Source organism: Stenotrophomonas panacihumi, from assembly GCF_001431645.1.
In the GTDB taxonomy this organism is placed as follows: Bacteria; Pseudomonadota; Gammaproteobacteria; order Xanthomonadales; family Xanthomonadaceae; genus Stenotrophomonas_A; species Stenotrophomonas_A panacihumi.
In genome coordinates this window covers 54,394-111,576 of the sequence record NZ_LLXU01000058.1, presented here as the reverse complement: position 1 = coordinate 111,576, position 57,183 = coordinate 54,394, and the positions used below count along the sequence as shown (strand labels likewise).

The following is a 57,183-nucleotide window of genomic DNA, read 5'->3' as shown; positions in this document are numbered from 1 at the left end:
GCATCGCGGCGCATGATGATGCTGGCGAGCCAGCCCACGATGCCACCGACGATCAGCCAGATGATGATGCCCATGCCCGAATCTCCTTTTACTTCGAGTCACCGCCCGGGGAGTGGTGCGGCAGCGACATTCAACGCGCGGATTCGTGAAGTGCTTGTTAAAGATTTTGACCGTCGCCCGCTCGTTCAGCTGCGCGCCGGGAGCGCGGTTTGAGCGTCACCGCGCCGGCCTGGCAGGTCGGCCCCGTCAGCCTGTGGCTGTTGCCGCACGCGCACGGCACGCGCGGCGAGCCGCAAGCCCGCGAAGTGCTCGGTGGCCACTTCGCACTGCCGCCGCAGGACGTGCCGATGACCCGCGACGTGCGCGGCCGGCCGTGGCTGCTGCCGCCGCTGTCGGCGTTCGGCACCGGCTGGAGCCACAGCGGCGACCACCTGCTGCTCGGGCTGGGCGAGGACATGCTGCTCGGCGTGGACCTGGAGCGCCTGCGTCCGCGGCCGCGGATGCGCGAGGTGGTGGAGCGATATTTCCACCCCGAGGAAATCCGCTGGCTGCAGTCGTTGTCCGACATCGACTGCGCCGATCGCTTCTTCCGCCTGTGGTGCGCCAAGGAGGCGATGCTCAAGGCGCACGGGCACGGCATCTCCTTCGGCCTGCACCGGCTGCGCTTCGCCGAGGACGCGCAGGGCGCGCTGCACCTGGCCTGGTGCGATGCGGCGCTCGGCGAGGCCACCCGCTGGACCCTGCACGAATGGCTGGCCGCCCCCGGTTACCGCGCCGCCCTGGCCTGGTATCCGGCCGGGGACGCGCTGCCTGCGATAATGCCGGCATGAACGATGCCGTCCTGCCCGCCGAAGCGCGGAACGACCTGGCGCGCGGACTGCAGGCCATGGGCCTGGACGCCGCGTTCGCCGAACCCCTGGGGGCCTACCTCGCGCTGCTGGCGCGCTGGAACCGCACCTACAACCTGACCGCCATCCGCGACCCGCGCGAAATGGTCACCCGCCACCTGCTCGATTCGCTGGCGATGCGCCCGTACATCGAAGCCGGCCGGCTGGCCGACCTGGGCACCGGCCCCGGGCTGCCCGGCATCCCGTTGGCGATCACCCGCCCCGGGCTGCAGGTGACCCTGGTGGAGAGCAACGGCAAGAAGGCGCGCTTCATGCGCGAGGCCGTGCGCCAGCTGGGGTTGGGCAATGCCCGCGTGGCCGAGTCGCGCGCCGAGGCGCTGGACGAGCCAGCCGCCTACGACCACCTCACCGCCCGCGCGCTGGACACCCTGGCCGGGATCATCGAGGTCGGCGGCCACCTGCTGCGCCCAGGCGGCACCCTGCTGGCCATGAAGGGGGTCTACCCGCACGAGGAGATCGCCGCGCTGCCGGCCGGCTGGTCCGTCGGTACGGTGCATCCGCTGACGGTGCCGGGCCTGACCGGCGAACGCCATCTGGTCGAAGTGGTGCGGGCCTGACGGGCGGGCCGCGCCGGGCCTGGCCCGGTCGCGGCGGCATGCCCGGCCCAGGCGCGATTTCACCCCGGGCCCCGCTGCCCGCATAATGTCCGATCCCTGAACCCAGCCCACGAGGCTCTCCCGCATGGCCCGGATCATCGCGATCGCCAACCAGAAAGGCGGCGTCGGCAAGACCACGACCGCGGTCAATCTGGCGGCGGCGCTGGCGCGCGCGCCCAAGCGCGTGCTGCTCGTGGACCTGGATGCGCAGGGCAACGCGACCATGGGCAGCGGCATCGACAAGCGCGAGCTGGAAGCCTCGACCTGCGACGTGCTGCTGGGCGAAACCACCGCCGAACAGATCCGTGTCACCGCGCCGGAAGGCTTCGACCTCCTGCCGGGCAACATCGATTTGACCGCGGCCGAGATCCAGCTGATGGAGCAGTCCGAGCGCGAGCAGCGGCTCAAGCGCGCGCTGGAACCGCTGCGCGGCCAGTACGACTTCATCCTGATCGACTGCCCGCCGGCGCTGTCGCTGCTCACCCTCAACGCGCTGACCGCCGCCGATTCGGTGATCGTGCCGATGCAGTGCGAGTACTACGCGCTGGAAGGCCTGAGCGCGCTGATCGAAACCATCGACGCCCTGCGCGCGCAGCTCAATCCCGCGCTGGAGATCGAGGGCGTGCTGCGCACCATGTTCGACATCCGCAACAACCTGGCCAACGCCGTGTCCGCCGAGCTCACCGAGCACTTCGGCGACCGCGTGTTCCGCACCATCGTGCCGCGCAACGTGCGCCTGGCCGAGGCGCCGAGCCATGGCCAGAGCATCGTCGGCTACGACCGCACCTCGCGCGGCGGCGTGGCCTATCTGGGACTCGCTGGCGAAGTCATCCGTCGCCAGGAAGAACGCAAGAAGGCCGCCCGGGCCGTGGAGACCGCCTGATGACCACCAAGCCCAACCCTGCCAAGAAGCGCGGCCTCGGCCGTGGGCTGGAGGCATTGCTGGGCCCGAAGGGCGCCGCCACCGCACCGACCGCCAGCGCCGCCGCGCCGGCGGTGGACCCGGCCGGTGACGTGCAGCCGGGCGAAGTGCTGCGCCACCTGCCGGTGGGCCAGCTGCAGCCGGGCAAGTACCAGCCGCGCCAGGAAATGGACGAGGGCAAGCTGGCCGAGCTGTCCGAATCGATCAAGGCGCAGGGCGTCATCCAGCCCATCGTCGTGCGTGAGCTGACCCCGGGTCGCTTCGAGATCGTCGCCGGCGAACGCCGCTGGCGCGCCTCGCAGCTGGCCGGGCTGGGCGAAGTGCCGGTGGTGGTGCGCGACCTCGACGACCGCACCGTCATCGCGATGGCGCTGATCGAGAACATCCAGCGCGAAGACCTCAACCCGCTGGAAGAAGCGCAGGCGCTGGCAAGGCTGATCGAGGAGTTCTCGCTCACCCATGCCGAGGCCGCCGAGGCGGTGGGCCGTTCGCGTGCGTCGGTGTCCAACCTGCTGCGCCTGCTGGAGCTGCCTGTCGCGATCCGCGTGCTGCTGGAATCGCGCCGCCTGGAAATGGGCCATGCCCGCGCGCTGCTGACGCTGGTGCCGGAACTGGCGGTGAAGCTCGCCAATGAAGCCGCCGACCAGGGCTGGTCGGTGCGCGAGGTGGAGCATCGCGCGCAGCAGTTCGCCGCCGGCAAGGTGCCCGGTTCGCTGCGCAAGCCGGTGCCGGCGGCGCGCGTGCCGCAGCAGGCCGATATCGCTTCGCTGGAAACCGAGCTGTCCGAATCGCTGGGCACGAAGGTCGCCATCAACCACGGCCGCGGCGGCAAGGGCAAGCTGGTCATCCACTACACCGACCTGGACACGCTCGACGGCGTGCTGGAAAAGCTGCGCACCCGCCCGCAGGGCTGAGTCGCAGGGCAGGGCATCGACGTCATGAATCCGAGCAAGGTTGACCGCAAGCGCGTGTCCGTCCTCACCGACCTGCCCAACGTCGGGCCGGCCTGCGCGCAGGACCTGCGCCGCATCGGCATCGACGTGCCGGCCAAGCTGCGGGGCCGCGACGCGTACGACATGTACACGCTGCTGTGCGTGCAGACCGGGCAGATCCACGATCCCTGCGTGATCGACGTGTTCCTGTCCATCACCCGTTTCGTCGAGGGCGCGCCGGCACAGCCTTGGTGGGCCTTTACCGCCGAGCGCAAGCGCGCGCTGGAAGGGGTTGGCGCATGACCGTCCTGGTCACCGGCGCGGCCGGCTTCATTGGCGCCTACACCTGCCGGGCGCTCGCCGCGCGGGGCGAACAGGTGGTGGGGCTGGACAACTACAACGATTACTACGACCCGCGGATCAAGCGCGACCGGGTTGCCGCGCTGTGCCCGGACATCGACATCCGCGCCATCGACCTGACCGACCGCGCCGCGCTCGAAGCGCTGTTCGACGAAGTGCAGCCCGACCGCGTGGTGCACCTGGCCGCGCAGGCCGGCGTGCGCTATTCGCTGCAGAACCCGTATGCCTACGTCGACAGCAACCTCGTCGGCTTCGTCAACATCCTGGAGCTGTGCCGCCATCGTGGCGTCGCGCACCTGGTGTATGCCTCCAGCAGTTCGGTCTATGGCGATTCGGCGACCCCGCCGTTCTCCGAGGACCAGCGCGTGGACCAGCCGCGCTCGCTCTACGCGGCCACCAAGGCCGCCAACGAGTTGATGGCCTATACCTACGCCCAGCTCTACCAGCTGCCGGTGACCGGCCTGCGCTTCTTCACCGTGTACGGCCCCTGGGGCCGCCCGGACATGGCGCCGCTGCTGTTCTCGCGCGCGGTGCTGGCCGGCCGGCCGATCGACGTGTTCAACGAAGGGCGCATGCAGCGCGACTTCACCCACGTCAACGACATCGTCGCCGGCGTGCTGGGCGCGCTGGACCACCCTTCGGCCGAGGCCACGCCGCATCGCGTGTTCAACCTGGGCAACCACACCCCGGTGGAGCTGGAGCATTTCATCACGGTGATCGAGCAGGCCGCTGGCCGCCCGGCGCAGAAGGTCTACAAGCCGATGCAGCCGGGCGACATGGTGCGCACCATGGCCGATACGCGGCGCGCGCGCGACGCCTTCGGCTTCGACCCCGCTACCCCGATCGAAGCCGGCCTGCCGCCGGTGGTGCAGTGGTGCCGCGAATATTTCGGCGACCACGGCTGATTTTCATCCCCGGGTCAGACGCCCCGGTGAAAATGCGCGGTCCCTTTCCACGTGCAGCGCGAACGAACGGCCCGACCCATGAGCGAACCGCAACTATCCGTCGTCGTCCCGGTGTTCAACGAGCGCGACAACGTCGCCCCGCTGGTGGGCGAGATCGTCGCCGCGCTGCGCGGGCAGGTGGATTTCGAGATCGTCTATGTCGATGACAACTCGAAGGACGACACGCTGGCCGTGCTCGAATCGCTGAAGCTGACCCACCCGGAGCTGCGCGTCCTGCACCACGTCCAGCAGAGCGGGCAGAGCACGGCGGTGCGCAACGGCATCAAGGCCGCGCGCGCGCCGTGGATCGCCACGCTCGATGGCGACGGCCAGAACGACCCGGCCGACATCCCGAAGATGCTCGCTGCGCGCGCCACCGCGCCGACCCAGGTGAAGCTGTTCGCCGGCTGGCGGGTGAACCGCCAGGATTCGGGCTCCAAGCGCTGGGCCTCCAAGTGGGCCAACGCGATCCGCGCGCGCATGCTGCGCGACGACACCCCGGACACCGGCTGCGGCATCAAGCTGTTCGAGCGCGCCGCCTTCCTGGACCTGCCTTACTTCGACCACATGCATCGTTTCCTGCCCGCGCTGATGCAGCGCGCCGGCTGGAAGACGATCAGCGTGCCAGTGAACCATCGCCACCGCACGGCGGGCGTATCGAAGTACAACAACCTCAACCGCGCGCTGGTCGGTATTCGCGACCTGCGCGGCGTGGCATGGCTGATCGCCCGCAGCCGCCGTACCGACGTGCAGGAGCGCTGAGATGGAGCTGCACTGGCTCGATCAACCGCTGACCTGGCTGTATTGGACCGGCCTGCACGTCACCGGCTGGAAGCTGATCGGCTACGTGGGCGCGCTGATGTTCGGCGGCCGCTGGCTGGTGCAGTTCGTGGCGTCCAAGCGCGCGGGCAAGCCGGTGATCCCGCGGCTGTTCTGGTACATGAGCGTGGTGGGCAGCCTGATGACGCTGAGCTATTTCCTGTTCTCGGCCAAGCAGGACTCGGTGGGCGTGCTGCAGAACCTGTTCCCGGCGTTCACTGCGCTGTACAGCCTGTACCTGGATATCAAGCATCGCGGGTGGAAGCGGGACCGGGCGTCGCATTGAGTAGGGTGGTGGCAGCGACGAGGCCGCCTCGCGGCTGAAGCCGCGCCTACAGCAGGCAGCGGCGTGTTGAGCTGCCGGCATGTGGCAATGCCTGATAGGGGCGGCATGCATGCGGTTCCACACTGCATGCATGGACACTCGACATTCCCCTCAAGCTCACCGGGCGCGGTTCCGCGGACGCCCTCCCGAACCCGGCCGTCTCTATCTCATCACCACGTTCACCGTGCGCCGCCAGCCGTTGTTCGCGGACTGGCGATGCGCCTGGGCTGCCTGCGCCAGTCTCCGTGTCTCCGCCCGTCAGCACGACGCGGAGCTGCTGTGCTGGGTGCTGATGCCCGACCACTGGCATGGCCTGGTGCGCCTGGGTGGGAACGCGGACCTGCCCGCCCTGATGCATGTGATCAAAAGGGCCTCGGCACGTGCGGCCAATCTCGCCCGGGGACACGGTGGCGCCATATGGGAGCCGGGCTATTGGGCTCGGGCCCTGCGCCAGGATGAGGATGCCGCCATCGCGGCCCGCTACGTCGTCCAACAACCCGTGCGCGCGAGGCTGGCCCGTCGCGCCGCCGAGTATCCCTACTGGGACGCCCTGTGGCTGGATCGTGGCCGCGCGGCATGACGCAGGACTTTCGACCGATGAACCCCCGCCCGGACGCTGCCATCATCGGGGACTTCCTCCCTCGCAGGCCGCCGTCCCGTGAAAAAGACGCTCGTCTCCGCCCTGACCTTGTCCCTGCTGTTGGGCGCCGCCGCGCCGGTCATGGCCGCACCCGCCGCCGCGCCGGCGTCCCTGGCCGCCGAGAGCAAGGCCGACGCCCAGTTCCGCGCCATCTACGAGAAGGAGTGGAAGTGGCGCCAGGCCGAGACCGGCCAGGCCGACGAGGACAGCGACACCACCGGCGACAACCCGCGCCTGCCCGATGTCTCCCCGGCCGCGCAGCAGGCCCGGCTGAAGGTCTGGGACGACGTCCTGGCCCAGCTGGACAAGCTCGACGCCGCCAAGCTCTCGCCCGCCAACCAGGTGAACCTGCAAATCTACCGTCCGCAGGTCGAAAACCTCGCCGCGGAAGTTCGCTTCAAGCTCTACGAGATGCCGTTCAACTCGGACAGCTCGTTCTGGTCCAACCTCGGCTTCATGGCGCAGCGCCAGATGCGCACGCCGGCCGAGCTGCGTGCCTACATCGCCCGCTTGAACGACGTGCCGCGCTATTTCGACCAGCAGATCGACAACATGCGCGCCGGCCTGGCCCGCGGCTTCACCGTGCCGCAGGCCGTGCTTGCCGGTCGCGACGTTTCCATCGCGACGGTGGCGGACGTGAAGGATCCGACCGAGTCGGCGTTCTATGCCCCGTTCAAGCAGCTGCCGGCGCAGATTCCGGCCGCCGAACAGGAGAAGCTGCGTGCCGAGGCCAAGGCCGCGCTCAGCGGCAAGGTGCTGCCGGCCTACGGCAAGCTGCTGACCTTCTTCCGCAGCGAATACATGCCCAAGGCGCGCGCCACGCTCGCCGCCGAGGCATTGCCGGACGGCAAGGCGTTCTACCAGCAGCAGATCCGCGAATACACCACGCTGGATCTCAGCCCGGAGCAGATCCACCAGATCGGCCTGCAGGAAGTGGCGCGCATCCAGCAGCAGATGGACGCGATCATCAAGCAGGTCGGCTTCAAGGGCGATTTCGCCGCGTTCCTGCAGTTCCTGCGTACCGACCCGCAGTTCTACGCCAAGACCCCGCAGGAGCTGCTGGATCGCGCCGCGTGGATCTCCAAGCGCGTGGACGGGCAGGTCGGCAAGTTCATCGGCACGCTGCCGCGCGGCCGCTTCACCATCAAGCCGGTGCCGCCGGATATCGCCCCGTTCTGGACGGCCGGCCGCGGTGGCGTGGGCACCTACTGGGTGAACACCTACAACCTGCCTTCGCGCCCGCTGTACAACCTGCCGGCGCTGACGCTGCATGAATCCTCGCCGGGCCATTCGCTGCAGGGCGCGCTGGCCGAGGAACAGGGCGACCAGCCGGCCTTCCGTCGCGAGAACTACATCTCCGCCTATGGCGAAGGCTGGGCGCTGTACACCGAGAAGCTGGGCGAGGAGATGGGCATCTACGAGACGCCCTACGAGGAGTTCGGCAAGCTGACCTACGAAATGTGGCGCGCCTGCCGCCTGGTGATCGACACCGGCGTCCACCATGACGGCTGGACCCGCGATCAGGCGCTGTCCTACCTGCGCGACCACACCGCGCTGAGCGAGCATGAAGTCACCACCGAGGTGGATCGCTACATCTCCTGGCCGGCGCAGGCGCTGAGCTACAAGCTGGGCGAGATCACAATCGTGAAGCTGCGCGGCGAGGCCGAGCAGGCGCTGGGCGACAAGTTCGACATCCGCGCCTTCCACGACGCCGTGCTGCGCCAGGGTTCGGTGCCGCTCCCGGTGCTCGAGCAGCAGGTGCGCCAGTTCATCGCCGACAGCAAGAGCGCCCCGGCCAAGGGCAAGGCCGCCAGCCACTGAGCGGCGGATACGGAACCGCCGGGGCATTGGCCCCGGCGGAAGCCAGGGGATGTGGATAAGTCTTGCGGCCCGGCCCTCGCGCGGGCATAATGCGCGGCTCGCTGTGCCCGGTTCCACCGGCGTAGTGGCCGGAAGTACGTCCCCTGGCCTGCCTGAAACAGCGTAACTGTTTGATTCCCTTGACGTGTGGTGGCGAAAGCCGCCGGGGCCGCCGTCTCCCGGGCTATGGGTGACCCAATACTTTTCGAGGTGCGCAATGTCCCGCGTATGCCAAGTTTCCGGCAAGCGTGTCCAGACGGGTAACAACGTCTCCCACGCCAACAACAAGACCCGCCGTCGTTTCCTGCCCAACCTGCACGAGCGCCGCTTCTGGGTGGCCAGCGAGAACCGCTGGGTCAAGCTTCGTGTTTCCGCGCACGCGCTGCGCACCATCGACAAGAACGGCATCGATTCCGTTCTGGCTGAGCTGCGTGCGCGCGGCGAAAAGGTCTGAGGAGTAAAGCATCATGGCAGGCAAGCGTGACAAGGTCCGTATGATTTCCTCGGCCGGTACCGGCCACTTCTACACGACCGACAAGAACAAGAAGAACACTCCGAACAAGATGGAGTTCCTCAAGTACGATCCGGTCGTGCGCAAGCACGTGATGTACAAGGAAGGCAAGATCAAGTGATGTGAGCCGGGCTCGCGCCCGACTTCTCCGCGATCCGCGTCCTCGACAAGCCCGCCCTCCGGCGGGCTTCGTCGTTTCCGGCTCCCCGAAATCCGCGCACGCCGATGCCGCGCGCCGGGCCGGGCTTGCGGCAGAATCGGGCCACGCACCGGAGGATCGCGCATGATGCCCGACTGGCTGGAAGGTACCTGGTTGCTGGCCCTGGACTGGCTGATCCGCCTGGGCGCGCTGTGCTGGATTCCGGCCCGCACCACGCCGGGCGCGGCGCGCAGCTGGTTGCTGCTGGTCGGTTTCGTGCCGTTGCTGGGCCTGCCGCTGTACCTGCTGTTCGGCCACCCCTGGCTGTCGCGGCAGCGCATCGTCCGCCAGGCACAGGCCTCGCAGGTGATCCGCGAGCAGCAGGCGCCGCTCACCGCGCTGCGCTGGGCGCCGCAGGTGGACACCGCCAGCGACGAGATCGCCCCGCTGGTGGAACGCCAGGGCGACTTCATGCCCACCCGCGGCAACGGCGTGGAGCTGCTCGACGACTATCGCGCCTCGCTCGCCGCGCTGATCGCCGATATCGACGGCGCGCGCGAACGCGTCCACCTGCTCTATTACCTGATGTTCGACGACGCGGTGGGCGAAGCGGTGGTCGAAGCGCTGCTGCGCGCCGCCGCGCGGGGCGTGCGCTGCCGGCTGCTGCTCGATGCGGTCGGCGCCAAGCGCGCACTGCGCCGGTATCGCAAGCGCCTGATCAAGGGCGGCGTGGACGTGCAGGCGCTGCTGCCCGGCGGCCTGCGCTGGAAACGCAGCGGGCGCATGGACCTGCGCAACCACCGCAAGATCGCGGTGATCGACAACCGCCTGGGCTATATCGGTTCGCAGAACCTCGCCGAACCGGATTTCGTCGCCGGCCATCCGAACCGCGAGCTGGTGGCGCGGGTGCGTGGCCCGGTGGTGAACCACCTGGAGGCGGTGTTCGCCAGCGACTGGTTCGTGGAGACCGGCGAGCGGCTGGAGGTGATCGCCGACGCGCCGCACGATGCCGGCGACGTCGCCACCCAGGTGCTGCCCAGCGGCCCGGCCTATCCCTACGAGAACGCGCGCGACGCGGTGAACGCGCTGATCCACCTGGCGCGGCGCAAGGTGGTGCTGGTCACGCCGTACTTCGTGCCGGACGAGGCGACGTTGAGCGCGCTGCGCATCGCCGCGGTGTCGGGCGTGGAGGTGCAGCTGATCCTCTCGGAGAGCAACAACCAGCGGCTCACCGCCTGGGCGCAGGAGGCGTACTACGACGAGCTGCTGCGCGCCGGGGTGAAGATCGCGCTGTACCGCCCGCACTTCCTGCACGCCAAGCACCTGAGCGTGGACGAGGACATCGCCGTGCTCGGCTCGATCAACCTGGATATCCGCTCCTTCGCGCTGAACGCCGAGATCGGCCTGCTGTGCTACGACCGCGGGATCGTCGAGCAGCTGCGCCGCATCGAGCAGGACTATCTCTCCGACGCGCGCGCGCTGGCCCTGCCGGGCTGGCGGCAGCGCCCCACCTGGCGCCGCAGCCGGGAAGGCATCGCGCGCCTGGCCGACGCGCTGATGTAGCGCGGGAGCGACGCGAGGCCATCGCCTACAATTGGCGGGTGAACATGCCGCCCGTCCCGCAGACCCATGACATCGCCGTGATCGGCGGCGGCGCCAGTGGCGTGATGGTCGCGCTGCAGCTGCTGCGGCAGGCGCGTGGGCCGCTGCGCATCGTGTTGATCGAACCGCACGCCACGCTCGCCGATGGCGTGGCGTATGCCACGCGGCGCCCGGAACACCTGCTCAACGTGCCGGCCGGCAAGATGAGTGCGTTGCCGGAGGTGCCCGGCGATTTCGTCGACTACCTGCGCACCACCCGCGCCTTCGACCTGCCCGACGACGTGCTCGCCGCGCGCTACGTGTCGCGCCTGCATTACGGCGCCTACCTGCGCGAGCGGCTGGCCCAGGCGAAATCCGCCAGTCCGGCGACGCTGGATATCCTGCATGCGCCGGTGGAAAGCCTCTCGCCGCAGCCGGAAAGCCATCTGCTGCAATTGCGCGACGGCACCCGCGTGGTGGCCGCGCACGTGGCGCTGGCGGTGGGCAATGCGCTGCGCCCGCTACCGCTGCGGGGCGCGACCGCACTGGCCGCCCCGCACCGCGTGGAAGCGTGGGATACCGAGGCGGTGGCCGCGATCCCGGCCGAAGCCGCCGTGGCCATCGTCGGCTCGGGGCTGAGCATGGTCGATGCGGTCATCACCCTGGCCACGCAGGGACATCGCGGCGCAATCCACGTGATCTCCCGCCATGGGCTGATGCCGTTGCCGCATGCGGCCGCCGCGCCGTTCGATTTCGACCCGGCGCCGCTGCTGTCGCTGTCGCTGCGGGCCCGCATGCGCGCGCTGCGGTCCGAGGTCGCGCGCGCCGCCGCGCAGGGCCAGCCCTGGCAGGCCGTGATGGAGCGCATCCGGCCGTTGGGCCAATCGCTGTGGCGCAGCCTGTCGTGGCGCGACCAGCAGCGCTTCCTGCGCCATGTCGTGCGCTACTGGGATGTCCATCGGCACCGTATCGACGCGCGGGTACACGCGCAGCTCCAGTCGTTGCGCGACAACGGCCAGCTGCGCCCGCACCGGGCGCGGCTCGATGCCGCCTGGACGGCGGGCGCCTGCGTGCGCATCGAGGGCCGCGGCCATGACGGCGCCGTGCTGCAGCTGGAAGTCCAGCGCGTGATCAACGCCACCGGGGTGGAGATGCGCGTGCAGGCCATGCGCAATCCGCTGCTGCAGCAACTGGTGGGCGAGGGGCTGGCCGCGCCCGGCCCGCACGGCATCGGGCTGGACAGCGACGATGAGGGCCGCATTCTCGATGCCCACGGCCATGCCGATGGCCGCCTGCACGTCCTCGGCAGCCTGCGCATCGGCACTTTGTGGGAGAGCCTGGCCGTGCCGGAACTGCGCGCGCAGGCCGCCGCGCTGGCCACGGCGCTGCTCGCCACGAATTGACTGACACGCCGCACGCGCCAAGCCGGTAAAATGGCGCGGTGGATGTCTCTCACCTGCTCGATCACCTGAACCCCGCCCAGCGCGAGGCCGTCTCCGCGCCGCCCGGCCATTACCTGGTGCTGGCTGGCGCCGGCTCCGGCAAGACGCGCGTGCTCACCCATCGCATCGCCTGGCTCAATGAAGTCCAGGGCGTGCCGGCGCACGGCATCTTCGCGGTCACCTTCACCAACAAGGCCGCCGGCGAGATGCGCCATCGCGCCGACCTGCAGCTGCGCAACGGCAGCCGCGGCATGTGGATCGGTACCTTCCACGGCCTGGCCCACCGCCTGCTGCGCCTGCACTGGCAGGACGCCAAGCTGCCGGAAGGCTTCCAGGTCATGGACTCGGACGACCAGCTGCGGCTGGTCAAGCGCGTCGTGCAGGGCATGGAGCTGGACGAGACGCGCTATCCGCCCAAGCAAATCGTGTGGTGGATCAACCAGCAGAAGGACGAGGGCCGCCGGCCGCAGCACATCCAGCCCGAGCCGCGCGACGACTGGACCGAAACCCTGCGCCAGGCCTATGCCGACTACCAGGCCCGCTGCGACCGCGCCGGCCTGGTGGACTTCGCCGAACTGCTGCTGCGCGCGCATGAACTGCTGCGCGACAACCCCGCGCTGCTGGCGCATTACCGCGCCCGCTTCCGCGAGATCCTGGTCGACGAGTTCCAGGACACCAACGCCATCCAGTACGCCTTCGTGCGCGTGCTGGCCGGTGAATCGGGCCACGTCTTCGTGGTCGGCGACGACGACCAGGCCATCTACGGCTGGCGGGGCGCCAAGGTGGAGAACGTGCAGCGTTTCCTGCGCGACTTCCCGGGCGCGCAGACCATCCGCCTGGAACAGAACTACCGCTCCACCGCCAACATCCTCGGCGCGGCCAACGCGGTGATCGCGCACAACCCGGACCGCATCGGCAAGCAGCTGTGGACCGACAGCGGCGAGGGCGACCCGATCGACCTGTACGCCGCCTACAACGAGACCGACGAAGCCCGCTACGTGGTGGAGCGCGCCCGCCAGTGGGTGCGCGACGGCGGCAGCTATGGCGATGTCGCCGTGCTTTACCGCAGCAACGCGCAGTCGCGCGCGTTTGAAGAAGCGCTGATCGCCGAGCAGGTGCCGTATCGCGTCTATGGCGGCATGCGCTTCTTCGAGCGCGCCGAAATCCGCGATGCGCTGGCCTACCTGCGCCTGCTCGCCAATCGCGATGACGACGCGGCGTTCGAGCGCGCGGTCAACACCCCGACCCGCGGCATCGGCGATCGCACGCTGGACGAAGTGCGCCGGCTGGCGCGCGCCCGCGCGCTGTCGCTGTGGGAAGCCTCGATGCTCAGCAGCCAGTCGGGCGAGTTGACGGCGCGTGCCCGCAACGCGCTGGCCGGCTTCCTAAACCTCATCCAGCAGCTGTCTTCCGAGACGGGCGGCATGGAGCTGAAGGAGCGCATCGACCATGTGCTGCTGCGCTCGGGCCTGCGCGAGTATTGGGCCAAGGAGAGCCGCGGCGGGCTGGATTCGGAATCGCGCACCGAGAACCTGGACGAACTCGTCTCGGTCGCCTCGCGCTTCGTGCGCCCCGACGAGGACGAGGAAGGCTCGCAGGGCATGACCGAGCTGGTCGCCTTCCTCGCCTACGCCTCGCTGGAAGCGGGCGAGGGCCAGGCGCAGGCCGGCGAGGATGGCGTGCAGCTGATGACGCTGCACTCGGCCAAGGGCCTGGAATTCCCGCTGGTGTGCCTGGCCGGCATGGAGGATGGCCTGTTCCCGAGCGCGCGTTCGCTGGAGGAAAGCGGGCGGCTGGAGGAAGAGCGCCGGCTGGCCTACGTGGGCATCACCCGCGCCCGGCAGAAGCTGCTGCTGTGCTACGCCGAATCGCGGCGCATCCACGGCCAGGACAACTACAACATGCCTTCGCGCTTCCTGCGCGAGATCCCGCGCGAGTTGCTCAACGAGGTGCGCCCGCGCGTGCAGATCTCGCGCCCGGCCTCGATCGGCGCCGGTCGCCCGTCGGCGGCGGTGGCGATGGAGACGCCGTTGATCGCCCTCGGCGCGAACGTCACCCACCCGAAGTTCGGCGGCGGGGTGATCACCGATTACGAAGGCAGCGGCGCACACGCGCGCGTGCAGGTGCAGTTCGACGAAGTTGGCGCCAAATGGCTGGTGCTGGCCTACGCCAACCTCACCGTGGCGTGAGACCGGGCGGCGTCCGCGACGCCGCCTTGATCCGGATCAACGCATCCTGCGGGACGGAAGTGGTGAAATCACCCCGAACCCGTCGCCGGACGGACCGCACAGGAGCGAACCCATGTACAAGCGCATTCTGATTGCCCTCGATGGTTCAGAGCTGGCCCAGCGTGGCCTGCAGCATGGATTGGCGCTGGCGAAGGCCACTGGCGCGCAGGTGGATGTGGTCACCGTGTCCGAGCCGTGGGCGATGGGCATGTACGACGCGATGGGCTGGAGCGTGGGCTACGAGGCCAGCCCGGAATACCGCAAGGAGCGCGAGGAAGGCGCCCAGGCCATCCTGAAGCCGGCGCTTGAAGCCGCCGCCGCCGCGGGCGTGCAGGCCACGCCGCGCCACGTCCTGGACCGCTATGCGGCCGAGGGCATCATCGACACGGCCAAGGAGTGTGGCAGCGACCTCATCGTGATGACCTCGCACGGCCGCCGCGGCATGAGCCGCGTGCTGCTCGGCAGCCAGACCACCGAGGTACTGACCCACAGCGGCGTGCCGGTGCTCGTCATTCGTTAGCAGGCGCGGCTCACCCTTACCAACTGTAGATCTTCCAGTACACCGGCGACACGCCGTCCTTGTCGTTATCCATGTGGCCGTCGCCGTCACGGTCGTACAGGTAGTATGTCGCGCCGCGCGCCGGCGTGATCTTCACCATGCGCACCTGCCCTGCAACGCGGTATTCGTCGATGCGGTCGCCGTTGTCCATCGTCTTGCTGGTGACATCGGCATCGCGCATGTCCAGCGGCGCGCCATCCGGGCCGACCATGCCACCGCTGCTGGCGCAGCCGGCGAGGGACAGGGCCAGCACGCTGGCAAGCAAGGCGGTGTGCTTCATCGGGACGCTCCTGGAACCGGGGAAGCCGATTATGCGCGAGGCGCCCGGGACGGGGGCGTAGAATCGCATGATGAGCAGACTAGTCCTTATCGACGGTTCCAGTTACCTGTACCGCGCCTTCCACGCGCTGCCGCCGCTGACCAATGCCGATGGCGAGCCGACCGGCGCGCTGTTCGGCGTGGTCAACATGCTGCGCGCCACGTTGAAGGAACGGCCCGAGTACGTCGCCTTCGTGGTCGATGCCCCGGGCAAGACCTTCCGCGACGACCTCTATCCCGACTACAAGGCCAACCGCGCCGCCATGCCGGACGACCTGCGCGCGCAGGTGCTGCCGATGTGCGAGATCGTGCAGGCGCTGGGCATCCCGATCCTGCGCGAGGATGGCGTGGAGGCCGATGACGTCATCGGCACGCTGGCCCTGCAAGGCGCCGCCGACGGCCTGGACGTCACCATCTCCACCGGCGACAAGGACTTCGCCCAGCTGGTGCGCCCGGGCGTGCGCCTGGTCAACACCATGACCGGCAGCCAGATGGATTCGGACGAGGCGGTGATGGCGAAGTTCGGCGTGCGCGCCGACCAGATCGTCGACCTGCTCGCGCTGATGGGCGACACCGTGGACAACGTCCCCGGCGTGGAGAAGTGCGGCCCCAAGACCGCCGCCAAGTGGCTGGGCGAGTACGGCACGCTGGATGCGGTGATGGCGCAGGCCGAGGGCATCAAGGGCAAGATCGGCGAGAACCTGCGCGCCGCGCTGCCGCGGCTGCCGCTCAATCGCACGCTGGTGACGATCAAGACCGACGTGCCGCTGCCCGGGGGCCCGCGCACGCTGGCCTTGCGCGAGCGCGATGCGGAGGTGCTGGCGGGCCTGTATCGCCGCTACGGCTTCACCCAGGCGCTCAAGGAGCTGGAAGGCGGCGCCGGCGTGGGCGCGGTGCTGGCGGAGAAGGAACCCGGCCAGGCACGCGGACGCGGCTTTGCCGCCGCGGCGGCCGCCCCGGTGGCGAACGTCGACCCGGCGCTGGCCGCCAAGGGGAGTTACGAGACAATCGGCACCGTCGAACAGCTGGAAGCCTGGATCGCGCGCCTGCGCGCCGCCGGCCAGTTCGCCTTCGACACCGAGACCGACAGCCTGGACCCGATGCAGGCGCGCCTGGTCGGCCTGAGCTTCAGCGATACCCCGGAGCAGGGCGCCTACCTGCCGCTGGGCCACGACTACCCCGGCGCACCCGCGCAGCTGCCGATGGCCCAGGCGCTGGACCTGCTGCGTCCGCTGCTCGCCGACCCGGCCGTGCGCAAGCTCGGCCAGCACGGCAAGTACGACCTGCACGTGATGCGCCGCCACGGCGTCGTGCTGGCCGGCTACGCGGACGACACGCTGCTGGAGAGCTTCGTGCTCAACTCCGGCATCGCCCGCCACGACATGGACAGCCTGGCCAAGCGCTACCTCGGCTACGACACCATCAAGTACGAGGACGTCGCCGGCAAGGGCGCCAAGCAGATCCCGTTCTCGCATGTCGCCATCGACGACGCGACGAACTACGCCGCCGAGGACGCCGACATCACGCTGCGCCTGCACCGCGTGCTGTCGCCGCAGCTGGCGGCCGATCCCGCGCTGGAGAAGGTCTACCGCGAAATCGAGATGCCGCTGGTGCCGGTGCTCGAACGCATCGAGGCCAACGGCGTGCGCGTGGATGCCGACGAGCTGCGTCGGCAGAGCGCCGATCTCTCCAAGCGCATGCTCGCCGCGCAGCAGAAGGCCACCGAGCTGGCCGGGCGCACCTTCAACCTGGATTCGCCCAAGCAGCTGCAGGCGTTGCTGTTCGACGAACTCGGCCTGCCGGCCGTGGTGAAGACGCCCAAGGGCCAGCCCTCGACCAACGAGGAGGCGCTGGAGGCCATCGCCGACCAGCACGAGCTGCCGCGGGTGATCCTCGAATATCGCGGCCTGGCCAAGCTGCGCAGCACCTATACGGACAAGCTGCCGGAGATGATCGACCCGGACAGCGGCCGCGTGCACACCAGCTACCACCAGGCCGGCGCGGCGACCGGGCGGCTGTCTTCCACCGACCCGAACCTGCAGAACATCCCGATCCGCACCGACGACGGGCGTCGCATCCGTCGCGCGTTCGTCGCGCCGTCCGGCCGACAGCTGCTGGCCTGCGACTACTCGCAGATCGAGCTGCGCATCATGGCCCACCTCTCCGAGGACAAGGGCCTGGTCAGCGCGTTCGAATCCGGCGCCGACGTGCATCGCGCCACTGCCGCCGAAGTGTTCGGCCGCACGATCGACCAAGTCACCGCCAACGAGCGCCGCGCCGCCAAGGCGATCAACTTCGGCCTGATGTACGGCATGAGCGCCTTCGGCCTGGCCCGGCAGCTGGGCATCGGTCGTGGCGAGGCGCAGGACTACATCGCGCTGTACTTCAGCCGTTACCCCGGCGTGCGCGACTTCATGGAGAGCACGCGCCAGCAGGCACGCGAGAAGGGCTACGTCGAGACCGTGTTCGGCCGTCGCCTGTACCTGGAGTACATCAACAGCGGCAGCCAGGGCCAGCGCGCCGGCGCCGAGCGCGCGGCGATCAACGCGCCGATGCAGGGCACGGCGGCGGACATCATCAAGCGTGCGATGGTGGCGGTGGACGGCTGGCTGGCCGCGCATCGCGAGCGCGCGCTCATGATCCTGCAGGTGCACGACGAACTGGTGTTCGAAGCCGACGTGGACTTCATCGACGAGCTGCGCTCGCAGGCCACCACGTTGATGGCAGGCGCGGCTGAATTGCGCGTCCCGCTGGTGGTCGACGCCGGTGTCGGCGGAAACTGGGACGAAGCGCATTGATGAATGCGCCGCACTTTCCACCCCCGTGAGAAAGTGCGACGCAATGCATCAGAAAAGGCAACGTGAAACTGTCAGGAATCAATGAATCCGTCCTTAATCCGACGAATTCTTAACCCAAATCTTCACGATCTATCAATGTCCGAAATGGTGTTATAGCCCTCGACAGGCGCAACGCCTGTCGCGGATCTCTCCCATCCCCTGGAGCAGATCTCTGGAACGGCAACTCCTCCCCAAGTTTCCGTTCCCTGGCCCCGCTGACCTCCCCCTGGTCCGCGGGGCTTTTTATTTTCCGAACGCCGATATTTTGACCGTTTCGCTGAACGCGAACCGTGCCCTATTTCACCAAAATAAACGGCCGTCATCCGCTTGACGCGGATAATCGCTGAATACGTTGTAATTAAACGGATTGCGTCACTGTTTCGGTGACAGCTTCCTGACGCTATTCAGCCCAGCCAGTCACGCGGCACCAAATAATCGGCGAGGCGCGACTCGGCGCTGCCGGGCTCCGGTTGATAGCCGTACTCCCAGCGCACGCGCGGCGGCAGGCTCATCAGGATGCTCTCGGCCCGCCCGCCGCTCTGCAGCCCGAACAGGGTGCCGCGGTCGTAGACCAGGTTGAACTCCACGTAGCGGCCGCGGCGGTACTGCAGGAACTCGCGCTCGCGCTCGCCGTAGGGCGTGTCCTTGCGGCGCGCGACGATCGGCAGGTAGGCGTCCAGGAAGCCGTCGCCCACCGCCCGCAGGTAGGCGAAGTCCTGCTCGAAGCCGCCATGCAGGTCGTCGAAGAACAGCCCGCCGACGCCGCGCGTCTCCTGGCGGTGGCGCAGGAAGAAGTACTCGTCGCACCAGCGCTTGTGCGCGGCGTAGCGGTCCTCGCCGAACGGCGCGCACAGCTGCTGGGCGGTGCGGTGCCAGTGCAGCACGTCTTCGTCGAAGGGATAGAACGGGGTCAGGTCGAAACCGCCGCCGAACCAGGCCGCCACCGCCTGCCCGTCGCGCTCGGCGCGGAAGTAGCGCACGTTGGCGTGGGTGGTCGGCAGGTACGGGTTGCGCGGGTGGAACACCAGCGACACGCCGGTGGCGCGCCAGGTGGCGCCGGCCAGTTCCGGGCGGTGGGCGCTGGCCGAGGGCGGCAGCTTGCTGCCGCACACGTCGGAGAAGCCGATGCCGGCCTGCTCGAACACCGCGCCCTCGCGCAGCACGCGGGTGCGGCCGCCGCCGCCCTCCGCGCGTTGCCAGGCGTCCTCCTGGAAGGTGGCCTGGCCGTCGGCCGTCTCGATGGCCTGGCAGATACGGTCCTGCAGGCCGGTCAGGTAATCGCGTACGCGGTGGAAGTCGTCCATGCCGCCATTCTAGCGAGGCGGCCGCGCGCCGATCAGCGCTGGAACTCCTTGCGGATGTCCGGCCGGCACAGCTGCCAGATGATCCAGCCATGCACCACGGCGATCGCCAGCGCGCCCATCCAGCACACCCATCGCAGCGCCGCCAGCATCGGGGCGCCGGCGTCTTCCAGCTGCGCGGCGGCATCGCCCGCGTTCTGGCCCAGGCTGGCCACGGCCATGTCGAACGAAGCCTCCACCAGCGGGATGCCGGCGAAGTTCGCCAGCGCCACCAGCGCCAGCACGACGATGAAGGCCTGCCGCCCCCACTCGCGCCGCTGCAGCAGCGCCCAGGAGACCCATGCCACGCCCAGCGAGAGCACGCCGCTCAGCAGCGACAGCGAGACCATGTGGCGGGTGAGCCAGTCCAGCAGCGGCGGCAGCGTGGCACCGGGCGGCAGCAACCCGCCGAGGTCGCCGCTGTCGGGCATCGCCAGCGCGAGCAGGGCCTGCATCAGGCTGCCCACCGCGCTCATCGCCGCCACGCCCAGGCTCAGCCAGGCCATCACGGTGACGAAGCTGCTGCGCGGGGCAGGGGAGCGGGACGGCAAGGCCATGGGATTTCCTGACGTGGACGGGGGCCGGAAAGACAGACGCCGGCAAGAAGCCGGCGTCCGTGGGGTCGCTGCAGGCGAGCTTACTTCACCTGTTCCTCGAACAGCTTGAGGATGCGCTTGTACTCGTCCAGCCAGGAGTCGGCACGGGTGAAGCCGTGGCGCTCCAGCGGGTACGGGGCGATCTCCCAGTTGTCCTTGTGCAGTTCGATCAGCTTCTGGGTCATGTCCACCGAGTCCTTGAAGAACACGTTGTCATCGACCATGCCGTGGGCGATCAGCAGGTGGTCGCGCAGGCCCTCGGCGTAGCTGATCGGCGAGGAAGTCTTGTACGCCTCCGGGTCCAGCTCCGGCGTGTTGAGGATGTTGGAGGTGTACTCGTGGTTGTACTGCATCCAGTCGCCGACCGGGCGCAGCGCGGCGCCGGCCTTGAACGTGCCCGGGGCACGGAACAGCGCCATGTAGGTCATGAAGCCGCCGTAGGAGCCGCCGTAGATGCCGGCGCGCGCGCGGTCACCCTGCTTGTTGGCGACCAGCCAGTCCAGGCCGTCCAGGTAATCCTCCAGCTCCGGGTGGCCCATGTTGCGATAGATCGCCGTGCGCCAGTCGCGGCCGTAGCCCTCCGAGGCCCGGTAATCCAGGTCGAGGACGATGTAGCCCTTCTGCACGAGCAGGTTATGGAACATCTGCTCGCGGAAGTACGGCGTGTAGCGCTCGGACACGTTCTGCAGGTAGCCGGCGCCGTGCACGAACATCACGATCGGGTACTGCTTGCCGGCTTCCGGGTTCTTCGGGCCGTAGTACTTGCCCCACACCACGCCGGCGCCGTGCTTGGACGGTACCTGCACGTACTGCGGCTGCACCCAGTCCTGCGCCTTGAACTGCGCGGTGCGCGTATCGGTGAGCACGCGCGCCTGGCCGCCGGTGGCCGGCACCACCGCCAGCTGCGGCGGCAGGTAGCTGCCGGAGTAACGCACCAGCAGCTGCTGGCCGTTCGGGGAGACGCTGAAATCCTCCACGCCGTCGAGCGCGGTCACTTCGCTGACCTGGTCGCTGGCCAGGTCGAGCTTGCAGACCTCGTAGTCGCCCGGCCACTTCTGGTTGCAGACGAAGTAGAAGCCCTGGCCGTCGGCGGTCGGCACCGGCGCGGAGACTTCCCACTTGCCGCGAGTACGCTGGCGCGGCTTGGCGCCCTCGGCCACGGTGTACAGGTGCGAGTAGCCCGATTCCTCGGACAGCAGCCACAGCGTGCGGTTGTCCGGCAGCCAGCCGAAATCGTTGAAGCCCCAGTTGATCCAGGCGTTGTCGGTAAGGCGATGGCGGGTGACCAGCTTCGCCTTGTCCAGGTCCACGCTGGCGATCCAGCGGTCCTTGTTGTCGACGGCGCGGATCTCGACGGCGGCATTGCGGCCGTCGTCACTCCAGTGGATCGCCGGGCCGCTGCCATCGCCGTCGCTCTCGATGCGCACGGCGCGGTTGCCCTTCAGCGCGTCGCGCTTGGCGGCCTTGCGCATCGCGGCGAGCGGGTCGGTGGCGATGCCCGGCAGGTCGTCGAACTTCAGCGCGGTGGCGGTGCCGGCGGTGGTGTCCACCAGCCACAGGGCATGCGGCACCGGGTTGTTGCGGCCCACGCGGGTGCGCACTTCCTGGAATTCCTCGTAACCGGATTCGGTCACGTACTTGGGCATCTTGCCGGCCTGGCCTTCGTCGGCGCCCTTGGCCTGGGTCACGACGAGCAGGTGGCGGCCATCGGGCGAGAGCGCGCTGTCGACGATCTCCACGTCGTCGCCCAGGTACACCGGGCCGGCGGCGCGGGTCGGGTCGGCCTTGCGCCAGGCGTCTTCCTGGGTGCGCAGGGCGTCGCGCTGTTCCTTGTCCTTGCGCAGCGTGGCCAGGGTGGCCAGCTGCTGCTCGCGCAGCACGTCGGCCTTCGGCGTGGCGTTGGGATCGCGCGCGGCCTTCACCACCGCGACCTGGCTGGTGCCGCCGCCCGGTGCCCAGTGGTACCAGTCGTTGCCGGCGCGCCAGATCACCCCGCCGTCGCTGGCGAACTGCGGCCGCGACTCGGTCTCGTTGCTGCGGGTCAGCTGGGTCAGCGCGCCCGAGCGCAGGTCGCGCAGGAAGATGTCGCCGTTGCGGGCGAACACCATGCGCTGGTGCTGGGTGTCATAGGCCGGGTTGGCGGCGTCCAGGCCGGCGCGTTCGGTATCGGCCACGCGCTGCGCGGCGGCGCCGTCGACCGGCTGGCGGAAGGTGTCGCGCACCGGGCTGCCGTTGCGCTTGAGCTGGTACTGGACCTGCTTTCCGTCCCACTGCCACCAGGCGTTGTCGACGCCGGGACCGATCCAGTCCGGGTCGGCCATCACCTGTTCGATGGTCAGCGGTGCGGGGGGCGTCTGGGCATTCGCGCTGGCGGCGAGCAGCAGCAGGGACAACGGCAGCAGCTTGGGCATGGGGTAGGCAGGGCCGGGAACAAAGAAGCGCAAGCCTACCAGCGCGCCTCGGGCCGGCGGCTGGGCCACAGGTCATGGCCCGGGGGGAAAAGCGCTCAGCTCGCCGGGTTGCCCAGCACGCCTTCGATCTCCACCGCCAGCTCGCGGCGGCAGACCTCGGCGTGCAGCAGCAGGCGCGGTACCCGGGTGCCGAAGCGGGCGTCCAGCGCGGCGGCGACCTGCGGCAGCGCCTCGCGGTCGCGGACATAGACCTTGAGCAGGGTCCCGGCATCGTCGATCCCGGCCGGCATCTCGCCACTGCGCTCGGCCGCGGCGCCGCGCAAGGCTTCGATGTTGACGAGGATCTCGTCGAGCTGGGCGCGCACGTCGCCCTGGTGGGCGGTGGCGTGGCCGACGATGCTCGCCGTGCCCGAGAGCATCAGCGGCGCCTGGCTGCCCGGCGGCGGCAGCATCGCGCGGGCGAAGCTCGGCGACTGCGGGCCGTACTGGCGCGGATAACGGTAGGCGCTGACCTGGCGGGGGTTCTCCAGCGCCACGCCGGGGCTGCGCGCGGCCAGCCAGTACACCAGCAGCTGGCGCGGGCCGCCGAAGCTGCCGATGCAGGTCGCCGCCGGCAGGCGGGCTTCCTCCACGCGTTCCAGCCCGCGCACCCGGCCGACGCAGAAGCGGCGATATCGCTCGGCATCGTCCTCGCCTTCGGTCAGGCCATCGAGGTAGTTCCAGATGCGCAGGACGTGTGGATAGCCGCGTGCGGCGATGAACCGGTTCATCTGCGCGTACGCCTGGGCGCTCGCGGTTTCCAGGTCCAGGTCCGCGCTTTCGTGCAGCACCAGGGCGCCGAACTGCAGTTCGCCATTCTCGGCCCAGGCGATGTCGCCCTCGCGGCCGTGGGTGGCCGGCGTGTCGCCACGCCACAGCTCGATCCGGCCCGGCCCCACCGCTTCCAGCGGCACCCGCAGGCGGCGCGGGTCGGCGGCGGCCTCGGCGTCCAGCGGTTCCAGGGAAAAATCCACCGCGGCCAGCACGCGCGGATCGCGCAGCTGCTCGGCCACCGCCCCGGCATCTACGAAGGAACATTGCAGGTGGATCGGGTGGGACAAGCGCTTTCCAGTGGGGTGTCGCGAGGCGCGGCATGATAGCGCGCCACCCTCCGGCCCCGCCGCATGCGGCACATTGACGCGCCGGAAGGCACGCTGGCACGATCCCCCGCATCGAATGCCGGATGTTCCGGAATCATTCATTTTCCGGACCTGGCCGCTGTCTTCCCGATGATCGAATTTTCCGTAACCGGCTGGTCGGCCTGGGCGCCAGGGCTGCCGCAGGCCCAGGACTGGATCGACTGGGCGCACGCCGCCACGCCAGCCGCCCCGCTCGGCGAAGGCGCCCCGGCGCTGGCCGACGTCCCGCCGGTGATGCGGCGGCGGATCGACCGCCTCGGCCGCATGGCGATCAGCGCCACCGACGATTGCGACGTCTCGCCCGTCCGCGAGGACGTCCCGCTGGTGTTCGTCTCGCGCCACGGCGATGTCGCCGGCTCGGTCGAACTGCTGCGCGCGCTGGGCCAGGCCGAGCCGCTCTCGCCGACCGCCTTCAGCCTCTCCGTGCATAACGCGGTGGCCGCGCTGTACTCCATCGTGCGCAAGCGCCATGGCAACTATCTCGCGCTGGCGGGCGGCGCCGCGTCGGTGGAGAACGCCTGCATCGAGGCCGCCGCCTTGCTGGCCGATGGTGCGCCGGAGGTGCTGCTGGTCTGCTATGACGGCCCGTTGCCCGAGGTTTACGACGATTTTGCCGACGAACCGGCCCATGCCTATGCGTGGTGCTGGCGTTTGGCGGCCGCCGATGCCGGTGGCGAGCGCCTGAGCCTGTCATGGGAGGCCGACGGGCTCGCGCCCGCGCCAGCCTCCGCGCTCCAGCACGGGCTGGCCGTCCACCACTTCCTGCTCAGCGGCCAGCCGCAGCTCGACGTGGCCGTCGAAGACCAGCGCTGGCGCTGGCGTCGCCATGGTTGATCGCCTGCTGCCGACCCGGCTGGATCATGCCTGGCGGGTCTTCGGCACGGGCTTGAGTTTCCTGGCCTTCGGCGTGGGCGGGCTGCTGCTGCGGCTGTGCGTGTTCCCGCTGCTGCAGCTCGGCGTGCGCGAACCTGCGCGACGCCGCGCGCTGGCACGGCGCTGGATCCAGCGCAGCTTCGCCAGCCATGTCTGGCTGATGCACACGCTCGGCCTGCTCACCTACGAAGTGCGCGGACGTGAACGGCTTCAGCGTCGTGGTTTGTTGATCCTGGCCAACCATCCGACCCTGATCGACGTGGTGTTCCTGATCTCCCTACTCCCCGATGCCGACTGCGTGGTGAAGGTTGGCGTGGCACGCAACCCGTTCATGCGCGGACCGGTGCGCGCGGCCGGCTACATCGCCAACGACGAGGGTGCCGGGCTGGTCGAGGACTGCATCGCCGCCGTGCGTGGCGGGGGCAACCTGGTGATCTTTCCCGAGGGCACCCGCAGCGAACCCGGGCGTCCGCTGCGCCTGCAGCGCGGCGCGGCCAACATCGCCGTGCGTGGGCGTCTGGACATCACGCCCGTCAGGATTTCCTGCGCCCCGCCGACATTGGGCAAGGGCCAGAAATGGTATCGTGTGCCTTCACGGCGATTTCACATGTTGATCGAGGTCGGGGATGACCTGCCGATCGCGCCGTTCGTGGACGCCATCGCGGCCGCGCCGGGGGGCGAGGCGCTGGCGGTACGCCGGCTCAACGACCATCTTGGTCACTATTTTTCGGGAGACGTTGCGCGTGCAGGCACTTGAGCACGAGATCAAGGAATTGATCATTTCATCGCTGTCGCTGGAAGACATCACGCCCGAGGACATCGATCCGGTGGCGCCGCTGTTCGTGGAAGGCCTGGGCCTGGACTCGATCGATGCGCTCGAGCTCGGCCTGGCGCTGCAGAAGCGTTACAACGTCAGCCTGTCGGCCGATTCGCAGGAAACCCGCAAGCACTTCGCCAGCGTGCGCGCGCTGGCCGAATTCGTGGCCTCGCACCCGTCGGCGTGAGCGCCTGAGCAGAGATTGAAGAGCATGACCAAGAACGAACTTTTCGACCGGATCGTGGCGATCCTGCATGAGAGCTTCGAGATCGATCCCTCGCGGATCCAGCCGGAAACCCGGCTGTACGAAGACCTCGACATCGACAGCATCGACGCGGTGGACCTGATCGTGCAGCTCAAGCCGCTGCTCGGCCGCAGCCTGCAGCCGGATGCCTTCAAGTCGGTGCGCACCGTGCAGGACATCATCGACGTGCTGCACGGGCTGCTGCGCGACCAGGCCGCCTGATCCCGGGGACGGCCGCCGTGAACCGACTGCGCGCGGCCGCGCTGCTGTTGCTGTCGCTGGCCTATCCCGTGCTGGTGTACCTGGCGATGGGACGCTTCGAGCCGCGCTGGCTGGCGCTGCTGCTGTTCGCCCTGGCCCTGCTGCGCGCGGTGGCCACGCGCCAGCCGGTGTGGCTGGCCGCCTCGGCCGGCGCCGGCGTGCTGGCGCTGCTGGCCACGGTGCTCAACCAGGCCCTGCCGCTGAAGCTGTACCCCGCGCTGGTCAACGCGGTGATGCTGGCCGTGTTCGCGGTGAGCCTGCGTTTTCCGCCCAGTGCGGTGGAGCGCATCGCCCGCCTGAGCGAGCCGGACCTGCCGCCGCAGGCCATCGCTTATACCCGCCGCGTCACCCAGGTGTGGTGCGGCTTCTTCGTGCTCAACGGCACGCTCGCGCTCGCCACGGCCTTCTGGGCGTCGGAACGGACCTGGGCGCTTTACAACGGATTGTTGGCTTACGTGATGATGGGTGTGTTGTTCGCGGTGGAATGGTGCGTGCGCCAGCGGGTGAGGGCGGCGCATGGCCATGGCTGAGTGGATTGCGCTTGATCGCCTGGCGCTGGCCGAGGCGCCTGCGCGCGCGGTGCGGCCGGGCCTCGCGCATGCCGCGTGGCGGCAGCGCGTGGCCGACTGGCACGCCGCGTTCGCCGCCGCGTCCGGCGAGGACTGGGCGCTGTACCTTGCCGACGAAGCCGAATTTTCCGCCGCGCTGTTCGGTGCCTGGCATGCCGGCAAGCGCGTGTTCCTGCCCGGCGACGACCTGCCCGGCACGCTGGATCGCCTCGCCGCGCACGTGCACGGTTTTGCCGGCGACCTGCCCGCGACAGTGAAGCCGCTGCGCGCCACGCCCGGCGCCGGTGATGCGCAGGCGCTGCGCGCGCTGGACGAGGAAGCCGCGCGGCTGGTGATGTTCACCTCCGGCAGCACCGGCGAACCCGCGGCGATCGCCAAGTGCCTGCGCCAGCTCGCACGCGAAGTGGAAGCGCTGCAGGCCGCGTTCGGCGAACTGGCGCAAGGCGCGCGCGTGCACGGCACCGTCTCGCACCAGCACATCTACGGCCTGTTGTTCCGCGTGCTGTGGCCGCTGGCCGCCGGGCGCGAAACGATGCCGCGCGCGTTCTTCCACGAGGACATGGTCGCCGCGATGGCCGGCCACGATGCCCTGCTGGTCGCCACGCCGGCGCATCTCAAGCGCATTCCCGAACAACTCGACTGGGCCGCGCTGCAGGGCCGCCTGCGCGCGGTGTTTTCCTCCGGCGGCCCGCTGCCGGCGGATTCCGCGCATGACGTGCGCCAGCGCCTGGGCGTGGCCCCGACCGAAGTGTTCGGCAGCAGCGAGACCGGTGGCATCGCGTGGCGCCGCTGGGAAGCCGAGGCACCGCACTGGCACCCGCTGCCCAACGTGCAGTGGCGCATCGATGGCGAAGGCCACCTCGAAGTGCATTCGCCGCACCTCGCGCAGCCGCATTGGTGGCGCAGCGAGGACCGCGCCGAAGCGCTGCCCGATGGCGGCTTCCGCCTGCTCGGCCGTGCCGACCGCATCGTCAAGATCGAAGAGCGCCGCGTATCGCTCGACGCCCTGCAGCAACAATTGGTGCAGCACCCCGGCGTGGCCGAGGCGCGCGTGCTGGTGCTGGCGGGCGCACGCAGCGTGCTCGGCGCGGTGATCGTGCCGAACGACGCCGGCTGGGCCGCGTTGCGCGGGCCGGGCCGTCGCGAATTCTCGCGGCAGCTCTCCGCGCACCTGGCCGACAGCTTCGATGCAGTCACGCGGCCGCGCCGCTGGCGTTTCGTCGAGGCGCTGCCGCTCAACGCGCAGGGCAAGGTCACCGAGCCGGCCCTGGCGAAGCTGTTCCGCCCGGCGTATCCGCAGCCGCAATGGCAGGCGCGTGGCAGCGAGGCGGCCGAGCTGGACATCCTGCTCGATCCTTCGCTCGCCGCCTTCGATGGCCATTTCCCGCAGGCCGCCATCCTGCCCGGCGTGGCGCAACTGGACTGGGCCATCCACTTCGGCCGCGAGGCGTTCGCCATCGAGGCGCCGTTCCAGCGCATGGACGTGCTGAAATTCCAGCGCGTGCTGCGCCCGGGCGACCAGGTGCGCATGTCGCTGCAATGGAACGCCACCCAGCAGGTGCTGGCGTTCCGCCTGGTGTCCGACCACGGCCCGCATGCCAGCGGCAAGGTGGTGTTCGGCCATGCCTGAGGCCTTCCGCCCGCTGGTGCTGATCCCGGTCTACGACCACGAGCACGCCATCGGCGGCATGGTCGAAGGCGTGCTCGCCACCGGCGAGGATTGCCTGCTGGTGGACGATGGCTCGCGCGCCTCGTGCGCCGCCGTGCTCGACGCACTTGCCGCGGCGCATGCGCCGCGCGTGCGCCTGCTGCGCCTGCCGAACAACCAGGGCAAGGGCGGGGCGGTGCTGGCGGGTTTCGCCGAGGCCGCGCGGTTGGGCTACAGCCACGTGCTGCAGATCGACGCCGATGGCCAGCATGACCCGGCCGACATCCCGCGCTTCCTCGACCACGCGCGCCGCGCGCCCGGGCAGATCGTCTCCGGCGTACCGCAGTACGACGAGAGCGTGCCGAAGGGCCGCCTGTACGGCCGCTACGCCACGCACATCTGGGTGTGGATCAACACCTGGTCGCTGCAGATCCGCGATTCGATGTGCGGCTTTCGCGTCTATCCGCTGCCGCCGGTGCTGCGGCTGATGGCCGAAGAGCCGATCGGCCGCCGCATGGATTTCGACACCGACATGATCGTGCGCCTGTTCTGGCGCGGCGTCGGCGTGATCAACCTGCCTACGCGCGTCACTTATCCGCGCGACGGTGTCTCGCATTTCGACGTGTGGCGCGACAACGTGCGCATCAGCCGCATGCATACGCGGCTGTTCTTCGGGATGCTGCGGCGCTCGCCGCGCCTGCTGTGGCGTCGCCTGCGCGGGGCCGCCGCATGAACGCCGCCGCGCGCACGCCGCACTGGGCGGAGATCGGCGAGAGCACCTCGGCCGCGGGTATCGCCTTCCTGTGCGGCGTGCATCGCTGGTTCGGACGCTGGCCGTTCCGCGTGTGCCTGTATCCGGTGGTGCTCACGCACTGGCTGCTCAACCGCACCGCACGCCACGCTTCGCTGCAGTACCTGCAACGCCTGCATGCGCATGCAGGCGTGTTCGCGCGGCCACCCGGTGCATGGCAAAGCCTGCGCCACTTCGCCTGCTTCGCCGAGACCGTGCTGGACAAGCTGCTCGCCGCCGGCCGCCGCTATCCGTCCGAACGCGTCGCGCTGCATCGCGACCAGGTGCTGGCGCTGGTGCGCGAAGGCCGTGGCGGGTTGATCGTCACCGCGCACATCGGCTGCCTGGAGCTGTGCCAGGCGCTGGCCGAATCGGTACCCGGCTTTCGCATCACCGTGCTGGTACATACCGCGCACGCGCAGCGCATCAACCGCATGATGCGCAAGCTCGACCCGGGCCACCGCGTCGAACTGCTGCAGGTCACCGACATGGGCCCCGGCACCGCCGCAGTGCTGGCCGAGCGCGTGGCGGCCGGCCAGTTCGTCGCCATTGCCGGCGACCGCGTACCGGTCGGCGGCGGGCGCGTGGTGCGCGTGCCGTTCCTCGGCCATGCGGCGCCGTTCCCGATTGGCGCCTACGTGCTGGCCTCGGTGCTGGCCTGCCCGGTGTTCACCATGTCCTGCCTGCACGCGGGCGAGGGCTATCGCGTGTCGTTCGCCCGGTTCGCCGAGCGCATCGTGCTGCCGCGTGGTTCGCGCGACGCCGCCATCGCCGAGCAGGCCACGCGCCTGGCCGCATGGCTGGAAGCGCAGGTCGTGGCCGCCCCCTATGACTGGTTCAATTTCTTCCCCTTCTGGGATCAGGTTCCGCATGAAGATGGACAATGAGCTGCCCGTGCAGCCCTTCGGCAGCGCGCCGCTGGCGATCGAATCGGTGGTGGGCCTGGCCCGCCGCACCCATGTCGCCGCGCTGAGCGACGACGCGGCGTTCCGCGCGCGCATCCAGCGCGGCGCGGATTTCCTCGACCGCCTGCTGGCCGAGGACGGCGTCATCTATGGCGTCACCACCGGCTATGGCGATTCGTGCACGGTGAACATCCCGCCGCGGCTGGTCGCCGAACTGCCGCACCATCTCTACACCTACCACGGCTGCGGCCTGGGCCGTTTCCTCGACGAGGAAGAAACCCGTGCCGTGCTCGCCGCGCGCCTGGCCTCGCTGAGCCGCGGCATGTCCGGCGTCAGCCTGCCGCTGCTCGAAGGCCTGGCCACGCTGCTGCGCCACGACGTGCTGCCGCTGATCCCGGCCGAGGGCTCGGTCGGCGCCAGCGGTGACCTCACCCCGCTGTCCTATGTCGCCGCCGTGCTGTGCGGCGAGCGCGAGGTGATGTACCAGGGGCGGTGCCGGCCCGCCGCCGAGGTGCTGGCGCAGATCGGCATGACGCCGCTGAAGCTGCGTCCGAAGGAAGGCCTGGCGATCATGAACGGCACCGCGGTGATGACCGCGCTCGCCTGCCTGGCGTGGCGCCGCGCGGATTACCTCTCGCGCCTGGCCACCCGCCTGACCGCCTTCAACGTGCTGGCCAGCAACGGCAACGCGCACCACTTCGACGAAGTGCTGTTCTCGGCCAAGCCGCATCCGGGCCAGACGCGCGTGGCCGCGCGCCTGCGCGAAGACCTGCACAGCGACCGCCCCAGCCGCAACGACCAGCGCCTGCAGGACCGCTACTCGCTGCGCTGCGCGCCGCACGTCATCGGCGTGCTCGAAGACGTGCTGCCGTTCCTGCGCCAGCTCATCGAGACCGAGCTCAACAGCGCCAACGACAACCCGCTGATCGACCCGGACCGCGAGCAGATCCTGCACGGTGGCCACTTCTACGGCGGCCATATCGCGCTGGCGATGGACACGCTGAAGAACGCCGTGGCCAACATCGCCGACCTGCTCGACCGCCAGCTCGCCCTGCTGGTGGACAGCCGCTACAACCACGGCCTGCCGGCCAACCTCTCCGGCGTCACCGGCGAGCGCGCGCCGATCAACCACGGCCTGAAGGCGCTGCAGATCAGCGTCTCGGCGTGGACCGCCGAGGCGCTCAAGCTGACCATGCCGGCCTCGGTGTTCTCGCGCTCCACCGAATGCCACAACCAGGACAAGGTGAGCATGGGCACCATCGCCGCGCGCGACTGCCTGCGCGTGCTGACGCTCGCCGAGCAGGTGGTGGCCGCGATGCTGATCGCCGCGCGCCAGGGCATCACCCTGCGCGAGCGCGTGCAGGAGCGCGCCGCGCTCGGCGGCGGGGCCGAGGCGATGCACGAGGACCTGTGCGAACGCATCGCGCTGGTCGAGGAAGACCGCGCCCTGGATGGCGAGCTGCGCGCGCTGGTCGCGCATATCCGACAGGAGCAATGGGCCCTGTATGTCGACTGAGCTGTCCATCGAGATCGAGCTGAGCCCGGCCTTCCATGACTGCGATGCAATGCACGTGGTCTGGCACGGGAACTACTTCAAGTACTTCGAGATCGCCCGCTGCGCGTTGCTCGCGCGGCATGGCTACGACTACCCGCAGATGCAGGAATCGGGCTACCTGTGGCCGGTGGTCGATACGCGGGTGAAGTACATCCGCCCGCTGCTGTACGCGCAGGCGCTGAAGGTGTCCGCGCGCATCAGCGAATACGAGAACCGCCTGAAGCTCGACTACGAGATCCGCGACGCCGGCACCGGCCAGGTGCTGACCCGCGCGCACACGATCCAGGTCGCCGTGCTCGCCGCCACCGGCGAACTGCAATACGTCTGCCCTCCCATCCTGTGGGAGCGGCTGGGAGTGCAACCGCAATGAAATCCTTCGTGTTGGCCCTCGCGCTGGCCCTGCTGCCGGCGCTGCCCGCCCTGGCCGCGCCCGCCGTGCCGCCGGAACTGGCGCAGGTGCAGCAGCGCGTCGCGCGCCCGGCGTTGCTGCGCGCCGATTTCGTGCAGGAAAAGCAGGTCGCCGGTTTCCGCAACCCGCTGCGCTCGCAGGGCCAGTTCGTGCTGGCGCAGGAACGCGGGGTGATCTGGCGCACGCTCAAGCCGTTCCCCTCCGACGTCGTGCTCACCCGCGACCGCATCCTCAGCCGCCAGGCCGACGGCAGCGTGCAGGTCGAGGTGGATGGCCGCCAGCAGCCGGCACTGCGCGCGATCAACGCGATGATGTTCGCGCTGATGAGCGGCGACGTGCAGGCGATGTCGGCCAGCTTCGAGGTGCGCGCCGAACTGCTGCCGAACAATGGCTGGCGCCTGCACCTCACGCCGCGCTCGGCGATGCTCGCCAAGGCGTTCGCCTCGCTGCAGCTGGAAGGCGACCAGTACGTGCGCAAGGTGGAGATCGAGGAAGCCAACCACGACCGCACGCGCCTGAGCTTCGACAACTTCCGCCTGGCGCCGCCGCTGGCCGCCGACGAGGCCCGCAGCCTTGAGTGAGCCGAACACGCACGCGGCGGGCGCCGAGGCGCGCCTGCATCGTCATTGGCGCTGGGTCGGGCTGCTGTGGCTGGCAGTGGTCGTGGCGGTCGCCGCGCACCAGTGGAGCTTCTGGCGCGGCGCGCACATCGACAGCGACGTGCTCGCGCTGCTGCCGCAGGATGCCAACGACCGCCTGCTCTCCGACGCCACCCGCCTGATCGCCGACAACAGCGCGCGCCAGGTCGTGGTGCTGCTCGGCAGCGAAAGCGCCGAGGGCGCCAAGGCCGCGCAGGCGGCGTATTCGCGCGAGTTCGAGGCGGCCGATGGCAAGGACGCCCTGCCGCTGGAGGAGAACGCCTCCGTGCAGGGTTGGTTCGACCAGGCGCGCGCGTTCTATGCGCCGTATCGCGACCGCCTGCTCACCGACGCGCAGCGCGCGCGCCTGCAGGGCACCGATGACGCCACGCTCGGCCAGCAGGCGCTGGCCGCGCTGTACGGCCCGCTCGGCGCGCCGCGTCTCACCGAATGGAACCGCGACCCGCTTGGCCTGTGGCCGCAGTGGTGGCAGGCCCGCGCGGCCGGTACCGGTCTGCGCGTGGGCGACGACGGCCTGCTGCAGGCCGATGGCCGCTACTGGGCGGTGATGCAGTTCCAGACGCGCGATTCGGCGTTCCGCCTCGATGGCGAACAGCGCATCGGCCAGGCGCTGGATGCCGCGGCCGCCGCCGCGCGCACCGCCGTGCCGGACCTGCGCGAACTGCGCGCCGGCGTGCCGCTGCATGCCGAAGCCGCCGCCGCGCAGGCCAATTTCGAGATCAACACCATCGGTTGGGGCTCGCTGGCGGCGGTGCTGCTGCTGGTGTGGCTGGCGTTCCGCTCGCTGCGGCCGATCCTGCTGGTGGCCATGTCGCTACTGATCGGCTGCGCCACCGCGCTGTCGGTCACCGCGCTGGTGTTCGGCAAGGTGCACTTGCTCACGCTGGTGTTCGGCGCCAGCCTGGTCGGCGTGGCGGAGGACTACGGCATCCACTGGTTCGGCTCGCGACAGGCCGAACCGAACGCCAGCCGCTGGCAGCTGCTGCGCCACTTGCTGCCCGGCCTGTGGCTGGCGCTGCTGACCAGCGCGCTGGCGTATCTCGCCCTCGGCCTGGCGCCGTTCCCGGGCTTGCGGCAGATGGCGTTGTTCTCGGTGGTCGGGCTGGCCGGCGCGTTCCTCACCGTGATTGCCTGGTTCCCGCTGCTCGACAAGGGCCGCGTGCGCGAAACCCGCTTTGCCCATTGGCTCGGCGGCACGCTCGACCGCTGGCCGCGGCTGGGGCAGGGCACGGGCAAGGTCGCCACGGTGCTGGGCGTCGTGGCCCTGGTGCTGATCGTCGGCGGCCTGCTGCGCCTGCAGCCGAACGACGACCTGCGCAGCCTGCAATCCTCGCCGCCGGCCTTGATGGCGCAGCAGATCGAAGTGGGCCGCCTGCTCGGCATGCCGAGCCCGGCGCAGTTCTTCCTGGTGCAGGGCGCCGACGCCGAACAGGTACTGCAGCGCGAACAGGCGCTGGTCGGCAAGCTCGACGCGCTCGAAGCGCAGGGCCGCATCGGCGGGCACCAGGCCATCAGCGACTGGTGGCCGGCGCAATCGCGCCAGCAGGCCGATGCCGCGCTGACCGCGCGCATCGAAGGCAGCGTGCTGGCGCAGGTTGGCCAGGCCACCGGCGAGACGCTGGCGCGGCCGGGTTACGCCGCGCCGGCCGGCATCGAGACCTTCCTGCGTGATCCGGTCTCGCTGCCGTTCCGCCACCTGTGGCTGGGCAAGCTCGGCAACGGCCAGGCCTCGGTGGTGATGGTCGATGACCTCTCGCGCGCCGACGGGCTGGCCACGCTGCGCGCGCAGGCCGACGGGCTGGACGGCGTGCGCTGGGTCGATCGCACCGCGGACTTCTCGCAACTGCTCGGCCACTACCGCCGCATGATGGGCGCGCTGCTGCTCGCCGGCGTGGTGCTGGTGTTCGGCGTGCTCGCCTGGCGTTACCGCGGCCAGTCCTGGCGCGTGATCACCCCGACGCTGCTCGCCGGCCTGCTCACCGTCGCGCTGCTGGGCTGGTTCGGCCAGCCGCTGCTGCTGTTCAACGTGCTGGCGCTGCTGCTGCTGCTCGGCATGGGCATCGACTACGGCATCTTCCTGCTCGAACACCGCGGCGACCGCAGCGCGTGGCTCTCGGTCTGTGTCGGCGCGGCCAGCACCTGGCTGTCGTTCGGCCTGCTGGCGCTGTCGTCCACGCCGGCGCTGCGCGCGTTCGGCCTGACGCTGCTGTTCGGCATCGGGCTGGTGTGGTTGATCACCCCGCTGTTCCGCCCCGCGCCGCACGACTGACCTCCTCCTCCCACGAAGGCCCTCGCATGACCCGTTCTACGGAAAGAACCGAAATCCTCGTCGTCGGTGCCGGACCGGCCGGCTCGGTCGCCGCCGCGCTGCTGCGTGGCCAGGGCCGCCAGGTGGTGATGATCGAGCGCGAGCAGTTCCCGCGCTTTTCCATCGGCGAGAGCCTGCTGCCGCAGAGCATGGAGTACATCGAACAGGCGGGCCTGTTGCAGGACGTGGTCGAGGCGGGCTTCCAGTACAAGAACGGCGCGGCGTTCGTGCGCGGCGAGCGCACCACCCAGTTCGATTTCCGCGACAAGTTCTCCGCCGGCTGGGGCACCACCTACCAGGTGCAGCGCGCCGATTTCGACCACGTGCTGGCCAAGGGCGCGCAGCGCCTGGGCACCGACCTGCGCTTCGGCCACGAAGTGCTGGCCGTGCGGCCGGGCGCGCAGCCGGAAGTGGACGTGCGCGCGCCGGATGGCCGCGAGTACACCGTGCAGGCGGATTTCGTGCTCGACGCCAGCGGCTTCGCGCGCCTGCTGCCGCGCCTGCTCAAGCTGGAGTCGCCGTCGAACTTCCCGGTGCGCGGCGCGATCTTCACCCACGTGCGCGACCACATCGCGCCGGAAGCCGGCTTCGATCGCAACAAGATCCTCATCACCACCCATCCCGAACACGTGGACGTGTGGTACTGGACGATTCCCTTCTCCAACGGCTGCTGCTCGCTGGGCGTGGTCGCCGAGCCGTCGTTCTTCGACCGCTACCCGGGTGATGACCTGCAGAAGCTGCAGGCCATCGTCGGCGAGGATCCGAACCTGACCCGCCTGCTCGCCAAGGCCGAATGGGCCGTGCTGCCAGTGCGCCGCATCACCGGCTACTCGGCCAACGTCAGTTCGCTGCATGGCGAGGGCTACGCGCTGCTGGGCAATGCCGGCGAGTTCCTCGACCCGGTGTTCTCCTCCGGTGTCACCATCGCCTTCAAGTCCGCCCAGCTGGCCGCCGACTGCCTGGCGCGCCGTTACGCCGGCGAAACCGTGGACTGGGAAGCGGAGTTCGACGCGCCGCTGCGCCACGGCGTGAAGGCCTTTCGCCGCTTCGTCGAAGCCTGGTACGCCGGTGGCTTCCAGAAGATCATCTACCACCCCGACCCGCAGCCGGAGATCCGCCGCATGATCTGCTCCATCCTCGCCGGCTATGCGTGGGACCGCGACAACCCGTATGTGTCCGATCCCAGCGGCCGCCGCCTGCGCGTGCTGGAGGAACTGTGCAGCGCCTGATCGCCCGCGTCCTGCTGCTCGCCGGTGTGCTGCTGCTGGCGGCCTGTGCCGGCGCGCGCGTGCGCCCGCCGGCCATCGCGCTGCCGCCGTTGCAGTTGGCGCCGGCCGCGCTCGGCCAGCCGCTGGCGCTGCAGCAGCGCCTGGTCTTCAGCTACGGCAGCCACCGCAGCACGCTCGACGCGCTGCTGGAAGCCGATGCCAGCGAAGTGCGCCTGGCCGTGCAGGCGCTCGGCCAGACTGGCGTGACCCTGCGGTGGGATGGCCACACCCTGCAGCAGCAACGCGCGCCGTGGCTGCCGCCGCAGGTGCGCGGTGAGCGCGTGCTCGACGACCTGCAGTTCGCGCTGTGGCCGGCCGAGGCCGTGCGCGCCGCGCTGCCCGCGGGCTGGACGCTGGTCGAGCAGGGCGCCACGCGCCAGCTCGAACACGACGGCACGCCCTGGCTGGTGCTGGAGCGCCGCGATGCCAATCACCAGACCCTGCGCAACCTGGCCGAGGGCTATGCCCTGGATATTGAATCGGCCCCGCTGGAATCCAATCCGCAGTGAAAGACGTGTTCCTCAATGAAATGGGCGTGGTCTGCGCGCTCGGCGGCGACGCCGACTCGGTGCGCCATGCGCTGTTCGACACCCGCCCGCCAGCCAACGCCGCCACGGAGGCGGTGACGCCTGGTCGCCCGCTGGTGCTGGGCCGGGTCACCACGCCGTTGCCGGCGATGGACGACATGCCGGTGGAACTGCGGGGGCGCAACAATGCGCTGCTGCGGCAGGCTTATGCACAGATCGCGCCGGCCGTGGCCGCGGTGATCGAACGCCATGGCCCGGCGCGCGTGGCGGTGGTGCTGGGCACCAGCACCTCGGGCATCGGCGAGGCGGAACATGCGCTGCGCCAGCGTGCCGACGGTCAGCCGTGGCCGGAAGGCTTCCATTACGCACAGCAGGAAATGGGCACGCCGGCGCGCTTCGTGCGCCACCTCAGCGGCGCGCGCGGGCCGGCATGGACGGTGTCCACCGCCTGTTCGTCCAGCGCCAAGGCGATGATGTCGGCCGCGCGCCTGCTGCGGGCCGGGCTGGTCGATGCGGTGATCGCCGGCGGCGCCGATTCGCTGTGCCGCTTCACCGTCGAAGGCTTCAGCGCGCTGGAGTCGGTCTCCGCCCAGCGCTGCAATCCGTTCTCGCGCCATCGCGAGGGCATCAACATCGGCGAAGGCGCCGCGCTGTTCCTGATGACGCGCGACGAAGGCGAAGTGCGCCTGTCCGGCTGGGGCGAGACCTCCGATGCGCACCACCTCTCCGCGCCGGACCCGGCGGGCACCGGCGCGATCGACGCGATCCGCCAGGCGCTCGCCCGCGCCGAGTTGACCCCCGCGCAGATCGACTACGTCAACCTGCACGGCACCGCCACCCGCCAGAACGATGCGATGGAAAGCCGCGCCGTGCACGCGGTGTTCGGCGCGCCGGTGCCGGCGAGCGCCACCAAGCCGCTCACCGGCCACACGCTCGGCGCGGCCGGCGCGATCGAGGCGGCGCTGTGCTGGCTCACGCTGGCGCGCAACCCCGCCGGCCTGCTGCCGCCGCACTGGTGGGACGGTGAGGCCGACCCCGAGCTGCCGCCGCTGGCATTGGTCGCGCCCGGGCAGGTCGCCGCGCGCACGCCGCGCCACCTGCTCAGCCATTCCTTCGCGTTCGGCGGCAGCAACGCCGTGCTGGCTTTCTCGAAGGAGGCGGGCCGATGAACGCACCCGGCGACATCGAACAGTTCATCCCGCACCGCGGCATGATGCGGCTGGTCGACCGCGTGCTGGCCTGCGGCGAAGAGGACATCGTGACCGAGGTCCGCGTGCCGGCCGACGCCCTGTTCGGCGACGCGAGCGGCGTGCCGGCGTGGATGGGCGTGGAGTACATGGCGCAGACCGTCGCCGCCTGGGCCGGGCATCGCGCCCGCGCCCGCGGCGAGGAGCCCTCCATCGGCTTCCTGCTCGGCACCCGCCGCTACCAGGCGCATACGCCGCGTTTCGACGCCGGCGCCTTGCTGCGGGTGGAGGCACACTGCGAATTGATGGGCGACAATGGCCTGGGCATGTTCGCCTGCCGCATCGTGCTGGGCGAGGCGGTGCTGGCGACGGCCAATATTTCGGTTTTCGAGCCGCCCGATGCGGCGGCTTACCTGGAGAGTGGTGAGGCATGAAGGGGGAGACGACGGTCCTGGTGACCGGGGCCAGTCGCGGCATCGGCCGCGCCATCGCCCTGCGCGTGGCGCAGGCCGGGCATGACGTGGTGGTGCATTGCCGCAGCCGCGTCGAGGAAGCCGAGGCGGTGGCCGAACAGATCCGCGCATTGGGCCAACAGGCCCGTGTGCTGGGTTTCGACGTGGCCGACCGCGCCGCCAGCGCCGCCGCGCTGCTCGCCGACGTGGAGGCCCACGGCGCCTATTACGGCGTGGTGTGCAACGCCGGCATCGCCCGCGACAACGCCTTCCCGGCGATGAGCGGTGAAGACTGGGACGCGGTGGTGCACACCAACCTGGACGGCTTCTTCAACGTGCTCAACCCGCTGGTGATGCCGATGGTGCGGCGGCGCAAGCCGGGCCGCATCGTCACCCTGTCCTCGGTCTCCGGGCTGGTGGGCAACCGCGGGCAGACGAATTACAGCGCGGCCAAGGCCGGCATCATCGGCGCGACCAAGGCACTGGCGCTGGAGCTGGCCAGCCGCGCGATCACCGTCAACTGCGTCGCGCCGGGGCTGATCGATACCGAGATGCTCGACGCCGAAGTGGTCGAGCATGCGCTGCCGCTGGTGCCGGCGCGCCGGCTCGGCCGGCCGGAGGAGGTCGCCGCCGCGGTGGCCTTCCTGCTCTCGGAGGATGCCGGTTACATCACCCGGCAGGTGATCTCGGTCAACGGAGGACTGGTGGGATGAGCAGCAACGACAAGCGCGTCGTGGTGACCGGCGCAGGCGCCATCAGCCCGCTGGGGCATGACTGGTCGAGCATCCACCTGCGCCTGCGCGAATGCCGCAACGCGGTGCGGCACATGCCCGAGTGGGATGTCTACGAGGGCCTGAACACGCGCCTGGCCGCGCCGGCGCAGGCCTACGAGCTGCCGCCGCACTACAACCGCAAGACCACCCGCAGCATGGGCAAGGTGGCGGTGATGTCGGTGCGCGCCACCGAACTGGCGCTGGAACAGGCCGGCCTGCTCGGCCACCCGGTGCTGCGCGGCGGCATGGCCGGCGTGTCCTACGGCTCTTCCTCCGGCGCGCACGATGCCACCGCCGAGTTCGGCCGCATGCTCAACGAATTCACCACCGCCGGCATCAGCGCCACCACCTACCTGAAGATGATGAGCCACACCTCGCCGGTGAACATCGGCGTGTTCTTCGGGCTCACCGGCCGCGTCATCACCACCTCCAGCGCCTGCACGTCCGGCAGCCAGGGCGTGGGCTCGGGTTACGAGGCGATTCGCAGTGGCAAGCAGACCGTGATGCTGTGCGGCGGCGCCGAGCAGTTGGATGCCACCGCCGCGGCGGTGTTCGACACGCTGTTCGCCACCAGCGTGCGCAATGACGCGCCGGAAACCACGCCGCGCCCGTTCGATGCCCACCGCGACGGCCTGGTGCTGGGCGAGGGCGCCTGCACCCTGGTGCTGGAAGAACTCGAACACGCGCAGGCGCGCGGGGCGAACATCCTGGCCGAGGTCGTCGGCTACGGCACCAACAGCGACGGCCAGCACGTCACCCAGCCCAGCGCCGACACCATGGCCCAGGCGATGCGCCTGGCGCTGGCCGACGCCGGCCTGCAGGCGTCGCAGATCGGCTACGTGAACGCCCACGGCACCGCCACCGACCACGGCGACATCGCCGAATCGCAGGCCACCGCGCAGGTGTTCGGCACCGGCGTGCCGATCAGCTCGCTCAAGAGCTACGTCGGCCACATGCTCGGCGCGTGCGGCGCGTTCGAGGCCTGGCTGAGCATCGAGATGATGCGCGAGGGCTGGTTCGCCCCGACCGTGAACCTGGAGCAGGTCGACCCGCGCTGCGCCGCGCTGGATTACGTCACCGGCGAAGGCCGCGCGCTGGACATCGAATACGTGGCCAGCAACAACTTTGCTTTCGGCGGCATCAACACCTCGTTGATCTTCCGCCGCTGGCCGCATTGACCGTCGTTCAACCACAAGGAGCCCCACCATGAAACGAATTCTCGCCGCCGCCTGCCTGTCCCTGCTGGTCGCCGCGCCCAGCGCCTTCGCCCGCGAAACGCGCGTGGAGCAGTCGCTGCAGGAACTGGTGAATTCGCAGGAAGCCAAGGACGCCGGCATCGACGGCAGCGTGAAGTTCTATCTCGCCGGCCAGAGCCACCCGGCGGTGATCGAATCGTTCGGCAGCGATGTCTCCAACCGCAAGACCAACGCCGCCAACAAGAGCGACGAGGCGGCCTGCCGCTGGGTGACGCTGTCGGTGCTCAAGGCGCTGCAGGACGGCGCCAAGGCCAAGGGCGCCAACGCCGTGATCGACGTGGTCAGCTTCTACAAGGCCAAGGAATTCAGCAGCCCGACCAGCTACGAGTGCTACGCCGGCGCCATCCTCGCCGGCATGGCGCTGAAGGGCACCTACGCGAAGGTGAAGTAAGCCCCGCGTGCCCGACCGGGCCCGTCGCGCGTCGCCGCCGGAACTTCCGGCCGCGGCCCGCGGCGGGCCTTCTCTTTTTCACCGCGCCGTTGCCTGCCACCGGGATAATGAACAGCGCCGGGTGTGAAGCACGCTGGCGAACCTTTCGCCAGTGCCGTATTTCCGACACAATTCCCGCTGGTTTTTCTCTCCGCTGGGCGTGGCCCGCACGCATGCAAGCCTACGTCTACAAGAGCCAACGCAAGCAGGACACCTTCGTCTACCTCGCCGCGCGCGATGCCTTCGGCGCCTTGCCGGCGCCGCTGCTCGCCCAGCTGGGCGCGCTGACGTTCGTGCTCGAAGTGTCCCTGGATGCCCAGCGCAAGCTGGCCCAGGCCGATATCGCCCAGGTGCGCGAGGCGCTGGCCGGGCGGGGTTTCTACCTGCAGATGCCGCAGACCCTGCCGGGCGTGGAGCGTGCCGGTGAGTGACCGCCTGCCGCGCGCGCGCCTGCTGCCGGTGGCCTTCGCGGCCGGTGCGCTGCTGAGCCTGCTCGCCGGTGTCGGCGGGGTGGTCGCGGCGCTGGCGGTGTGCCTGGCACAGCCGGCCTTCGCGCTGGGCGTGTCGTGGGCGCGCGGAACCCGCGCTTTGCCCGCCACGCCCAAGGCCGCCCTCCAGGGTGCCTTGCCGCTGCTGGGCCTGTGGGCCGGCGGCGGCGCGCTGCTCGCCCTGCTGGTGGCCTGGCCGCTGACCGCGCTGCGCGACAGCGGCAGCCTGCCGGCCGCGCTGGCGCTGAGCATCGCGGTGGCCGCGACCCTGCTCGGCCTGTGGCGCACCTGGCCCTTGTGGCACGAACTCGAACGCGAAGGCGGTGACCTGCGCACCGGCTGGCAGCACCTGGGCGGGCGCGAACTGCACGCCTGGCAGGGCCTGGTGGTGGCCGCGGCGGTGCTGGCGGTCTGCGGCGCCGGCCTCGTGCTGGCCTGGCCGGGCCTGCTGGAAGGCGGCGCGCGCTGGGGCGCGGCGGTGGCCGGGGCGCTGCTCGCGCCGGCCCTGCACCTGCTGCTGCAGCGCATGCCCCACGCCGGCACGGCGGCCCTGGCCCCGGCGGCCTCGCCGCAGGCGCGCGAACTGCTGGCCGCGGCGGCCGTCGAATCGGCCCCGCTGGAAACCCTGCCGCGCCACGAATGGGTGCCGGCGCTGTACGACGCCGCGCGCGGCGGCCGGGTGGATCGCGCGCTGCAGCTGCTGGAAGCCGGCGTCGATCCGCACGCCCTGCCCGAAGACAGCTGGCGCGACCAGCGCAGCCTGGTGGTGCTCGCCGCCGTGCTGCCGGACCTGCGCCTGCTTCGCGAGCTCATCATCCGCCGCGTGGACATCAACCAGCCGTACCGCGGCATGACCCCGCTGCTGGCCGCCACGCGCGACAGCTGGCACGGCCGCCCCGACGCGGTGATGACCCTGCTCGCCAACGGTGCCGACCCGCGCGTCACCGATGGCGAAGGCAACACCCCGCTGCACCATGCCGTGCGCAGCTCCGATCCGGGCGTGGCCGCGCTGCTGCGCGATGCCGCCGCCGAGATCGACGCGCTCAACCAGGAAGGCCATTCGCCGCTGGCCGCCGCCTGCCAGGCCGGCAACTGGCGCCTGGCCCGCTTCCTGCTGGAGCGCGGCGCCAAGCCCGAGCCGGCCGAGGGCAGCCCCGTCCTGCTGGCCGCCGCCGGCACCGAGGAAGACGACCCGGCCGGCGTGCAGCTGCTGCTCAAGCACAAGGCGCGCATCGACGCGCGCGACCGCCAGCGCCGCAGCGCCCTGCACGAGGCCGCGCTGGCCGGCCATGCCGAGATCGTCGACGTGCTGCTCGGCGCCGGCGCCAACCTCGACGCCCGCGACCTGTTCGGCCGCACCCCGTTCCTGGAAGCCGCCCGCCAGGGCCGCGCGGCCGTGCTCGAACAGCTGCTGGCGCGCAAGGCCGATTTCACCGCCGTGGACAGCGACGGCCGCGGCGCGGTGATCCTCGCCGCCGCCGCCGAACAGGCCTCGCCGGCCTTGATCCAGCGCCTGCTCGACCTCGGCCTGCCGGCCGACCAGGCCGACCACGCCGGCCGCCGCGCGGTGGACCTGGCCGCCGAAGCCGGGCGCTGGAGCATCGTCGCGCTGCTGGATCCGGAATATCCGCTGCCGGCCGCCGTCACCGATACCCGCGCCGATGCGGACGCCGACCCCGGCGCGCCGCCGCCGGTGCTCGACCGCCCGCCGCTGGTGCTGCTGCGCGAAGGCTTGCAGCTCGGCCGCGGCGAAGGCCTGGCCGCGCTGGCGCGGCTGTGCGCGCCGCAGGAACTGGGCGAACTGCTGCACGACCCGCACCTGGCCCTGAACCCCGACGCCGTGGACTGGCTGCTGCGCCACGGCGCCGACGCCGAAGTGCGCGATGCCTGCGGCGACGTGCCGGTGTTCGCGCTGCTCTCGCGCGGGCTCGATGCCGTGCCGACCCTGCAGGTGCTGCTGCGCCACGGCGTGTCGCCGTCCGGCGCCGGTGGCCTGAGCCGTTTCCTCGCCGCCTGCGTGCAGCAGGACAGCGGCTCGCGTGGCCTGGAGCAGGTCGCGCTCGAACTGCTGGAGCGTGGCGCCGATCCGTTCGCGCAGTCCGGCACCCAGGGCGGCGAGCCGCCGCTGTCGCTGGCCGTGCGCCTGGGCTGGCTGCGCCTGCAGCAGGCCCTGCTGGAACGCGGCGTGGACCGCGAGGCGCGCGACAGCCACGGCATGACCGCGCTGCACCTGGCCACCGCGCTGGGTCGCGAAGCCTCGCTGAAGCTGCTGGTGATGCAGGGCGCCTCGCCGGACGCACGCGCCGCCGACGGCCAGACCCCGCTGGGCGTGGCGCTGTCCACCGGCCGCCGCGACCTGGCCGACTGGCTGGACTGGCGCGTGTGGCCGCTGCCGCGCCGCCCGCTGCGCGCGGCCGACGTGCCGGCCGCCGCCACCCGCGGTGACGCCGACGCGGTGCGCCGCCTGATCGAACTCGGCCTGCCGGTCGACGCCGTCGACGCGCAGGGCTGCACCGCGCTGCTGCGCGCCGCCGGCAGTGGCCATGCCGCGGTCGTCGACCTGTGCCTGGCGCGCGGCGCCGACCCGCAGCATGCCGCCAGCAGTGGCGCCACCCCGCTGTCGGCGGCGGTGAGCATGCGCCAGACCGAGATCGTCGTGGCGCTGCTCGATGCCGGCGCGCAGATCGAACACCGTCTGCCGGGCGGCGTGACCGTGCTGATGCTGGCCGCCGCGCTGGGCCTGCCGGACATCAGCGCGCGCCTGCTCGCCGCCGGCGCCGACGTGCATGCCGGCGACGCGCAGGACCTCGCGCCGCTGCATTGCGCCGCGCTGTATGGCTTCACCGCGCGCGACCGTTCGCGCCTGCTCGCGCTGCTCGATACGTTGTTGCTGGCGGGTGCCGACCCGGAGAAGGTCGCGGCCGGCAAGGTCAGCCCGCTGCTGCTGTTGCTCGGCGCGCGCGCCGAGCCGGGCACGCGCTGCGACGAACAGGTGGTGCTGGCCGGCGTGGAGCGCCTGCTCGACGAAGGCGTCTCGCTGGACGTGCAGGACCCGCGTGGTTTCGGCCCGCTGCACCTGGCGGCCCTGCATGGCCTGCCGGCATTGGTGCAGCGCCTGCTGCGCGCCGGTGCCGACCCGGACCGCCGCGATGGCCTGAACCGCACGCCGCGCGAGATCGCCATCATGCGCGGCTTCGTCGATGTCGCCGGGCAGTTCGAGCCGGCCGTGCCGGGCGTGTCGTCGATGGCGCGCTTCCTGCGCGAGAGCCGGTAAGCCCCGCTGGCGCGCGTCCTGTTCCTGTGCAGCCGCAACCGCCTGCGCAGCCCCACGGCCGAGCGGGTGTTCGCCGACTGGCCCGGCGTGGAGACCGACTCGGCCGGCCTGGCCGATGACGCCGAGGTGCCGCTGTCGGCCGACCAGCTGGAAGGCTGCGACCTGGTCTGCGTCATGGAGCGCGCGCACCTGCGCCGGCTGAAGCAGCGCTTCGCCGCGCACCTGCGCGGCATGCGGGTGGTGTGCCTGGATATCCCGGACGATTACGCCTATATGGACCCGGCGCTGGTCGCGCTGCTGGAGCGCAAGGTCGCGCCGCTGCTGCGGGGCTTGACCGGGCGCTGAGCCATCGGGCGCGCCCGCGACCACGCCATATACAAGCGCAAGCAAACGTCTCTCCCGCAACGCAGCTTCCCAAACGCCCGCGCGCCGCTGCATCAAATGCTCACATCCCCCATGTGAGACTGCGCCCTTTCCGGCGACGGAGCCCGCATGACCGGGACGGCAGCACGCATCGAGGACCACGCCATGCTCGGCAACTGCCGCAGCGCGGCGCTGGTGGACCGCGACGGCACCATCGACTGGCTGTGCCTGCCGCGCTTCGATTCCGATGCGGTCTTCGCCGCGCTGCTGGGCAACGAGGAACACGGCTGCTGGAAGCTCGCCCCGAAAGCGCCGTACCGCAGCACGCGCCAGTACCGCGACGGCAGCCTGGTGCTGGAAACCACGTTCGATACCGAGACCGGCAGCGTGCAGTTGCTGGACTTCATGGTCACCAGCCACGACGAGGAAGTGCACACGCACCTGGTGCGCATCGTGCGCTGCACGCGCGGGCAGGTGGACCTGCAGATGCGCGTGCTGCTGCGCTTCGACTACGGCCACTCGGTGCCGTGGGTGACGCAGATCGACGATGGCATCCAGGCGGTCTGCGGGCCGGACCGCGTCACCCTGCGCACGCCGATGCACCTGCTCGGCCATGACCTGGCCACCGAAGTCGAGTTCACCCTGCTCGAAGGCGGCCACACCTGGTTCGTGCTCAGCCACGGCTTGTCGCACGAGCAGGCGCCGCCGCCACTGGACCCCCTGCAGGCGCTGCGCGAAACCGAGGACTTCTGGCACCGCTGGTCCGACCGCTGCCACAGCGCGGGGCCGTGGGATGCGCAGGTCAGGCGCTCGCTGGTGGTGCTCAAGGGCCTGAGCTACCTGCCCACCGGCGCCATCGTCGCCGCGCCGACCACCTCGCTGCCCGAACGCCTCGGCGGCGAACGCAACTGGGATTACCGCTACTGCTGGCTGCGCGATTCGGTGTTCACGCTGGTGGCGCTGATCACCGCCGGTTACCACGACGAAGCCGAAGCCTTCCGCGACTGGCTGCGCCGCACCGTGGCCGGTTCGCCCGACCAGCTGCAGGCCTTGTACAGCGTGTGGGGCGAGCGCCGGCTGCTGGAATGGTCGGTGCCGTGGCTGCCGGGCTACGAGGGCTCGCAGCCGGTGCGCGTGGGCAACGCGGCGGCCGGCCAGTTCCAGCTCGACGTGTATGGCGAACTGATCGGCGCGTTTCATTACGCGCATGAAAAAGGCGTGCCACCGCCGAAGTGGGGCGACGGCCTGCTCACCGTCTACCTGGAGCAGCTGGAACAGCGCTGGCAGGAACCGGACGAGGGCATCTGGGAGATCCGCGAGGCGCGCCGCCATTTCGTGCATTCCAAGGTGATGGCGTGGTTGGCATTCGATTGCGGCGCGCGCGACGGCTTCGGTGATTCCACGCCCGAGCAACGCGTGCGCTGGCGCGCGCTGGCCGACCGCATCCATGCCGAAGTGCTCGAACGCGGCGTGCATGCCGATGGCCATTTCGTGCAGAGCTACGACTCGGACCGCCTCGACGCCGCCTGCCTGCTGATTCCCCTGGTCGGCTTCCTGCCGCCAGACGACCCGCGCGTGGCCGCCACCGCCGACGCCATCGCGCAGCGCCTCACCCTCGACGGCCTGGTGCGCCGCTACCACGCCGACGACGAGGCCGATGGCCTGCCGGCGGGCGAGGGCGTGTTCGTCGCCTGCAGCTTCTGGCTGGTCGACAACTACACCCTGCTCGGCCGGCTGGACGAGGCGCGCACGCTGCTGGAGCGCCTGATCGGCCTGTGCAACGACGTCGGCCTGCTGGCCGAGGAGTACGATCCGCGCAGCGGCCGCATGCTCGGCAACTTCCCGCAGGGGTATTCGCACGTGGCCCTGGTCAACAGCGCGCTGCGCCTGCATGGTCTTTCCGGAGAAAAGGAACGCCACCCATGACCGCCAACCCGGCCGTGCCGCCTTGCCTCATCGTCGTCTTCGGTGCCCGCGGCGACCTCACCCGCCGCCTGGTGATGCCCGCGCTGTACAACCTGCGCCGCGCAGGCGCGCTGGGCGAACACTTCGCCATCGTCGGCGTGGACCACGGCGACATCAGCGAACGCGCGTGGCGCGGCAACATCGGCCGGCAGATGCGCGAGCTGCTCGTGGCGCGCGATGCCGAGTTCCAGGCCGAGGGCTTCGACACCCATGCCTGGGACTGGCTGCGCGAGCGCATGCACTACCTGCGCGGCGACTTCACCGACCTGGACGCCTACCACGCGCTCGGCACGCTGCTGGAGAAGCTGCACGCGCGCTACGGCACCGAGGGCAACGTGCTGTTCTACCTGGCCACGGCGGCGCGCTTCTTCGAGCCGGCGCTGCTCAACCTCGGCGCGGCCGGGCTGGTGAAGCAGAAGGAAGGCAATGGCTGGAAGCGGGTGATCGTGGAGAAGCCGTTCGGCCATGACGTGCCCAGCGCACGCCGACTCAACGACATCGTCGCGCGCGTGCTGGAGGAGGACCAGGTCTTCCGCATCGACCACTTCCTCGGCAAGGAGACGGTGCAGAACATCCTCGCCTTCCGTTTCGCCAACGGCCTGTTCGAGCCGGTATGGAACCGCGACCGCATCGACCACGTGCAGATCACCGCCGCCGAGACCATCGGCGTGGAAGGGCGCGGGCGCTTCTACGACCCCACCGGCTGCCTGCGCGACATGGTGCCCAACCACCTGTTCCAGCTGCTGGCGATGATCGCGATGGAACCGCCGGCGGCGTTCACCACCGAGGCGATGCATCGCCGGCGCGCGGAGGTGATCGAGGCGGTGCGCCCGCTGAAGCCGGAGGACGTGGTGCGCGGGCAGTACGCGGCCGGCGCGATCAACCGCGTCGCCGTGCCGGGCTATCGCGAGGAGGACACCGTCCCGGAAGACTCCAATACCGAGACCTACGTGGCGATGAAGCTGCAGGTCGATACCTGGCGCTGGGCCGGCGTGCCGTTCTACCTGCGCACCGGCAAGCGGCTGCGCGAGCGCACCACCGAGATCGCCATCCGCTTCAAGCCCGCGCCGATGGCGCCGTTCCGCAGTACCGAGGTGGGCGGGTATGGCCCGGACTGGCTGGTGCTGCACATCCAGCCGGACGAAGGCATCTCGCTGCAGTTCGACGTCAAGCGACCCGGCCCGCAGGTGGCGCTGGCGCCGGTGCGGATGGATTTCCGCTACCGCGACTGGTTCCCCAAGGAATACACCGTGGGCTACGAGCAGTTGCTGCGCGACTGCATGAACGGTGAGTCCGGCCTGTTCCAGGATGCGGCGATGGTCGAGGCGGCGTGGCGCATCGTGCAGCCGATCCTCGATGCGTGGAAGGAACCGCCGAGCGATTTCCCGAATTACCCTGCCGGCAGTGCTGGCCCGGCGGCCGCCGATGCATTGCTTGCGCTGAATGGCGGCCACGCTTGGCGCGCGTTGACCGCCGGCCGACGCCCACCGCCGCGGCGCGCGGCCGAGGAGCGCTCGGTGGCCAAGCGGTCGACCACGACCGCAGGCAAGTCAGCGAAGCCGGCGAAGGCAACCAAGGCGACCAGGGCGACCACGCCGAAGAAGGCCACGAAGGCGACCCGCACCCCCGCGCGCAAGACCAGCGCTCGCCGCAAGCCGCGCGGCTGAGCCCCCTCAGGGCGCGCGCTGGAACACCACCGTCAGCGGCGTGGACGGGTCGTGCACCAGCAGGCGCGCGCCGCGCAGGCAGTAGCGATGCGTGCCGGGGGCGCCATTGATTTCCATGCGGTAGCAATCGCCCTGCTGGTCGAGGACGCGGTAGTGGCGCGAGATCGCCTCGGGCATGCCGTCGATGCGCATCACCAGCGCTTCGTCGGTGATCTCGATGCGCCCGCCGCCGTAGACGGCGCGGATCTGCGGCACCGCCTGTGCGGTGATGCCATCGCGGCGCGCCTGTTCGATCGTGCCCTGCAGGTCCACCACCCATTGCCCCTGCAGCGGCGAGCGCGCCGTGCAACCGAGCAGGGCGGGCAGGCAGAGCGCCCAGGCCAGCATCCTTCGCTTCATCCGTCTCCCCCGATGACGTGAAGGCGGATCATCGGGCATGCGGCCGGCGCCTTTCAACGGGCCGGGCCGCCTTCGCGCGCGGGGCCGGGCACGGCCTCGTCCGGCGGCGGCGCGTCGGTTTCGATGTCGGCCTCGAACAGCCGCATCAGGTCCGCGCGTGCCTCGCGCGAGGTCTGGATCACCGCCGCCTCGTCGTCGTACACCAGGTACTGGCGCTTGAGCAGGTCCTCGTCGTGCTGGCGGAACCGGGCCACCGTGTGCTCGGCGGCGGCCGCGTCGCTGCCCAGCTCCACCAGCATGCGCTCGCTCAGCTCCAGGCTGGAGCCGAGCACTTCGCGGAAGGGCTCGGCGCCCAGGTCCATCAGTTTCCAGGCGTGCTGGCGGTTGCGCGCGCGGGCCAGCACCTTGGCCTGCGGGTACAGCCGGCGGATCAACCGCACCGCCTTGATGTTGGTATCCGGTTCGTCCATGGCGATGACGAACACCTTGATGCGATCCGCGCCGGCCGCGCGCAGCAGTTCCGGGCGCGTGGGATCGCCGTAGTAGAGCTGGCTGCCGAAGCGGCGCAGGTCTTCCACCGTCTCCGGGTTGTGCTCCAGCGCCACGTAGGGAATGCGCTGGGCGGTGAGCAGGCGCGCAACGATCTGCCCGAAGCGGCCCATGCCCGCCACCAGCACCTGCGGCGACTGCGGGTCGATCTTGTCGAATTCCTTCTCCTCGCGCTCGGCGCGCGGCGCCTGCCCGAGCAGCCGCTGCATGCCGAGCAGCAGCAGCGGCGTGAGCGCCATCGACAGGCCGACGATGGCCACCAGCCGGTCGTGGTTGGCGGCGTTGAGCAGGCCCACGCGATGCGCCTCGTTGAACACCACGAAGGCGAACTCGCCGCCCAGCCACAGCACGGTGCCCAGCATCAGGCAGCTGCGCATCGGCAGCCGCGCCACGCGGCCGACCAGGAACAGCAGCGCGAACTTCACCACCAGCAAGGCACCGACGCCGGAGGCCACCAGCAGCGGCTCGGCGGCGATGCGGTCCAGGTCGATGCCCATGCCCACGGCGATGAAGAACAGGCCCAGCAGCAGGCCTTCGAACGGCTCGATCTGCGATTCCAGCTCGTGGCGGTATTCCGAATCGGCCAGCAATACGCCGGCCAGGAACGCGCCCAGGCTCGGGCTCAGGCCGGCCTCCTGCATGAACCAGGCCGTGCCCAGCACCACCAGCAGCGCGGTGGCGGTGAAGACCTCCGGCAGCTTGGTACGCGCAACCACGCGGAACAGGTGGCGCAACGCGAAGCGCCCGAACAGGATCACCACCGCCAGCGCGCCCAGCGCCACGGCCACGTCGCGCCATTCCAGCGCGTCGTTGCGCACGCCGCCCAGCAGCGGGATGGCGGCCAGCAGCGGGATGGCGATCAGGTCCTGGAACAGCAGGATGGCGAACGCCAGCCGGCCGTAATCGCTGTTGAGCGCCTTGTGTTCGGCCAGCAGCTGCAGGCCCACCGCGGTGGAGGACAGCGCCAGCGCGATGCCGACGATCAACGCGGTGCGCCAGCCGAAGTGGTCGGCCATCAGCAGCGCGCCCAGCGCCACGGCCGTGAGCAATACCTGCGCGGTGCCCGCCCCGAATACCGAATGGCGCATCAGCTTCAGCCGCGCCGGCGAAAGCTCCAGGCCGATGACGAACAGCAGCATCACCACGCCGATCTCGGCGGCCGAGAGGATGCGGTCGGCGTCCTGCACGAAGCCGAAGCCATCCGGGCCCAGCAGCACGCCGGCCACCAGGTAGGCCAGCACCGCGCCCAGGCCGAACTTCTTGAACACCGGCACGACGATGATCGCCGCCAGCATCAGGACCAGCGCCAGCTCCAGGCCACCACTATGCATCGGACATCTCCATGGGGGACTGCATTATGGCCGCGCGCATCGCCCGTGGGCGGGCGGCGGGCGGCACGCTGCGTCACGGGCCGGGCGATGAACCGCCGCGCGAGGCGGGTGGCCCGCGAGGTTGACCACCCCCGGGCATCGGCGCAGACTTCGCGCGCCGCCGGACAGGCCCACCTGGCCGGCGCATCCTTTTGGAGTCCCGATTCCCATGTCCAGCGACAGTCACCCTAGACCCTGGTCGACGCCAGCGCCGGCAGCCGCCTGATCGCATCGGGGGTTCGCCGCGCCATCGTCGACGATGGCCGTATTGCAGGCGAACCATGCACAACGAAGACCTCCTGCGCCCCGTCACGGGCGCCGATGACCTGATCGCGCCCCTGGCCGAGCTCAACACCGCCGATGCGGTGGAGTACCTCAACGCCCAGGACCGCGAAGACGCCACCGCCGTGCTGGCCGCGCTGCCGCAGCCGCGCGCGGTGAAGATCCTCGAACAGCCCGAACTGCGCGATGCCAGCGCGTTGGTGGCCGCGCTGCCGCCCGAGCTGGCCGCCGCGCTGCTCGGCCAGATGGCCGACGACCGCGCCACCGACATCTTCCACGAGCTCGACGCCGCGCAGCGCGAGGCGCTGCTGTGGCGGCTGGGCACCGACGCGCGGCTGTCGATCCAGAAGCTGATGCGCTACCCGCCGCACACCGCGGGCGCGCTGATGACCACCGAATTCGTCGCCGTGCCGGCCGACTGGACCGTCGCGCGCACGCTGCAATACGTGCGCGAGGTCGAGCGCAGCCGCGAGACGGTGTATGCGATCTACCTGCTCGACCCACGGACCCGCCAGCTCGAGCAGGTGGTGACCATGCGCCGGCTGATCACCGGCCTGCCGGAGACGCCGATCATGGAGGTGGCGCAGGTCAATCCGCCGATCGCCGTGGACCCGATGCTCGACCAGGAAGAAGTGGCGCGGCTGATCCGCCGCCACGACCTGCTGGCGATCCCGGTGGTGGATGCCGGTGGGCACGTGCTGGGCATCGTCACCGTGGACGACATCCTGGACACGCTGATCGCCGAATCCACCGAGGACGTGCAGAAGTTCGGCGGCGTGGAAGCGCTGGACAAGCCGTACATGCACATCGGCTTCGGCGAGATGATCCGCAAGCGCGCCGGCTGGCTGAGCGTGCTGTTCCTGGGCGAGATGCTCACCGCCAGCGCGATGCAGCACTTCGAGGACGAGTTGTCCAAGGCCGTGGTGTTGACGTTGTTCATCCCGTTGATCATGAGCTCGGGCGGCAATTCCGGCTCGCAGGCGACCTCGCTGCTGATCCGCTCGCTTGCGCTGCGCGAACTGCGCCTGCGCGACTGGTGGAAGGTGGCGCTCCGCGAACTGCCGACCGGCATGGTGCTGGGCGCGATCCTCGGCCTGCTGGCGATCATCCGCATCGCGGTGTGGCAGAACACGGGCCTGTACGACTACGGCGCGCACTGGAAGATGGTGGCGCTGACCATCGGCGCGGCGTTGGTGGGCATCGTGACGTTCGGCTCGCTTTCCGGCTCGATGCTGCCGTTCGTGCTGCAACGGCTGGGCTTCGACCCGGCGAGTGCGTCGGCGCCGTTCGTGGCCACGCTGGTGGACGTGACCGGGCTGGTGATCTATTTCAGCATCGCCGCGGCGATATTGAGCGGCACGCTGTTGTAGGGCGCGGCGGCCGCGCCGCCACGATTTGCGCACGCGCATACCGCGCCCACGCGCTCCCGTGTACGGTAGCCGCATGAGCACCTACCACCTCTCCTCGGTCTTCCGCCCGCAGTCGGTCGCGGTCATCGGCGGCAGCCCGCGCGAACGCTCGGCGGGGCGTGCGGTCGTGCGCAACCTGCATGCGGCCGGTTTCCCCGGGCAGATCGGCTGGGTCAACCCGCGCTACCCCGAGATCGACGGCATCGCCACGGTGCGCAAGCTCAAGGACCTGCCGTGGGTGCCGGACCTGGTCGTGGTCACCGCGCCGGCCAGCATCGTGCCGCAGGTGATCGAGGCCGCCGCCGAACGCGGCGTGCCCGCCGCGGTCATCCTCACCGCGCACCTGGGCGAAGGCCCGGGCTCGGCGGGCGAGCGCGTGGAGCGCATCGCGCGCGCGGCCGGCCTGCGCATCCTCGGCCCGCACTGCCTGGGCGTGATCGCCCCGCACGCGCGCCTCAACGCCAGCATCGCCGCGCACACGCCGCAGGCCGGCGACCTGGCGCTGGTGTCCGACTCCAGCGCCATTGCCGCCGCGCTGGTGGAGTGGGGCGTGGCGCGCTCGGTCGGGTTCTCCGCCGTGGTCTCGCTGGGCGACACGCTGGACGTGGATTTCGGCGACCTGCTCGATTACTTCGCCACCGATTACCGCACGCGCGCCATCCTGCTCTACGTCGAGCACATCAAGGACGCGCGCAAGTTCATGTCCGCCGCGCGTGCCGCCGCGCGCGCCAAACCGGTGGTGGTGGTGAAGTCGGGCCGGCAGTCGCAGCGCAATGCCGGCGCCAGCACGCACGCGCAGGCGCTGGCCGGCTCCGACGCGGTGTACGGCGCCGCCTTCGCGCGCGCCGGCCTGCTGCGCGTGGGCGCGCTGGACGAACTGTTCGCCGCCGCCGAGACCCTCGGCCGCCTGGGTACGTTCCCGGGGCGCCGGCTGGCGATTCTTTCCAACGGCGGCGGCATCGGCCGGCTGGCGGTGGACCAGCTCACGCTGCGCGGCGGCAGCCTGGCGTCGCTCTCGGAAAGCACCATCGCGCGGCTGGACCAGGTGCTGCCGGAAGGCTGGTCGCGCGACAACCCGGTGGACATCATCGTCGACGCCGACGGCGAGCGTTACGCCGGCGCCATCGACGCCTTGCTGGAGGACGCCGGGAACGACGCGGTGCTGGTCATCAACGTGCCCACAGCCTTCACTTCCTCGGCCGATGCCGCCAAGGCGCTGACCCGCAGCCTGGGCCAGCGCGACCGCTACCAGCGCCAGAAGCCGGTGTTCGCGGTATGGCTGGGCAACGACGATGCCGCCATCGCCGCGCTCAACGCCGCGCGCGTGCCCACCTACGCCACCGAGTCCGACGCGGTGCGCGGCTTCACCCACCTGGTGCGCTATCGCGAGGCGCAGGCCGCGCTGATGGAAACCCCGCCCAGCCTGCCGGAGGATTTCGTCGTCGACGCGGCCTGCGCGCGCGCGTTGGTCGAGGCGGCGCTGGCGAAGGGGCAGCGCTGGCTCGACCCGGTCGCCACCACCCAGCTGCTGGCTGCCTACGGCATCCCCTGCGTGCCGGTGCAGATCGCCGCCAGCGCCTACGAGGCCGCCGAACTGGCCGAGACGCTGATTGCCGCCGGCGCCACGGTGACGGTGAAAATCCTGTCCGACGACATCGCGCACAAATCCGATGTCGATGGCGTGCGCCTCAACCTGCCCAGCGTCGGCGCGGTGCGCGAGGCGGCCGAGGGCATCCTGCGCCGCGCGCGCGAGGCGCTGCCGCACGCCGCCATCGGCGGGGTGGTGGTGCAGCCGACGGTGGTGCGCCCGAAGGCACGCGAGCTGGTGGCCGGCATCGCCGATGATCCGACCTTCGGCCCGGTCATCGTGTTCGGGCGCGGCGGCACCGCGGTCGAGGTCATCAACGACCGCGAGCTGGCGCTGCCGCCGCTGGACCTGCGGCTGGCCCACGAGCTGATCGGCCGCACCCGCGTCTCGCGCATCCTCAAGGGCTACCGCGACGTCGCCCCCGCCGACGAGCGCGCGGTGGCGCTGGTGCTGGTCAAGCTGGCGCAGCTGGCGGCGGACCTGCCGGAAATCCTCGAACTGGACATCAACCCGCTGCTGGCCGACCGCGATGGCGTGCTGGCGCTGGATGCCCGCGTGGCGGTCGGCGCGCCGCGCCGCCTGCACAAGGGCCGCGGCCACCCGCGCTTTGCGATCTTCCCGTATCCGAAGGAGTGGGAGCGCCAGATCACCCTGGCCGACGGCGCGCGCGCCCTCGTGCGTCCGGTGCGGCCGGAGGACGACGCGCTGTTCCGCGCGTTCTTCGCCCGCGTGACCGACGAGGACCTGCGGCTGCGCTTCTTCCAGTCGGTGAAGCATTTCAGCCACGAGTTCATCGCCCGCCTGACCCAGCTGGACTACGCCCGCTCCATCGCGCTGGTGGCGATCGAACCGCGCAGCGGCGAGATGCTCGGCGCGGTGCGCCTGCATGCCGATGCCGATTACGAGCGCGGCGAGTACGGCATCCTGATCCGCTCCGACCTCAAGGGCCACGGCATCGGCTGGCAGCTGATGCGCATCATGATCGAGTACGCGCACTGGCTCGGCCTGAAGACCGTCGAGGGCCAGGTGCTGCGCGAAAACCGCACCATGCTGGCGATGTGCGAGAGCCTGGGTTTCAGCCTGCATCCGGACCCGGAGGACGCCTCCTTGATGAATGTGTCGCTGCCGGTGGCGGAGATTCCCGAGAACTGAATCACATCGCCGCCGCCGGCCCGGCAGCGTTCACGTGGGCTGCGGCAGCATCGCTGCACCCAGTGGAGCGGAGCAGGACATGAGGCAGGCGGCGATGGCGCGTTGGCAGGTGATGGCGGTGCTGGTCGCGGGGCTGGCCGGCTGCAAGGATCCGGCGCCGGCGCCCGCCGCCGCCGCCGGCAGCGCCGACGTGGCGCAGGCCGCCCGCCCCCTGGCCGAGCAGGCCGCCGCCGATGCCGCCGCGCTGGCGGCCCCGCCGCTGGCCACCGGCATCAGCCTGGACGGCAACGCCTTCGACGACATGCTCACCGGCCTGCACCTGGCCGCGCCGGCCGGCCTGCAGTGGCGGCGGGACTTCCACCCCCAGTTCCTGACCCCCTCGGGCTGGGCGATGTTCGTGCCTGCGGGGCAGGCCGGCACGCCGCTGGCCGCGCTGCTGGTGGATGGCTCCAACGAGATCACCGCCGCCGAACTGCGGGTGGGCCGCAGCGACGACCCCCAGGCCGTGGCCAGCTGCATGCAGGCCCCCGCCGAAGCCCAGGGCACGCCGGAGCCGGTGGTGCTGGACGGGGTGGACTTCGTGCACTACCACGCCGCCGACGCGGCGATGAGCCACTACCTGCAGGTGGATGGCTACCGCGGCATGCGCCACGGCCACTGCGTGGCGATCGACCTGATCGTCAGCGGCACCCGCCCGGAGGTCTACGACCCGCCGCGGCAGCCACCGTTCGCCGTGGAGGCAGCCCAGGCCAGGCTGCGCGAGGCCCTGGCCGCGGTGCACTGGAACGAGGCCGCCGGGCCTTCGCCGAGCCGCTGAGCGGCGCCTTCGCGCGGCGTTCTGCGCACTCGCGCCAGGTGAAGAAAAACTTGACAAAACCCAATGGCGCGCCGGGCAAGGCCTGCGGCAAATCACCCAACATCGTGTGTTGACGCATTGGGGCGACCCCACTATCTTGGGTTCATCGGCAGCGCGTGACCCAAGTCACGACCTTCCAGCAACAGGCAGGCAACCCCCGATGGGCCACCCCTGTGCCGGACCGATCGCCGCGTGCCAAGCACCACGCGCGGCGCCGGCCGTGGCCTCCCGGCAGGGGTGGACGGTGAAGTGGAAGCTCTGCCCGGGGACCGCCCCGGGCGTCGCAGCTTTCGCGACACCGCCCGACCAAGCTGCGATGCCCGACCCACCCAACCGTCGTCTGCCCCCCGCAGCCGACCGCGTGCCTCATTCATGGAGAACAGAGCCGTGACCTCGCCCGAAACTTCCACCGCTACCGCCGAGAAAGACGCCCAGTTCCTGCTCACGTCGCCGCCGACCGCCACGGTCATGGGCGTGACCAAGCGCAACGGCAGTATCGAGCCGGTGGATCTGAACAAGATCGTGCGTGCCGTGCAGCGCTGCTGCGAGGGCCTGCACGCGGTGGACCCGATGCGCGTGGCCACCCGCACCATCTCCGGCCTGTACAACGGCGCCAGCACCCGCGAGCTGGACGAGCTGTCCATCCGCACCGCCGCGCTGCTGATCGGCGAGGAGCCGGAATACGGCCGCCTGGCCGCGCGCCTGCTGGCCAACTACATCGCCAAGGAAGTCTCCGGCCAGGAGATCCACGCCTTCTCGCAGTCCGTGGCCCGTGGCCACGAGGTCGGCCTGATCAACGACCGCCTGCTGAACTTCGTGCAGACCAACGCGCGCAAGCTCAACGACGCCATCGACATCTCGCTGGACCTGCACTTCGATTACTTCGGCCTGCGCACGCTGTACGACCGCTACCTGCTGCGCCACCCGCATACCCGCAAGGTGCTCGAGACCCCGCAGCAGTTCTTCCTGCGCATCGCCAGCGCCCTGAGCGAAGACGTGCCCGAAGCCCTGGCGCTGTACAAGCGCATGGGCAACCTGGACTACCTGCCGTCCTCGCCGACCCTGTTCAACTCCGGCACCACCCACGAGCAGCTGTCCTCGTGCTTCCTGCTGGATTCGCCGCAGGACTCGCTGGAGTCGATCTACTCCAAGTACGGCGACATCGCCCAGCTGTCCAAGTTCAGCGGCGGCATCGGCGTGAGCTACACCCGCGTGCGTTCGCGCGGCTCGCTGATCAAGTCCACCAACGGCCACTCCAACGGCATCGTGCCGTGGCTGAAGACGCTCGACTCCTCCGTCGCGGCGGTGAACCAGGGCGGCAAGCGCAAGGGCGCGGCCTGCGTGTACCTGGAAACCTGGCACGCCGACATCGAGGACTTCCTCGAGCTGCGCGACAACACCGGTGACGAGGCCCGCCGTACCCACAACCTCAACCTGGCCAACT

The 57,183-nt window shown here is 70.3% G+C and carries 53 protein-coding genes (2 of these 53 cut by a window edge); 45 read left to right on the top strand and 8 right to left on the bottom strand.

Annotation, left to right across the window (positions count from 1 at the left end):
* Positions 1-74, bottom strand: partial view of a GlsB/YeaQ/YmgE family stress response membrane protein gene (locus tag ARC20_RS05440; protein WP_057645485.1) — the beginning only. It extends 178 nt beyond the left edge of the window; the window shows 74 of its 252 coding nt (coding positions 1-74); its start codon is at positions 72-74; its stop codon lies off the left edge, out of view.
* 135 nt (positions 75-209) lie between these two features.
* On the opposite strand from ARC20_RS05440, the gene ARC20_RS05435 reads away from it, so the two are divergent.
* The 16 genes from ARC20_RS05435 (at position 210) to ARC20_RS05360 (ending at position 14,727) form a co-directional block, all read left to right on the top strand.
* The gene (locus ARC20_RS05435; RefSeq protein WP_057645483.1) at positions 210-830 is read left to right on the top strand and encodes a 4'-phosphopantetheinyl transferase family protein; all 621 of its coding nucleotides are present in this window, start codon (positions 210-212) and stop codon (positions 828-830) included.
* On the top strand, positions 827-1,465 hold the full coding sequence (rsmG, locus tag ARC20_RS05430; RefSeq protein WP_057645480.1) for a 16S rRNA (guanine(527)-N(7))-methyltransferase RsmG: 639 nt from the start codon (positions 827-829) through the stop codon (positions 1,463-1,465). The genes ARC20_RS05435 and rsmG overlap by 4 nt, the downstream gene beginning before the upstream one ends.
* A 124-nt stretch (positions 1,466-1,589) precedes the next feature.
* Complete coding sequence (locus ARC20_RS05425) at positions 1,590-2,387, top strand: ParA family protein (protein ID WP_057645477.1); 798 nt, start codon at positions 1,590-1,592, stop codon at positions 2,385-2,387.
* Positions 2,387-3,340, top strand: a complete 954-nt coding sequence (locus ARC20_RS05420; protein ID WP_057645476.1) for a ParB/RepB/Spo0J family partition protein — start codon at positions 2,387-2,389, stop codon at positions 3,338-3,340. The genes ARC20_RS05425 and ARC20_RS05420 overlap by 1 nt, the downstream gene beginning before the upstream one ends.
* Positions 3,341-3,364: 24 nt before the next feature.
* Positions 3,365-3,661, top strand: coding sequence for a helix-hairpin-helix domain-containing protein (locus tag ARC20_RS05415; protein ID WP_057645475.1), 297 nt, complete (start codon positions 3,365-3,367; stop codon positions 3,659-3,661).
* Positions 3,658-4,623, top strand: coding sequence for an SDR family NAD(P)-dependent oxidoreductase (locus ARC20_RS05410; RefSeq protein WP_057645474.1), 966 nt, complete (start codon positions 3,658-3,660; stop codon positions 4,621-4,623). The genes ARC20_RS05415 and ARC20_RS05410 overlap by 4 nt, the downstream gene beginning before the upstream one ends.
* Before the next feature lie 78 nt (positions 4,624-4,701).
* Entirely contained in the window at positions 4,702-5,424 is a 723-nt protein-coding gene (locus tag ARC20_RS05405; RefSeq protein ID WP_057645473.1) for a glycosyltransferase family 2 protein, read from the top strand.
* 1 nt (position 5,425) lies between these two features.
* Positions 5,426-5,767 (top strand): lipid-A-disaccharide synthase N-terminal domain-containing protein, encoded by a 342-nt coding sequence (locus tag ARC20_RS05400; protein ID WP_057645472.1) that lies wholly within the window; start codon positions 5,426-5,428, stop codon positions 5,765-5,767.
* Positions 5,768-5,897: 130 nt separating this feature from the next.
* Positions 5,898-6,386: an REP-associated tyrosine transposase gene (locus ARC20_RS05395; protein WP_181360115.1), complete on the top strand. Its 489-nt coding sequence runs from the start codon at positions 5,898-5,900 to the stop codon at positions 6,384-6,386.
* 141 nt (positions 6,387-6,527) lie between these two features.
* Positions 6,528-8,267, top strand: a complete 1,740-nt coding sequence (locus ARC20_RS05390; protein ID WP_081418053.1) for a DUF885 domain-containing protein — start codon at positions 6,528-6,530, stop codon at positions 8,265-8,267.
* Positions 8,268-8,523: 256 nt separating this feature from the next.
* Positions 8,524-8,760 (top strand): 50S ribosomal protein L28, encoded by a 237-nt coding sequence (gene rpmB / locus ARC20_RS05385; RefSeq protein WP_005411638.1) that lies wholly within the window; start codon positions 8,524-8,526, stop codon positions 8,758-8,760.
* 10 nt (positions 8,761-8,770) lie between these two features.
* Positions 8,771-8,938, top strand: coding sequence for a 50S ribosomal protein L33 (rpmG, locus tag ARC20_RS05380; protein WP_181360114.1), 168 nt, complete (start codon positions 8,771-8,773; stop codon positions 8,936-8,938).
* Positions 8,939-9,100: 162 nt separating this feature from the next.
* Positions 9,101-10,519 (top strand): cardiolipin synthase, encoded by a 1,419-nt coding sequence (gene cls, locus ARC20_RS05375; protein WP_057645467.1) that lies wholly within the window; start codon positions 9,101-9,103, stop codon positions 10,517-10,519.
* Positions 10,520-10,563: 44 nt separating this feature from the next.
* A complete protein-coding gene (locus ARC20_RS05370) occupies positions 10,564-11,940 on the top strand; it encodes an FAD/NAD(P)-binding protein (protein WP_057645705.1) in 1,377 nt (458 codons plus the stop codon).
* Between the two features lie 38 nt (positions 11,941-11,978).
* Positions 11,979-14,168: a DNA helicase II gene (uvrD, locus tag ARC20_RS05365; RefSeq protein WP_057645465.1), complete on the top strand. Its 2,190-nt coding sequence runs from the start codon at positions 11,979-11,981 to the stop codon at positions 14,166-14,168.
* A 112-nt stretch (positions 14,169-14,280) separates the two neighbouring features.
* On the top strand, positions 14,281-14,727 hold the full coding sequence (locus tag ARC20_RS05360) for a universal stress protein (RefSeq protein ID WP_057645463.1): 447 nt from the start codon (positions 14,281-14,283) through the stop codon (positions 14,725-14,727).
* A gap of 16 nt (positions 14,728-14,743) precedes the next feature.
* Here ARC20_RS05360 and ARC20_RS05355 read toward each other — a convergent pair whose 3' ends face one another.
* The gene (locus ARC20_RS05355; protein ID WP_057645458.1) at positions 14,744-15,046 is read right to left on the bottom strand and encodes a DUF2782 domain-containing protein; all 303 of its coding nucleotides are present in this window, start codon (positions 15,044-15,046) and stop codon (positions 14,744-14,746) included.
* Between the two features lie 70 nt (positions 15,047-15,116).
* Here ARC20_RS05355 and polA point away from each other — a divergent pair, with 70 nt between their 5' ends.
* Positions 15,117-17,882 carry a DNA polymerase I gene (gene polA, locus ARC20_RS05350; RefSeq protein WP_057645457.1) on the top strand — a complete coding sequence of 922 codons (2,766 nt, stop codon included), beginning with the start codon at positions 15,117-15,119 and terminating at the stop codon, positions 17,880-17,882.
* Between the two features lie 443 nt (positions 17,883-18,325).
* Here the strand turns inward: polA and hemF are convergent, their stop codons facing one another.
* The 4 genes from hemF to ARC20_RS05330 all read right to left on the bottom strand — a co-directional run bounded on the left by hemF (position 18,326) and on the right by ARC20_RS05330 (position 23,368).
* Positions 18,326-19,225: an oxygen-dependent coproporphyrinogen oxidase gene (gene hemF, locus ARC20_RS05345; RefSeq protein ID WP_057645452.1), complete on the bottom strand. Its 900-nt coding sequence runs from the start codon at positions 19,223-19,225 to the stop codon at positions 18,326-18,328.
* A gap of 32 nt (positions 19,226-19,257) precedes the next feature.
* On the bottom strand, positions 19,258-19,818 hold the full coding sequence (locus tag ARC20_RS05340; RefSeq protein WP_057645449.1) for a hypothetical protein: 561 nt from the start codon (positions 19,816-19,818) through the stop codon (positions 19,258-19,260).
* Positions 19,819-19,898: 80 nt separating this feature from the next.
* Entirely contained in the window at positions 19,899-22,268 is a 2,370-nt protein-coding gene (locus ARC20_RS05335; RefSeq protein WP_057645445.1) for a S9 family peptidase, read from the bottom strand.
* A gap of 95 nt (positions 22,269-22,363) precedes the next feature.
* Positions 22,364-23,368, bottom strand: a complete 1,005-nt coding sequence (locus tag ARC20_RS05330) for a chorismate transformation FkbO/Hyg5 family protein (protein ID WP_057645443.1) — start codon at positions 23,366-23,368, stop codon at positions 22,364-22,366.
* 168 nt (positions 23,369-23,536) lie between these two features.
* Between ARC20_RS05330 and ARC20_RS05325 the strand changes: the two genes are divergently transcribed.
* From ARC20_RS05325 to zwf, 24 genes are all read left to right on the top strand, one after another.
* Complete coding sequence (locus ARC20_RS05325) at positions 23,537-24,280, top strand: beta-ketoacyl synthase chain length factor (RefSeq protein ID WP_057645440.1); 744 nt, start codon at positions 23,537-23,539, stop codon at positions 24,278-24,280.
* Positions 24,273-25,076 (top strand): lysophospholipid acyltransferase family protein, encoded by an 804-nt coding sequence (locus tag ARC20_RS05320; RefSeq protein WP_057645435.1) that lies wholly within the window; start codon positions 24,273-24,275, stop codon positions 25,074-25,076. Before ARC20_RS05325 ends, ARC20_RS05320 begins: the two co-directional genes overlap by 8 nt.
* A complete protein-coding gene (locus ARC20_RS05315; RefSeq protein ID WP_057645703.1) occupies positions 25,063-25,323 on the top strand; it encodes a phosphopantetheine-binding protein in 261 nt (86 codons plus the stop codon). Before ARC20_RS05320 ends, ARC20_RS05315 begins: the two co-directional genes overlap by 14 nt.
* Before the next feature lie 24 nt (positions 25,324-25,347).
* The gene (locus ARC20_RS05310) at positions 25,348-25,602 is read left to right on the top strand and encodes an acyl carrier protein (protein WP_057645433.1); all 255 of its coding nucleotides are present in this window, start codon (positions 25,348-25,350) and stop codon (positions 25,600-25,602) included.
* Positions 25,603-25,619: 17 nt separating this feature from the next.
* Positions 25,620-26,171, top strand: coding sequence for a COG4648 family protein (locus ARC20_RS05305; protein ID WP_057645430.1), 552 nt, complete (start codon positions 25,620-25,622; stop codon positions 26,169-26,171).
* On the top strand, positions 26,164-27,840 hold the full coding sequence (locus ARC20_RS05300; RefSeq protein ID WP_057645700.1) for an ApeI family dehydratase: 1,677 nt from the start codon (positions 26,164-26,166) through the stop codon (positions 27,838-27,840). Before ARC20_RS05305 ends, ARC20_RS05300 begins: the two co-directional genes overlap by 8 nt.
* Positions 27,833-28,591 carry a glycosyltransferase family 2 protein gene (locus ARC20_RS05295; RefSeq protein ID WP_081418045.1) on the top strand — a complete coding sequence of 253 codons (759 nt, stop codon included), beginning with the start codon at positions 27,833-27,835 and terminating at the stop codon, positions 28,589-28,591. The genes ARC20_RS05300 and ARC20_RS05295 overlap by 8 nt, the downstream gene beginning before the upstream one ends.
* On the top strand, positions 28,588-29,535 hold the full coding sequence (locus ARC20_RS05290) for a lysophospholipid acyltransferase family protein (protein WP_057645698.1): 948 nt from the start codon (positions 28,588-28,590) through the stop codon (positions 29,533-29,535). Before ARC20_RS05295 ends, ARC20_RS05290 begins: the two co-directional genes overlap by 4 nt.
* On the top strand, positions 29,525-31,069 hold the full coding sequence (locus ARC20_RS05285; RefSeq protein WP_057645696.1) for an HAL/PAL/TAL family ammonia-lyase: 1,545 nt from the start codon (positions 29,525-29,527) through the stop codon (positions 31,067-31,069). The genes ARC20_RS05290 and ARC20_RS05285 overlap by 11 nt, the downstream gene beginning before the upstream one ends.
* Entirely contained in the window at positions 31,059-31,478 is a 420-nt protein-coding gene (locus ARC20_RS05280) for an acyl-CoA thioesterase (protein ID WP_057645424.1), read from the top strand. The genes ARC20_RS05285 and ARC20_RS05280 overlap by 11 nt, the downstream gene beginning before the upstream one ends.
* Entirely contained in the window at positions 31,475-32,098 is a 624-nt protein-coding gene (locus tag ARC20_RS05275; protein WP_057645420.1) for an outer membrane lipoprotein carrier protein LolA, read from the top strand. The genes ARC20_RS05280 and ARC20_RS05275 overlap by 4 nt, the downstream gene beginning before the upstream one ends.
* The gene (locus ARC20_RS05270; protein WP_057645418.1) at positions 32,091-34,445 is read left to right on the top strand and encodes an MMPL family transporter; all 2,355 of its coding nucleotides are present in this window, start codon (positions 32,091-32,093) and stop codon (positions 34,443-34,445) included. The genes ARC20_RS05275 and ARC20_RS05270 overlap by 8 nt, the downstream gene beginning before the upstream one ends.
* A gap of 26 nt (positions 34,446-34,471) precedes the next feature.
* Positions 34,472-35,713, top strand: a complete 1,242-nt coding sequence (locus tag ARC20_RS05265) for an NAD(P)/FAD-dependent oxidoreductase (RefSeq protein WP_057645415.1) — start codon at positions 34,472-34,474, stop codon at positions 35,711-35,713.
* Complete coding sequence (locus tag ARC20_RS05260; RefSeq protein ID WP_057645414.1) at positions 35,701-36,261, top strand: DUF3261 domain-containing protein; 561 nt, start codon at positions 35,701-35,703, stop codon at positions 36,259-36,261. The genes ARC20_RS05265 and ARC20_RS05260 overlap by 13 nt, the downstream gene beginning before the upstream one ends.
* A complete protein-coding gene (locus tag ARC20_RS05255; RefSeq protein ID WP_081418044.1) occupies positions 36,258-37,448 on the top strand; it encodes a beta-ketoacyl-[acyl-carrier-protein] synthase family protein in 1,191 nt (396 codons plus the stop codon). Before ARC20_RS05260 ends, ARC20_RS05255 begins: the two co-directional genes overlap by 4 nt.
* Complete coding sequence (locus ARC20_RS05250) at positions 37,445-37,900, top strand: hotdog family protein (RefSeq protein WP_057645410.1); 456 nt, start codon at positions 37,445-37,447, stop codon at positions 37,898-37,900. Before ARC20_RS05255 ends, ARC20_RS05250 begins: the two co-directional genes overlap by 4 nt.
* Entirely contained in the window at positions 37,897-38,631 is a 735-nt protein-coding gene (gene fabG, locus ARC20_RS05245; protein WP_057645407.1) for a 3-oxoacyl-ACP reductase FabG, read from the top strand. The genes ARC20_RS05250 and fabG overlap by 4 nt, the downstream gene beginning before the upstream one ends.
* Complete coding sequence (locus ARC20_RS05240; protein ID WP_057645404.1) at positions 38,628-39,869, top strand: beta-ketoacyl-ACP synthase; 1,242 nt, start codon at positions 38,628-38,630, stop codon at positions 39,867-39,869. Before fabG ends, ARC20_RS05240 begins: the two co-directional genes overlap by 4 nt.
* A 28-nt stretch (positions 39,870-39,897) precedes the next feature.
* Positions 39,898-40,338, top strand: a complete 441-nt coding sequence (locus tag ARC20_RS05235) for a hypothetical protein (RefSeq protein WP_057645401.1) — start codon at positions 39,898-39,900, stop codon at positions 40,336-40,338.
* Positions 40,339-40,550: 212 nt separating this feature from the next.
* The gene (locus ARC20_RS05230) at positions 40,551-40,808 is read left to right on the top strand and encodes a YcgL domain-containing protein (RefSeq protein ID WP_057645398.1); all 258 of its coding nucleotides are present in this window, start codon (positions 40,551-40,553) and stop codon (positions 40,806-40,808) included.
* On the top strand, positions 40,801-44,139 hold the full coding sequence (locus ARC20_RS05225) for an ankyrin repeat domain-containing protein (protein ID WP_057645394.1): 3,339 nt from the start codon (positions 40,801-40,803) through the stop codon (positions 44,137-44,139). The genes ARC20_RS05230 and ARC20_RS05225 overlap by 8 nt, the downstream gene beginning before the upstream one ends.
* Positions 44,140-44,157: 18 nt before the next feature.
* Positions 44,158-44,484, top strand: coding sequence for a low molecular weight protein tyrosine phosphatase family protein (locus tag ARC20_RS05220; protein ID WP_202595432.1), 327 nt, complete (start codon positions 44,158-44,160; stop codon positions 44,482-44,484).
* A 147-nt stretch (positions 44,485-44,631) separates the two neighbouring features.
* The gene (locus ARC20_RS05215) at positions 44,632-46,428 is read left to right on the top strand and encodes a glycoside hydrolase family 15 protein (RefSeq protein WP_057645389.1); all 1,797 of its coding nucleotides are present in this window, start codon (positions 44,632-44,634) and stop codon (positions 46,426-46,428) included.
* Positions 46,425-48,134 carry a glucose-6-phosphate dehydrogenase gene (gene zwf, locus ARC20_RS05210; RefSeq protein ID WP_057645386.1) on the top strand — a complete coding sequence of 570 codons (1,710 nt, stop codon included), beginning with the start codon at positions 46,425-46,427 and terminating at the stop codon, positions 48,132-48,134. The genes ARC20_RS05215 and zwf overlap by 4 nt, the downstream gene beginning before the upstream one ends.
* Before the next feature lie 6 nt (positions 48,135-48,140).
* On the opposite strand, the gene ARC20_RS05205 is transcribed toward zwf, so the two are convergent.
* The gene (locus ARC20_RS05205) at positions 48,141-48,533 is read right to left on the bottom strand and encodes a hypothetical protein (RefSeq protein WP_146165784.1); all 393 of its coding nucleotides are present in this window, start codon (positions 48,531-48,533) and stop codon (positions 48,141-48,143) included.
* A gap of 53 nt (positions 48,534-48,586) precedes the next feature.
* Positions 48,587-50,413, bottom strand: coding sequence for a monovalent cation:proton antiporter-2 (CPA2) family protein (locus ARC20_RS05200; RefSeq protein ID WP_057645379.1), 1,827 nt, complete (start codon positions 50,411-50,413; stop codon positions 48,587-48,589).
* Positions 50,414-50,733: 320 nt separating this feature from the next.
* Here ARC20_RS05200 and mgtE point away from each other — a divergent pair, with 320 nt between their 5' ends.
* The 4 genes from mgtE to ARC20_RS05180 form a co-directional block, all read left to right on the top strand.
* Complete coding sequence (mgtE, locus tag ARC20_RS05195) at positions 50,734-52,104, top strand: magnesium transporter (protein ID WP_057645375.1); 1,371 nt, start codon at positions 50,734-50,736, stop codon at positions 52,102-52,104.
* A gap of 73 nt (positions 52,105-52,177) precedes the next feature.
* The gene (locus ARC20_RS05190; RefSeq protein WP_057645373.1) at positions 52,178-54,883 is read left to right on the top strand and encodes a bifunctional acetate--CoA ligase family protein/GNAT family N-acetyltransferase; all 2,706 of its coding nucleotides are present in this window, start codon (positions 52,178-52,180) and stop codon (positions 54,881-54,883) included.
* Between the two features lie 79 nt (positions 54,884-54,962).
* Positions 54,963-55,700, top strand: coding sequence for a hypothetical protein (locus tag ARC20_RS05185; protein ID WP_057645370.1), 738 nt, complete (start codon positions 54,963-54,965; stop codon positions 55,698-55,700).
* A gap of 411 nt (positions 55,701-56,111) precedes the next feature.
* Positions 56,112-57,183: the 5' portion of a ribonucleoside-diphosphate reductase subunit alpha gene (locus ARC20_RS05180; protein ID WP_057645367.1), read on the top strand. The gene runs 1,334 nt beyond the window's last position; the window shows 1,072 of its 2,406 coding nt (coding positions 1-1,072); the start codon lies at positions 56,112-56,114; its stop codon lies beyond the right edge, outside the window.

Coding starts and splice junctions, on each gene's coding strand:
- polA (WP_057645457.1), top strand. CDS start 15,117: ATGAGCAGACTAGTCCTTATCGACGGTTCCAGTTACCTGTACCGCGCC.
- ARC20_RS05200 (WP_057645379.1), bottom strand. CDS start 50,413: ATGCATAGTGGTGGCCTGGAGCTGGCGCTGGTCCTGATGCTGGCGGCG.
- cls (WP_057645467.1), top strand. CDS start 9,101: ATGATGCCCGACTGGCTGGAAGGTACCTGGTTGCTGGCCCTGGACTGG.
- ARC20_RS05205 (WP_146165784.1), bottom strand. CDS start 48,533: ATGAAGCGAAGGATGCTGGCCTGGGCGCTCTGCCTGCCCGCCCTGCTC.
- fabG (WP_057645407.1), top strand. CDS start 37,897: ATGAAGGGGGAGACGACGGTCCTGGTGACCGGGGCCAGTCGCGGCATC.
- rpmB (WP_005411638.1), top strand. CDS start 8,524: ATGTCCCGCGTATGCCAAGTTTCCGGCAAGCGTGTCCAGACGGGTAAC.
- ARC20_RS05230 (WP_057645398.1), top strand. CDS start 40,551: ATGCAAGCCTACGTCTACAAGAGCCAACGCAAGCAGGACACCTTCGTC.
- ARC20_RS05185 (WP_057645370.1), top strand. CDS start 54,963: ATGAGGCAGGCGGCGATGGCGCGTTGGCAGGTGATGGCGGTGCTGGTC.
- hemF (WP_057645452.1), bottom strand. CDS start 19,225: ATGGACGACTTCCACCGCGTACGCGATTACCTGACCGGCCTGCAGGAC.
- ARC20_RS05410 (WP_057645474.1), top strand. CDS start 3,658: ATGACCGTCCTGGTCACCGGCGCGGCCGGCTTCATTGGCGCCTACACC.
- ARC20_RS05240 (WP_057645404.1), top strand. CDS start 38,628: ATGAGCAGCAACGACAAGCGCGTCGTGGTGACCGGCGCAGGCGCCATC.
- ARC20_RS05290 (WP_057645698.1), top strand. CDS start 28,588: ATGAACGCCGCCGCGCGCACGCCGCACTGGGCGGAGATCGGCGAGAGC.
- ARC20_RS05250 (WP_057645410.1), top strand. CDS start 37,445: ATGAACGCACCCGGCGACATCGAACAGTTCATCCCGCACCGCGGCATG.
- ARC20_RS05265 (WP_057645415.1), top strand. CDS start 34,472: ATGACCCGTTCTACGGAAAGAACCGAAATCCTCGTCGTCGGTGCCGGA.
- ARC20_RS05235 (WP_057645401.1), top strand. CDS start 39,898: ATGAAACGAATTCTCGCCGCCGCCTGCCTGTCCCTGCTGGTCGCCGCG.
- ARC20_RS05425 (WP_057645477.1), top strand. CDS start 1,590: ATGGCCCGGATCATCGCGATCGCCAACCAGAAAGGCGGCGTCGGCAAG.
- zwf (WP_057645386.1), top strand. CDS start 46,425: ATGACCGCCAACCCGGCCGTGCCGCCTTGCCTCATCGTCGTCTTCGGT.
- ARC20_RS05310 (WP_057645433.1), top strand. CDS start 25,348: ATGACCAAGAACGAACTTTTCGACCGGATCGTGGCGATCCTGCATGAG.
- ARC20_RS05360 (WP_057645463.1), top strand. CDS start 14,281: ATGTACAAGCGCATTCTGATTGCCCTCGATGGTTCAGAGCTGGCCCAG.
- ARC20_RS05340 (WP_057645449.1), bottom strand. CDS start 19,818: ATGGCCTTGCCGTCCCGCTCCCCTGCCCCGCGCAGCAGCTTCGTCACC.
- ARC20_RS05335 (WP_057645445.1), bottom strand. CDS start 22,268: ATGCCCAAGCTGCTGCCGTTGTCCCTGCTGCTGCTCGCCGCCAGCGCG.
- ARC20_RS05325 (WP_057645440.1), top strand. CDS start 23,537: ATGATCGAATTTTCCGTAACCGGCTGGTCGGCCTGGGCGCCAGGGCTG.
- ARC20_RS05320 (WP_057645435.1), top strand. CDS start 24,273: ATGGTTGATCGCCTGCTGCCGACCCGGCTGGATCATGCCTGGCGGGTC.
- ARC20_RS05275 (WP_057645420.1), top strand. CDS start 31,475: ATGAAATCCTTCGTGTTGGCCCTCGCGCTGGCCCTGCTGCCGGCGCTG.
- ARC20_RS05285 (WP_057645696.1), top strand. CDS start 29,525: ATGGACAATGAGCTGCCCGTGCAGCCCTTCGGCAGCGCGCCGCTGGCG.
- ARC20_RS05215 (WP_057645389.1), top strand. CDS start 44,632: ATGACCGGGACGGCAGCACGCATCGAGGACCACGCCATGCTCGGCAAC.
- ARC20_RS05280 (WP_057645424.1), top strand. CDS start 31,059: ATGTCGACTGAGCTGTCCATCGAGATCGAGCTGAGCCCGGCCTTCCAT.
- ARC20_RS05190 (WP_057645373.1), top strand. CDS start 52,178: ATGAGCACCTACCACCTCTCCTCGGTCTTCCGCCCGCAGTCGGTCGCG.
- ARC20_RS05395 (WP_181360115.1), top strand. CDS start 5,898: ATGGACACTCGACATTCCCCTCAAGCTCACCGGGCGCGGTTCCGCGGA.
- ARC20_RS05415 (WP_057645475.1), top strand. CDS start 3,365: ATGAATCCGAGCAAGGTTGACCGCAAGCGCGTGTCCGTCCTCACCGAC.
- ARC20_RS05300 (WP_057645700.1), top strand. CDS start 26,164: ATGGCTGAGTGGATTGCGCTTGATCGCCTGGCGCTGGCCGAGGCGCCT.
- ARC20_RS05405 (WP_057645473.1), top strand. CDS start 4,702: ATGAGCGAACCGCAACTATCCGTCGTCGTCCCGGTGTTCAACGAGCGC.
- ARC20_RS05390 (WP_081418053.1), top strand. CDS start 6,528: ATGGCCGCACCCGCCGCCGCGCCGGCGTCCCTGGCCGCCGAGAGCAAG.
- rsmG (WP_057645480.1), top strand. CDS start 827: ATGAACGATGCCGTCCTGCCCGCCGAAGCGCGGAACGACCTGGCGCGC.
- ARC20_RS05420 (WP_057645476.1), top strand. CDS start 2,387: ATGACCACCAAGCCCAACCCTGCCAAGAAGCGCGGCCTCGGCCGTGGG.
- ARC20_RS05295 (WP_081418045.1), top strand. CDS start 27,833: ATGCCTGAGGCCTTCCGCCCGCTGGTGCTGATCCCGGTCTACGACCAC.
- ARC20_RS05370 (WP_057645705.1), top strand. CDS start 10,564: ATGCCGCCCGTCCCGCAGACCCATGACATCGCCGTGATCGGCGGCGGC.
- ARC20_RS05355 (WP_057645458.1), bottom strand. CDS start 15,046: ATGAAGCACACCGCCTTGCTTGCCAGCGTGCTGGCCCTGTCCCTCGCC.
- ARC20_RS05400 (WP_057645472.1), top strand. CDS start 5,426: ATGGAGCTGCACTGGCTCGATCAACCGCTGACCTGGCTGTATTGGACC.
- mgtE (WP_057645375.1), top strand. CDS start 50,734: ATGCACAACGAAGACCTCCTGCGCCCCGTCACGGGCGCCGATGACCTG.